This window comes from Dyadobacter sp. SG02 (assembly GCF_900109045.1).
In the GTDB taxonomy this organism is placed as follows: Bacteria; Bacteroidota; Bacteroidia; order Cytophagales; family Spirosomataceae; genus Dyadobacter.
Genome location: NZ_FNYL01000009.1, coordinates 288,356 through 346,026, shown reverse-complemented (window position 1 = coordinate 346,026; position 57,671 = coordinate 288,356). Strand labels below are relative to the sequence as shown.

General features: G+C 52.5%; 44 protein-coding genes (2 of these 44 running past the window's edge). 9 read left to right on the top strand and 35 right to left on the bottom strand.

From position 1 onward, the window contains the following. The 8 genes from BMW93_RS22180 to BMW93_RS22150 all read right to left on the bottom strand — a co-directional run. On the bottom strand, positions 1–326 hold the 5' portion of the coding sequence (locus tag BMW93_RS22180; RefSeq protein WP_090381437.1) for a heparinase II/III family protein. Its footprint begins 1,564 nt before the window's first position; the window shows 326 of its 1,890 coding nt (coding positions 1–326); its start codon is at positions 324–326; its stop codon lies off the left edge, out of view. A 72-nt stretch (positions 327–398) separates the two neighbouring features. Continuing rightward, on the bottom strand, positions 399–2,177 hold the full coding sequence (locus BMW93_RS22175; protein ID WP_090381435.1) for a RagB/SusD family nutrient uptake outer membrane protein: 1,779 nt from the start codon (positions 2,175–2,177) through the stop codon (positions 399–401). A gap of 37 nt (positions 2,178–2,214) precedes the next feature. Beyond that, positions 2,215–5,433: a TonB-dependent receptor gene (locus tag BMW93_RS22170; RefSeq protein ID WP_229240681.1), complete on the bottom strand. Its 3,219-nt coding sequence runs from the start codon at positions 5,431–5,433 to the stop codon at positions 2,215–2,217. A gap of 295 nt (positions 5,434–5,728) precedes the next feature. Then, positions 5,729–7,477 carry a biosynthetic-type acetolactate synthase large subunit gene (gene ilvB, locus BMW93_RS22165; RefSeq protein WP_090381433.1) on the bottom strand — a complete coding sequence of 583 codons (1,749 nt, stop codon included), beginning with the start codon at positions 7,475–7,477 and terminating at the stop codon, positions 5,729–5,731. Between the two features lie 35 nt (positions 7,478–7,512). Continuing rightward, positions 7,513–9,147 carry an MFS transporter gene (locus BMW93_RS22160; protein WP_090381431.1) on the bottom strand — a complete coding sequence of 545 codons (1,635 nt, stop codon included), beginning with the start codon at positions 9,145–9,147 and terminating at the stop codon, positions 7,513–7,515. Then, positions 9,128–9,250 carry a hypothetical protein gene (locus tag BMW93_RS36075; protein ID WP_255372354.1) on the bottom strand — a complete coding sequence of 41 codons (123 nt, stop codon included), beginning with the start codon at positions 9,248–9,250 and terminating at the stop codon, positions 9,128–9,130. The genes BMW93_RS22160 and BMW93_RS36075 overlap by 20 nt, the downstream gene beginning before the upstream one ends. 122 nt (positions 9,251–9,372) lie before the next feature. Next, positions 9,373–10,245, bottom strand: coding sequence for an AraC family transcriptional regulator (locus BMW93_RS22155; RefSeq protein WP_090381428.1), 873 nt, complete (start codon positions 10,243–10,245; stop codon positions 9,373–9,375). 74 nt (positions 10,246–10,319) lie between these two features. Beyond that, a complete protein-coding gene (locus tag BMW93_RS22150) occupies positions 10,320–11,957 on the bottom strand; it encodes an ABC-F family ATP-binding cassette domain-containing protein (protein ID WP_090381426.1) in 1,638 nt (545 codons plus the stop codon). A gap of 185 nt (positions 11,958–12,142) precedes the next feature. Between BMW93_RS22150 and BMW93_RS22145 the strand changes: the two genes are divergently transcribed. Next, the gene (locus BMW93_RS22145; RefSeq protein WP_090381425.1) at positions 12,143–12,442 is read left to right on the top strand and encodes a hypothetical protein; all 300 of its coding nucleotides are present in this window, start codon (positions 12,143–12,145) and stop codon (positions 12,440–12,442) included. A 91-nt stretch (positions 12,443–12,533) separates the two neighbouring features. Here the strand turns inward: BMW93_RS22145 and BMW93_RS22140 are convergent, their stop codons facing one another. The 5 genes from BMW93_RS22140 to BMW93_RS22120 form a co-directional block, all read right to left on the bottom strand. Then, on the bottom strand, positions 12,534–13,106 hold the full coding sequence (locus BMW93_RS22140; RefSeq protein WP_090381422.1) for a putative glycolipid-binding domain-containing protein: 573 nt from the start codon (positions 13,104–13,106) through the stop codon (positions 12,534–12,536). Next, entirely contained in the window at positions 13,096–13,656 is a 561-nt protein-coding gene (locus tag BMW93_RS22135) for a dihydrofolate reductase family protein (protein ID WP_090381420.1), read from the bottom strand. The genes BMW93_RS22140 and BMW93_RS22135 overlap by 11 nt, the downstream gene beginning before the upstream one ends. 63 nt (positions 13,657–13,719) lie before the next feature. Then, positions 13,720–14,502 carry a helix-turn-helix domain-containing protein gene (locus BMW93_RS22130; RefSeq protein ID WP_090381418.1) on the bottom strand — a complete coding sequence of 261 codons (783 nt, stop codon included), beginning with the start codon at positions 14,500–14,502 and terminating at the stop codon, positions 13,720–13,722. Positions 14,503–14,518: 16 nt separating this feature from the next. Continuing rightward, a complete protein-coding gene (locus BMW93_RS22125) occupies positions 14,519–14,917 on the bottom strand; it encodes a hypothetical protein (protein ID WP_090381415.1) in 399 nt (132 codons plus the stop codon). Between the two features lie 240 nt (positions 14,918–15,157). Next, positions 15,158–16,750, bottom strand: coding sequence for a tannase/feruloyl esterase family alpha/beta hydrolase (locus tag BMW93_RS22120; protein ID WP_090381412.1), 1,593 nt, complete (start codon positions 16,748–16,750; stop codon positions 15,158–15,160). A gap of 190 nt (positions 16,751–16,940) precedes the next feature. On the opposite strand from BMW93_RS22120, the gene BMW93_RS22115 reads away from it, so the two are divergent. Next, entirely contained in the window at positions 16,941–17,690 is a 750-nt protein-coding gene (locus tag BMW93_RS22115) for a GntR family transcriptional regulator (RefSeq protein ID WP_090381529.1), read from the top strand. A gap of 47 nt (positions 17,691–17,737) precedes the next feature. Here BMW93_RS22115 and BMW93_RS22110 read toward each other — a convergent pair whose 3' ends face one another. From BMW93_RS22110 to BMW93_RS22070, 9 genes are all read right to left on the bottom strand, one after another. Continuing rightward, positions 17,738–18,445 (bottom strand): SGNH/GDSL hydrolase family protein, encoded by a 708-nt coding sequence (locus BMW93_RS22110; RefSeq protein WP_090381409.1) that lies wholly within the window; start codon positions 18,443–18,445, stop codon positions 17,738–17,740. Between the two features lie 28 nt (positions 18,446–18,473). After that, entirely contained in the window at positions 18,474–20,990 is a 2,517-nt protein-coding gene (locus BMW93_RS22105; RefSeq protein ID WP_090381406.1) for a hypothetical protein, read from the bottom strand. A gap of 18 nt (positions 20,991–21,008) precedes the next feature. Then, positions 21,009–22,520: a hypothetical protein gene (locus BMW93_RS22100; RefSeq protein ID WP_143061703.1), complete on the bottom strand. Its 1,512-nt coding sequence runs from the start codon at positions 22,518–22,520 to the stop codon at positions 21,009–21,011. Positions 22,521–22,619: 99 nt separating this feature from the next. After that, entirely contained in the window at positions 22,620–24,242 is a 1,623-nt protein-coding gene (locus BMW93_RS22095) for a RagB/SusD family nutrient uptake outer membrane protein (protein WP_090381401.1), read from the bottom strand. A gap of 20 nt (positions 24,243–24,262) precedes the next feature. Further along, entirely contained in the window at positions 24,263–27,088 is a 2,826-nt protein-coding gene (locus tag BMW93_RS22090; protein ID WP_090381399.1) for a TonB-dependent receptor, read from the bottom strand. A 24-nt stretch (positions 27,089–27,112) separates the two neighbouring features. Next, positions 27,113–28,768, bottom strand: a complete 1,656-nt coding sequence (locus BMW93_RS22085; protein ID WP_090381397.1) for a RagB/SusD family nutrient uptake outer membrane protein — start codon at positions 28,766–28,768, stop codon at positions 27,113–27,115. Between the two features lie 12 nt (positions 28,769–28,780). After that, complete coding sequence (locus BMW93_RS22080) at positions 28,781–31,918, bottom strand: TonB-dependent receptor (RefSeq protein ID WP_090381394.1); 3,138 nt, start codon at positions 31,916–31,918, stop codon at positions 28,781–28,783. Positions 31,919–31,969: 51 nt separating this feature from the next. Next, positions 31,970–33,466: an L-fucose/L-arabinose isomerase family protein gene (locus BMW93_RS22075; RefSeq protein ID WP_090381392.1), complete on the bottom strand. Its 1,497-nt coding sequence runs from the start codon at positions 33,464–33,466 to the stop codon at positions 31,970–31,972. 100 nt (positions 33,467–33,566) lie between these two features. Beyond that, complete coding sequence (locus BMW93_RS22070; RefSeq protein WP_090381390.1) at positions 33,567–34,859, bottom strand: MFS transporter; 1,293 nt, start codon at positions 34,857–34,859, stop codon at positions 33,567–33,569. A gap of 169 nt (positions 34,860–35,028) precedes the next feature. On the opposite strand from BMW93_RS22070, the gene BMW93_RS22065 reads away from it, so the two are divergent. Further along, positions 35,029–37,299 carry a GH92 family glycosyl hydrolase gene (locus BMW93_RS22065; protein WP_090381387.1) on the top strand — a complete coding sequence of 757 codons (2,271 nt, stop codon included), beginning with the start codon at positions 35,029–35,031 and terminating at the stop codon, positions 37,297–37,299. 53 nt (positions 37,300–37,352) lie between these two features. Then, positions 37,353–39,455: an HRDC domain-containing protein gene (locus BMW93_RS22060; RefSeq protein ID WP_090381386.1), complete on the top strand. Its 2,103-nt coding sequence runs from the start codon at positions 37,353–37,355 to the stop codon at positions 39,453–39,455. 65 nt (positions 39,456–39,520) lie between these two features. Here the strand turns inward: BMW93_RS22060 and BMW93_RS22055 are convergent, their stop codons facing one another. The 9 genes from BMW93_RS22055 to BMW93_RS22015 all read right to left on the bottom strand — a co-directional run bounded on the left by BMW93_RS22055 (position 39,521) and on the right by BMW93_RS22015 (position 50,236). Then, positions 39,521–40,321, bottom strand: coding sequence for a DUF1735 domain-containing protein (locus tag BMW93_RS22055; protein ID WP_177194168.1), 801 nt, complete (start codon positions 40,319–40,321; stop codon positions 39,521–39,523). Between the two features lie 112 nt (positions 40,322–40,433). After that, positions 40,434–42,272 carry a RagB/SusD family nutrient uptake outer membrane protein gene (locus BMW93_RS22050; protein ID WP_090381381.1) on the bottom strand — a complete coding sequence of 613 codons (1,839 nt, stop codon included), beginning with the start codon at positions 42,270–42,272 and terminating at the stop codon, positions 40,434–40,436. A gap of 11 nt (positions 42,273–42,283) precedes the next feature. After that, on the bottom strand, positions 42,284–45,718 hold the full coding sequence (locus BMW93_RS22045; protein WP_218147723.1) for a TonB-dependent receptor: 3,435 nt from the start codon (positions 45,716–45,718) through the stop codon (positions 42,284–42,286). A 28-nt stretch (positions 45,719–45,746) separates the two neighbouring features. Next, positions 45,747–46,742 (bottom strand): FecR family protein, encoded by a 996-nt coding sequence (locus BMW93_RS22040; RefSeq protein ID WP_090381379.1) that lies wholly within the window; start codon positions 46,740–46,742, stop codon positions 45,747–45,749. Positions 46,743–46,804: 62 nt separating this feature from the next. After that, positions 46,805–47,461 carry an RNA polymerase sigma-70 factor gene (locus BMW93_RS22035; RefSeq protein WP_229240679.1) on the bottom strand — a complete coding sequence of 219 codons (657 nt, stop codon included), beginning with the start codon at positions 47,459–47,461 and terminating at the stop codon, positions 46,805–46,807. 368 nt (positions 47,462–47,829) lie between these two features. Beyond that, positions 47,830–48,561, bottom strand: coding sequence for an aquaporin Z (gene aqpZ, locus BMW93_RS22030; RefSeq protein ID WP_409013112.1), 732 nt, complete (start codon positions 48,559–48,561; stop codon positions 47,830–47,832). Beyond that, positions 48,558–49,055, bottom strand: coding sequence for a hypothetical protein (locus BMW93_RS22025; RefSeq protein WP_090381373.1), 498 nt, complete (start codon positions 49,053–49,055; stop codon positions 48,558–48,560). Before BMW93_RS22025 ends, aqpZ begins: the two co-directional genes overlap by 4 nt. A 74-nt stretch (positions 49,056–49,129) precedes the next feature. Next, complete coding sequence (locus tag BMW93_RS22020) at positions 49,130–49,603, bottom strand: hypothetical protein (RefSeq protein ID WP_090381371.1); 474 nt, start codon at positions 49,601–49,603, stop codon at positions 49,130–49,132. A 33-nt stretch (positions 49,604–49,636) separates the two neighbouring features. Beyond that, the gene (locus tag BMW93_RS22015; RefSeq protein ID WP_090381370.1) at positions 49,637–50,236 is read right to left on the bottom strand and encodes an OmpA family protein; all 600 of its coding nucleotides are present in this window, start codon (positions 50,234–50,236) and stop codon (positions 49,637–49,639) included. Between the two features lie 329 nt (positions 50,237–50,565). Here BMW93_RS22015 and BMW93_RS22010 point away from each other — a divergent pair, with 329 nt between their 5' ends. Both BMW93_RS22010 and BMW93_RS22005 read left to right on the top strand, forming a co-directional pair. Then, entirely contained in the window at positions 50,566–51,468 is a 903-nt protein-coding gene (locus tag BMW93_RS22010; protein ID WP_090381368.1) for an AraC family transcriptional regulator, read from the top strand. Positions 51,469–51,568: 100 nt separating this feature from the next. Next, positions 51,569–51,976: a VOC family protein gene (locus tag BMW93_RS22005; RefSeq protein WP_090381364.1), complete on the top strand. Its 408-nt coding sequence runs from the start codon at positions 51,569–51,571 to the stop codon at positions 51,974–51,976. Positions 51,977–52,031: 55 nt separating this feature from the next. Here BMW93_RS22005 and BMW93_RS22000 read toward each other — a convergent pair whose 3' ends face one another. Next, positions 52,032–53,606, bottom strand: coding sequence for a VCBS repeat-containing protein (locus tag BMW93_RS22000; protein ID WP_090381361.1), 1,575 nt, complete (start codon positions 53,604–53,606; stop codon positions 52,032–52,034). A gap of 276 nt (positions 53,607–53,882) precedes the next feature. Between BMW93_RS22000 and BMW93_RS21995 the strand changes: the two genes are divergently transcribed. After that, positions 53,883–54,431 carry an alpha/beta fold hydrolase gene (locus BMW93_RS21995; protein ID WP_090381359.1) on the top strand — a complete coding sequence of 183 codons (549 nt, stop codon included), beginning with the start codon at positions 53,883–53,885 and terminating at the stop codon, positions 54,429–54,431. 129 nt (positions 54,432–54,560) lie between these two features. On the opposite strand, the gene BMW93_RS21990 is transcribed toward BMW93_RS21995, so the two are convergent. Together BMW93_RS21990 and BMW93_RS21985 are read right to left on the bottom strand one after the other, a co-directional pair. After that, positions 54,561–54,905: a helix-turn-helix transcriptional regulator gene (locus BMW93_RS21990; RefSeq protein ID WP_090381356.1), complete on the bottom strand. Its 345-nt coding sequence runs from the start codon at positions 54,903–54,905 to the stop codon at positions 54,561–54,563. Next, the gene (locus BMW93_RS21985) at positions 54,886–55,338 is read right to left on the bottom strand and encodes an SRPBCC domain-containing protein (protein WP_090381354.1); all 453 of its coding nucleotides are present in this window, start codon (positions 55,336–55,338) and stop codon (positions 54,886–54,888) included. The genes BMW93_RS21990 and BMW93_RS21985 overlap by 20 nt, the downstream gene beginning before the upstream one ends. Positions 55,339–55,586: 248 nt before the next feature. Between BMW93_RS21985 and BMW93_RS21980 the strand changes: the two genes are divergently transcribed. Beyond that, a complete protein-coding gene (locus BMW93_RS21980; protein ID WP_090381351.1) occupies positions 55,587–55,982 on the top strand; it encodes a hypothetical protein in 396 nt (131 codons plus the stop codon). Beyond that, complete coding sequence (locus BMW93_RS21975; protein WP_090381348.1) at positions 55,979–56,182, top strand: helix-turn-helix transcriptional regulator; 204 nt, start codon at positions 55,979–55,981, stop codon at positions 56,180–56,182. Before BMW93_RS21980 ends, BMW93_RS21975 begins: the two co-directional genes overlap by 4 nt. 178 nt (positions 56,183–56,360) lie before the next feature. Here the strand turns inward: BMW93_RS21975 and BMW93_RS21970 are convergent, their stop codons facing one another. Next, on the bottom strand, positions 56,361–57,671 hold the 3' portion of the coding sequence (locus tag BMW93_RS21970; protein ID WP_090381346.1) for a hypothetical protein. 417 nt of this gene lie beyond the right edge of the window; 1,311 of the gene's 1,728 nt are visible here — the last part of the coding sequence; its start codon lies beyond the right edge, outside the window — the gene reads right to left on this strand; its stop codon occupies positions 56,361–56,363.

Sequence of the window (57,671 nt, the reverse complement as noted above, 5' to 3'; positions counted from 1 at the left end):
CGGTAGGCATAGGAAAGCATGAAAACGCGCCGAAGGCACTCCCGGGATTTATCCAGCAGGCGTTTGCCGATTTTGACACGCTCCACCGGGGCCGAATCCAATAGCTGGTCGCATTCGTCGATGATCAGTTTGTGCAGGGTTTGCCATTGCGGGTATTTTTTGATTTGGGCCAAAAGGGCACGCTCTTCTCCTTTCAAAAGCAGTAGCCGCGGATGGTCTTGTTTAAGCGTTTTGAGGACCTGATTGTTGTCCGAAACAGGCTGCGCGAAAAGGCGGCCCGAAATGAATAGCGGCAGGGTAATCAGTATTAGCAGTGCTTTTTTCATAGTTGATATATATTGATTTAAAAAATCATCCGACCAGTGACTGCCGGTCGGATGATACTGATGCGGATGTATTTACTCCCAACCCGGATTCTGCTTGATTTTTGGGTTTTGGGCAAGCGTATTTAACGGTATCGGCCAGAGGTAATGCTTCTTTTCATCAAAAACCGGAATCTCATAATCGGTGCCTTTGTATACGGCGATATACTCTTTGCCGGAAACGGGATCGATGTCCGATTTCATGGTAGTGCCTGCAAAGCGCTTTTTCGCCGCGTCGTTCCAGCGGACGCCCATAGCGGGGATTTCCAGCTTTTTGCCCTGTTTCCAGCGGATCAGGTCGGAGTACCGTTGGCCTTCCATGAACAGTTCGATCCGGCGTTCGCGCCTGATCTCGGCGATGATGGGCGAAATGCCGTCCTTGGTATACCGCGGATCTGCCGGCACCTTAGAAAGCAGCAAATGCGGCATACCTACGCGGTCGCGGAGCTTATTAATGGTTTTGTCGAGATCGGCCTGGCTGATTGTCCCCAGTTCCGCCATTGCTTCGGCGTAAATCAGCAATGCTTCCCCCAGCCGCAGGGTAATGGCGGGCGATTCGCCGGTGTTGTAGGCCTTCCCGATCATATCATCGGCATTATAATGCTTGATAATATGGTAACCCGTAGTCGTTTTAAAGCCTCCGCCCGGCATGCCTTCCAGCATGGGATAAGCGCGGCCGTCGGCCAGGTGGTATTTGTACAGGCCTGTGTCCTCGGGGTGCAGGATGGTCTGGCGCAGGCGCGGGTCGCGGTTTTCGAAGGTGCTTTCAATCGTCTCATCGCCTTTGTAAAGCGGCGACAATGAAATGGGTAGGCCATCGGTGCACAGGTAATCCTCGACCAGGCTTTTGGTAGCGCCGCCTGTATAGCTGAAATATTGCTGGACGTGGTTGTTAATGACCCCGGTTTTGTATTTTCTCCAATAAATCACTTCGGAGTTTCCGGCGAGGTCCAGCATCCGGTGATAGGCATTGTAGTCGCTTTGGGGCTTGCCTGTACTGTAAATGCGGTAGGGGCCCTTGTCCATCAGTTCCGCAGCCGCCCTGGCCGCTTCTTCGAGCCACATTTTGGAGTCGCCTGCGCCGTGGTACTTGTTGAAAGTCCCTTCGTAGAGGCATACCCTCGCTTTGACCAAAAGTGCGCCCCATCGGTTAATCCTGCCCGGCGCATTACCATCGCCCCAGCTGTCGGGCAGCTTCTGGCTGGCGAAATTGAGGTCTTCGAGCACTTTCTGCATGGCTTCGGCACGCGGCGTACGGGCCGCGTAAAGTTCCTCCGAATCGACCGCAAGTTCCTTTTCGACGAAAGGCACGTCGCCATATTTCTGCGCCTTATCGGCATAGAACCACCCCCTGAAAAGCTGCGCCTCGGCAATGTATTTGTCTTTAACAGCCTGGCTTACCTTGGCGCGGTCGTAGTTCACAAGCCCGATGTTGATCGCCCTCACGAAGTCCCATCCCTGGTAACCAAACCAGTCGGGGCTCGAAGGGACATTGTATTTCCCGGCGCGGATCTGTTGGAAAAAGTTGTGTCTCGGTTCGCGCGGGGCCATATTATCCGAAAGCTCGTCGATTGACCATATGTTGCCGAAATGGCTGTCGAAGCCCTCGGTATGGCCCATCATGATGGGGATTTTCCAATCGATGCGTGCAATGTTGTAAAGGCTGTTGTTGTAAACGGCCAGGTCGCTTTCGGTGTTCCAGTAGGTGGCATTGGTAATCTTGTCGATCGGGTTCCGGTCGAGAAACTCGTCGTTACATGCCGCCGTCAATACCAGTACCAAAGCCATGAGTGATTTGGAGAATATATCTTTCATACGAATGTATTTTTATAATCCATTGATTGATTGTGTATTAAAAGGATACATTGATGCCGATCGTCCCGATACGCTGCATTGGGTACTCGATGGTCGGGGTCCGGATGGTTTCGGGATCGAGCGGTTTGCGGATTTTCGTGAACTCGAACAGGTTCATACCCGATACGAATACCTGCGCACGTGAAATTCCGATCTTGCCCGTCAGTTGATACGGAAATGTGTAGCTGAGCATGATGTTCTTCGCACGCAGGTACGAGGCATTCTGGACATACCTGGATTGGGGCAGAATATTCTTTTTATCGCTCGTAGAAATGTGCGGTGCGGCGAAATAAGCATCGCGGTTGGTTTCCGACCAGGTGTCGGTGATATAGTACTTTTCTACGTGGCCTGCATTGAATGGATAAAACCAGTTCCAGTTTCCATTGTTCGGCAGGTAATCCGCTTTCCCGATGCCCTGGAAGAATGCCGTGAGCCGCAACCCTTTGTAGCCGATGCTCGCATTGATGCCGTACGTGTAGCGGGGCGAAGAGTTGCCGATGATCTTGTAGTCGCCCGGGTTGCTCAGAGTGTTGTTTCCCGAGCTGATGATGCCGTCGCCATTCAGATCGGCATATTGAATGTCGCCCGCACGCCAGTTGTTGCCCAGGCGCGATTGGTTAGGGGCGGCCGCTACGGCATCCGCCGTCTGGAATATCCCGACGGTTTGGTACCCCCATATTTCTCCCAGTTTTTGCCCTTCGTAATAGATCCCGCTGCCTTCGTTGGGCAATGCACCCGACGGGTTACGGAATTTGGTGATGGTCGCGCTGGCGTCGGATAGGGCAAGGGTGACGTCGTAGTTCCAGTCGGTTTTGATTTTGTCGCGCCACGTCAGCGACAGTTCCCAGCCTTTGGTGCGGAGGTCGGCCGCGTTTTCCTGAGGAGCGGTCGTACCGAGAATGTCCGGGTAGGCTACATTCATGAGCATATTCTTGGTGTCGCGGGTGTAGAGGTCAAGCGACATATCCAGCCGGCTCCGTAAGATGGTCACATCCAGACCGATATTTTTGGACGTAACCGACTCCCAAGTGAGCGTCGGGCTTACCAGCCCGGCTCCCGAGACGTAGGGGATCATGGAACCCGCGAACATGAAAGGAGCCTGTCCCGACCCCATCGTCGATACCGAAGGGTAGTAGATTTGCGCGCCGGTAGTGCGGTTCTGGATGATCTGGTTCCCGAGCGTACCGAAAGAGCCCCTCAGTTTGAGATTATCGAGCCAGCTATTGGTCGCGGTCATGAATTTCTCGTTGCTGATCCGCCATCCGGCCGAGAAGGACGGGAAGAAGCCGAACCGGTCATTTTTGGGAAAGCGTGACGTGCCGTCATAGCGGCCGTTGAATTCGAGCAGGTAGCGGTCGGCGTAGTTGTAGGCCAGCCTGTAAAACACACCGCGTAAAGCCACCTGCGACCGGCCGCCGAGTGTTTGCTGCGTGCCGGTGGTCGTGTTCAGGTCGGGTACCTGCGGGGTGATCAGCGAGCGGGCCTGCGCCGTGGCGGACTGGTAGTTACCCATTTCCTGGTTGTACCCTATGAGCGCCATCAGGTTATGTTTCCCCAGGTTTTGAAAAGTATATTCCGCAAATGTATTCAGCACATAATAGCGGTTGTAGTCGTTGACATTCTTGATCCAGTCGTCGCCACTGAAACCATAGCTGATCGGATTGGCTTCTTTCAAATCCTGTGATACGATCTCCACTTTGCTCTGGACATCCTGGTATACATTGTTGTAGATGTTGTAAGAAAAATTACCCGTGATTTTCAAACCGGGCAGGGGAGTGAGCACCGCTTCCTGCGAGAGCCACAAGTCGTTCTTGGTGAAGGTTTCCCGTCCGCCGTCGAGCAGGTAGGGGAAAAAATTTGTTCCACCGAAATACTTCCCGATCAGCGGTGCATATTTGTCACGATCGCCGGGCGTCATGTAATAGGGCAGGTCGGGAAACTGAATGGCCTGCAACGGGTTCACGCGCGCGAGCGAATTGATGTTCACATCCCAGTTGTAAAAGTGCGGCTTATCGCTGTTTTGTGAATTGAAAACCACCTTTTCGGACAAATTCAGCCATTTGTTGACCTTGAAATCGGCTTTCATCAGGATGTTGTACCGCTTGAACTTCTCGTTGTTATAGCGGAGGTAACCGTCTTTGCTGTACCGCCCGAGCGAGAAGAAGAATTTGGAATTTTCACCGCCTCCCGAAATCGACAAATCCTGCTGGTTGGTGGGAGCGTAATTGGTCATGATTTTATCCTGATACCGGTTGTAGCCGTAATATTGCAGCGCCCCGTCGACCACTCCCCATTCGTTTTCGGCGATTGGATTCTCCGAGTATTTTTTGACGGCGGCGACGAACTGATCATTGTAGCTCGGTGCGCCCAGGGTCCTGATGTTGGCCGCATTGCGCGCGAGGACGAACTGGTATGGGTCGGTCACCACGTCCATATTGAAAATGGGTTTGGCCAGCGAAAACTGTGTGCCGAAGTTGACCTGCACTTTTCCGCTCTTGCCGCTTTTGGTGGTGACGAGCACTACGCCGAATGCGGCACGAGCACCGTATATGGCCGCGGCCGAGGCATCTTTCAGCACACTGATGCTCTCGATGTCGTTGGGATTGATCCGGTTAATATCCATCGGCACATTGTCCACCAGGATCAGCGGTGCCCCGCCGTTGATCGACTCGTACCCCCGGATATTGAACGTGGGCGACTGCGCCGGATCACCATTGCGGATTGTGATGTTCAGGTTCGGTATCACGCCCTGAAGTCCTTCGCCGGTGTTGGCAATGGGCCGGTTCTCGATCCGTTTGGCATCCGCAACGCCTACCGCGCCGGTAACATTCACCTTTTGCTGGGTTCCATATCCTACTACGACCACCTCGGTCATCAAACGGTCCTCGACCACCATATTAACGGTAATGCTCGTACGTTTGGCGACGGCTATTTCCTGCGTAGCATACCCCACGAAGCTAAAAACCAGCGTGGGACTTTCACCGGGAACATCGAGCTGAAACTTTCCTTTTGTGTCGGTAGTGGTACCATTTGCCGTCCCTTTCACAACGACGCTTACGCCCGGCAGGCCGGAACCGGATTCATCCAGCACTATTCCGGAGACCGTTTGCGCGGCGGCGCATACGCAGAAGGCCATCATACCCAGCAGGGCGAGTGCCAGCGGGGTGAGTCGTTTTCGGGCCAATTTGAGACATGGGTAGAGATTTGTTTTTTTCATAAACTAGTTCGTTAAGTATAGTTGAAAAAAAACTTGAAAAGTGTTCAGCCTGATGGGAATCAGGTGATTGTCGAGCTGGAATTCGTCGAATTACTGACGGATTTTACCCGGAAGCGGTACTAAGCGATCGTTAAATATGAACTACAAAGTATTTTGATGTGCAGGATTTACTTATATTTTTTATTGAGAAAAGCCAATTTGAATTCGTTTGAGCGTAAGGGAAGGAGTCTTAAACGAAGAAAGCGCCCATAAAGGGCGCTTCGGAGGTTCTGATGGGATGTCAGCGGGGTTTCGGTCACCGGAGCCTTATTTCGCTGATACCCGCACCTTGCGGGATCATTGGGAAGACATTATTTTCTTTAATCACCATCACTTCCAGCAGGAATGCGCCATCATGTGCCAGCATTTCGGTCAATGCCCCGCGAATTTCCTCGCGCTTCGAGATACGTTTGCCGTTGATATGGTAGGATGCCGCAAGATTTACGAAATCGGGGCTTTCGATGTCGACGAACGAGTACCGCGAGTCGCTGAACAGCTCCTGCCATTGCCTGACCATTCCCAAATATTGATTGTTCAGGATGATGATTTTCAGGTTCAGACGGGTTTGCATAATGGTCCCCAATTCCTGCAATGTCATCTGAAAGCCACCATCGCCCGCGACGGCAATTACGTCCCGGTGAGGCGCACCGAACTTGGCACCGATGGCGGCCGGTAATGCAAAACCCATCGTTCCCAGGCCGCCGCTGGTAATGCTGCTGCGGCTGTTGTTGAGCTTTACATAGCGACAGGTAACCATCTGGTTTTGACCCACGTCGGTCACTACGATCGCCTCGCCGCCGGTAAGGACGTTCAGCTGGTGGATTACCTCGCCCATCGTAATGCCGCCGTCCACGGGGGCCATCTCAGGGTAAATAACCGTTTCCAATTCCTCGCCATACAGCGCCCGGAACATGGCCAGCCATTTGGTGTGGCTTTTTCCGACGATCATTTCGGTCAGCAGCGGAATCGTTTCCTTGCAGTTCCCGCAAATGGCTACTTCGGTTTTGACGTTCTTTCCGATTTCGGCGCGGTCGATGTCCAGGTGGACGACCCTGGCCTGTCTGGCATATTTGTCCAAACGGCCGGTCACCCGGTCGTCGAAGCGCATTCCAATGGCTATTAGTACATCGCATTCATTGGTGAGCACGTTTGGCGCGTAGTTTCCGTGCATACCGAGCATTCCCACATTCAGCGGGTGATTGGTGGGAATGGCCCCGGCCCCGAGCAAGGTCCATGCCGCAGGGATGCCGCTTTTTTCCACAAAGGCCTTGAACTCTTCTTCCGCATTGCCCAATATCACGCCCTGGCCCCAGAGTATCATCGGCTTTTCCGCATTGTTAATCAACTCTGCGGCGGCCCGGATGGCTTCCGGCTTCACGGTGGGGCGGGGCTTGTAACTCCGTATGGCCGTCATCTTTTTGTAGCCTTCATACGGAAACTTTTGAAGCTGCGCATCTTTGGTAATATCGATCAGAACAGGCCCGGGACGGCCTGTGCGGGCGATAAAGAACGCCTTCGCAAGGATTACCGGGATCTCGGAAGCGTCGGTGACGAGGTAATTCCATTTCGAGACCGAGGCAGTGATGTTGACGACATCGGTTTCCTGAAACGCATCCGTACCGAGCAAATGCGAGTATACCTGGCCGGTAATGCAAACCAGCGGTGTGCTGTCCATTTGCGCGTCGGCCACGCCGGTAAGGATGTTGGTAGCGCCCGGCCCGCTCGTCGCGAACACGACGCCCACTTTCCCGGACGCACGCGCGTACCCCTGTGCGGCATGCGCGCCTCCCTGCTCGTGACGCACGAGCACGTGCGTGAGCTGTTCCCGGTAATCGTACAGCGTATCGTAAATCGGGAGGATAGCCCCGCCCGGAATGCCGAAAATAGTATCGACGCCCTCGGCGATCAATGCTTCGAGTACCGCTTGCGATCCGGTAATTTCTTGTGGCGGGGCTGGTTGCCCGCTCGTTTCTGGTGCCAATGTTTGCTGTTCGATGTTGTTCATGGTGGCTATTATTGAATGGTTAATGACGCTGGGCTTTATACGTTGGTACTTTTCGGTGCTGCCTGCGGAATCGGCAGGTATTGCCGCACGTGCGGTTTGTAATTCCAATGAAGGATGGTGCGGTGGATCGCCGGAACAGCCACGATCAGCAGCACCAGTACTGCGGCCAGTATGGCGAAGATCATGAATAGCGCACGATGGGTGAGTAGCTGGCTTTGCTGTGTAAGACTTTGCCATATCGCCGCATCTGCGAGCGTCGCGGACTGTCCGGGTGTAAATCCTTTCGCCAGGTACACCGACCGGTAGTAAGTCAGTCGTTCGGCCATGTTCGGGCTGTCGGACGTGAGGTAGGTAAGCAATTTTTCTTTGAAATACTGGTTGAAATACAATTGCAGATTGTAAAAACCGGCGATCGAATGCAAAGTGGCTGTAAACCGGGTATAGGCCGCGACGACCAGGGCGCTGGCGCCGGTGTTTTTCGGTGCCGACGAGAGCACAAATATCATGATCGGCACAAACAGAAGCCCGGATGAGGCTCCCTGTGCAAGAATAGGCGGAAGCAAGTCGGAGAATGCCAGATCGGGCGTCAGTAGAAAGCACATCCACAGGTTGAATGCTGCCATCAATGTAAACCCGGCCGTTAGCAGCGTCCTGATGGTCAGTTTTTTAGCCAAAAGCATTTGACCCGAAAAAACCAGCGCCCCCACCATCCCCGCCATATTGCAGGCGCCAAGCCCGATGATCTGTAAAGTGCTCCATTTCAGTGTACCTCCCGCATAGTTGAATATCAGGTTCACACTGTCCTTGCTTCCGTAGTAAATAGCCAGCAGGCAAACTCCGAGCACGAAATTTCGTGATTTGAATATGCTCAGGTGGATTGCCGGGCGTCGGGCCGTGTGCAGGCGGTACAAAAAGAGCGCGATGCAAACAGCGGAAACCGCAGCGCCGTAACAGATCCGGCGATCGGTGAACCAGTAGTATTTGGAACCGTAAATGGTCGTATAAGCGACAGCCACGGCGGCGCACGCGAATATAAGCATTCCCGGCCAGTCGATCTGGTACAAGGGGTAGGGCCGGTGCCCCGAGGTTCTTTTGAGCATTACCAGCATCATGAGCAGCATCATCGCCTGGAAAGCGATCAGGTAATAGTAGGTTGATCGCCAGTCCGCCGATTCCACCACCACGCCCGATACCAGGCCTATGAGTACGGTATTGCTCAGCATGGTTCCGTAGAATACCGCCGGGGCGATCGTCTGAACACGGTCGGAAGACAACCTCGACATAATCAGGTGCAATGTGAATACGATGATCCCGCCCGACACGATCCCTTGCAGAAACCGGATCGCGAGAAACTGGTCGACGTCCCGGCATTGCAGGCAAAGGAAGTTCAATGCGATCGCCAGCATCATGTTCACCAGCAGGTAACTTCGCGTCTGGAAATACCTGAAAAACCGGAACTGAACCGGTATGACGGTAATAATGCCCGCATAAGTACACATTACCGCGAACGAAATGTCCTCCGGCTGCGCGCCCAGGTAGGCGACCATATACCCTTGCGTGAGCACAAACATGCCGAGTTGCACCAGGGCCGATAACAACATCATAAACAAGCCGATCCGCGCAGCCCACGGCCATGCGGCTACCCAGCTTTTAAAATATACCGGTTTCATGACCACGATCTGTTTTAGCGGCCACAGGTACGTCCATCCCGGGCGTCGGCTTCCGTGGCCCGATGGCCATGCTGCACGCTCCGAAGACTCCTGACTTTGCCATGATTCAAACTTTTTACTGTTTTGTTATGGCAAAATTCCCTGGAATCAGGGCGAAATTGTAGACAGAAACACCTCAATATTCGTCGAAATGGCCTGTGCGGTATGCGGTCGTGGGGAGATCTGTTACTGGAATTTCTTTCGGTACCCGACCGGTGATAGCCCGGTATTGGCCCGGAAAAATTTCCCGAATACCGACTGGTCCGAAAAATTGAGCATCCCGGAGACCTGCGACACCGTGAGGGTTTCGTTTTGAAGCAAAACCTTTGCTTCCAGGATTACCGCATCGTCGATCCATTTACCCGCCGATTTGCCGGTTTGATTCTTGACGGCCGCCGACAGCGATTTAGGCGTCAGGTGCAGGCGTTCGGCATAGAAATCGAGCTTGCGCTCCTGCATGTAGTTTTCTGTGAGCAATTGCCTGAATTTCACGAACAATGGATGGTCACGAAGCGGCGTCGACGCCAGCGCCCGTTCCTGCCGGTAGCCGGCGTCGATCTCGTAGATGATGGCAAAAATATAGTTCCGCACGAGCTCGGCTTTGTGGTAGCTACCCGCCTCCTGCGTAAGGTGGATCAGCTCGTAAATCATATTGATTTTGGTAAAACCCGCGCCTGCAAGCGGCAGCACATGATGATCGCTATTGCCGAAGAAATCATATTTGGACAGGAAAAACGGGTCGGCGTAACGCTCCATCAGGAATGTGTCTTTGAAAAAAATCACATCCATTTTCAGCAAATCACTGTTTTTGGTAAAAAAACGGATATCCGACGGTGCGAGCGTGATGATGGAGGGCGCTACGACATCCCACGACGAAAGGCCGACGTTGACCTTCACCTCACCTTCCCTGATGTAAGCGAGCGCATAGCTTTCGGCACGGTACGGCTCTTCCTGGTAAGGCGAATTGCCGGAACGCACAAACAAGTATTCCCTGCCATTGTCGGGCACGGAAAACAGGCGGCTATGGCGCGAAAGGGAGAAGGTTTTGATGTTTTTCACTGGTACCTTTATGGGTGCTGCGGAATATTCAATCGGCAAGAACTTCTTCCAGGCGAGCCAGAGCGAACCGCCGACTACTTGGCAAGTTGCAGATCCGCTATGCTTTTTATACGGTTACGTTCCAGGAAAGCATCAATCGTTTCAAAATGCTCGATGACGCGTTTGTCTTTAAATTCAAACACTTTTTGGGATAAACCCTGTAAAAAATCGCGATCGTGAGAGACGAGCACCAATGTACCATCGAAGTTTCGCAATGCTTCTTTCAAAACGTCCTTCGACTTTAAATCCAGGTGGTTGGTAGGCTCATCCAGAATCAGCAGGTTCACAGGTTCCAGGAGCAACTTCACCATGGCAAGCCGCGTTTTTTCACCACCCGACAATACGCTTACCTTTTTGTCGATATCGTCCCCCTGGAACATAAAAGCGCCCAGAATATTCTTGATCTGGGTTCTTACATCTCCTTCCGCGACCTCGTCCACCGTCTGAAAAATAGTCAGATTGGGATTCAGCAAAGATGCCTGGTTTTGCGCAAAATACCCGACCTTGACGTTGTGCCCGAGCTGGCAGGTGCCGTCCACGGGAAGCTCGCCCATGATAGCCTTGATCATCGTCGATTTTCCTTCGCCGTTCCGGCCCACAAACGATACCTTTTCACCTCTTGAAATAGACATGCTGGCATTCTTGAACACAACCTGGTCGCCGTACGACTTTGACACGTCTTTCACGGTAACCGGATAATCCCCGGACCGTGGCGAAGGTGGAAAACGAAGTTTCAGGGCTGAGTTATCGATTTCGTCAATTTCAATAATTTCCAGTTTCTCCAACATCCGTTCGCGGGAGGCAACCTGGTTGGTTTTGGAGTAAGTCCCGCGAAAGCGCTCGATGAATTGCATATTGTCCGCAATCATTTTCTGCTGTTCCTGGTACGCCTTGATCTGATGTGCCCGGCGCTCCTCACGCAATACCAGATAATGTGAGTAGTTGGCCTTGTAGTCGAAAATGCGGCCCATGGTCACTTCAATCGTGCGGTTGGTGATGTTGTCGATGAAGGCCCGGTCGTGAGAAATCACCATTACCGCATTGGCTTTGTTCACCAGGAAATCTTCCAGCCAGATCACGGATTCGATGTCGATGTGGTTTGTAGGCTCATCGAGCAAAATAAGGTCCGGCTTTTGCAGTAATATTTTGGCCAGCTCGATACGCATGCGCCACCCTCCGCTGAACTCCTTGGTTTGTCTGTGAAAGTCTTCCGGCCTGAATCCCAGTCCTTTCAGGGCTTTCTCCACCTCCGCGTCGTAATTAACTTCTTCCAGCTGATAATATTTATCGCCCAGTTCGGTCACCTGCTCGATGATGGCCATATATTCGTCACTGTCATAATCCGTGCGGGTTTCGAGCGCAAGATTCAGTTTCTCCATCTCGGCACGCATTTCATAAACCTGTTTGAATGCTTTTGCGGCTTCTTCGAAAACGGTACAGTTATCTTCGGTCAGCAAATGTTGCGGCAGGTAGGCGATAACGGCATCTTTGGGCGCACGTATGTGGCCACGCGTGGGTTTTTGTTCACCAGCAATAATTTTCATCATGGTGGACTTCCCGGCTCCGTTTTTACCCATCAGGGCAACTTTATCGGTAGGGTTGATAACGAAGGAAACTTCGCTAAAAAGGGTAGAGCCGCTAAATTCAACGGCCAAATTTTCAATTGTAATCATCTTCGCACTGTTTGAAGGCGCAAAGCTACGATTATAGGATTGAAAGAAATGAAATTACTATTGATTTAATTGGTATCAGAATTTTGATAATAAAAATATCATTAATAGTGCATTTGCCAAAACTGTTTTTTAAATTTGAGTGAAGAAAGAGCATTCCATCAATCACTATAACTTCATCGACAATTATGAAAACCAGATTTGTGCAGCATTACGCACCTAAACCGATCGACCTGGACCGTCTGACTACGCCCTACACCCCGGATTTTTTCAAAGAATACGGGGCAATACTTTACCAGTTTCTCCCGACGGTGAAAGGAGGGGAGTTGTTACCGGGAGAGGTGAAATACGGGTACAAATTCTACTTGCTCGACGATCCCAGCAAGGAAGGTGTCTTCTATTTATCATCCCATAAGGATATGGATACGCTCAAATCCCGATCCAAATTTTTGTCAAGGGTTGAGAAGGAAATATTGAAAGTGGCTTAGCTGGTGCGGCAGGGCGATTGTGAGGGGGATTTGTGGCTTGCGTTTCACGTCGGGTATCCGGTTCCGGGCTTTGGGTGTAGCGTTTAGTCGTTCAATTCATGGAAAAATCCCGCCGGGCAGTCCTCACGAATAGTTCGGGGTAATCGGCGACCAATCCGTCTTCATCAACGATGATGTCTGCCTCGAAATCATTCGGTACGTTTTCATAGTGGAACACCGTTTCCGACAGTCTTGTGTACAGTTGGGAAACGGCGCTGAGCCGGTCTTCCAGCAAATCCAGGTAGATGACCTTAATGGGGTATTGATTTCCTATAACCATATTCAACCTTCTGATCGGTAATGTATTGGTAAAAGGGGTCAAAGGCAGGTCAACATCGGTGCAACCGCTGAATTCTTCATTTATTTGGCCATCGAGAAGCCAGTTTCCAGACGTATTTTTTTCGAGGTGAAATTGCCTGAAAATGTTGTTTTTGAAAAAATTGATCGCCACCGAAACTGTTTCCCAACGTGCATTCGTGTCGATTTGATAATCGACCTGGTACAGATCGCCGGTATATAGGCCGATTATGGTTGATGCTATACGATTGCCGTTTTCATTGCTGTGAACACGACAATTTTCGAGAGAATAGTATTCCCGGCCGGTCCAAAGGAGATTAGTTTGCATAGGCTGTTCCTGGTTCTGTCACGTTCACACTGTAACGGAGCGACAACAGGCCTGTTGGATAAACCTTGCTATCTACAAGTGTAAGATGGGTTCGGCTGTCCGACTGATGAAACAATGGCTTGCCGCTGCCCAGCAATATGGGATGCACCGATAGCCAAAGCTCGTCGACAAGGCCCGCATTCAGCATAGCCTCGGTGAGAGAAGCGCCACCGTACAGCCAAATGTCTTTTCCAGGTTGCTCCTTGATTTTGCGCGCTTCATCCATAGCATTCTCGGCAATGAGGACGGCCCCGTTTTTCACGGATTTTAAAGTGGTGGAAAAAACGTATTCGGTCAGTGGAGGCAAGCCCGGGATTGTCTCTTCGTTGTTACTGTCGGCAAATTGCTGCGCGACCTCATAGCTTTTCCGACCGATAAAGGTGGCATCTATTTGTGTAAAGAATTCGTTCAGGCCGTAGTCCTGGTCTGTAAAGCACCAGTCAAATTCGCCATTTGGGCCCTCAATGTATCCATCCAATGTGATCGCCAGCCCTAAAATCAATTTTCGCATATCGTGGTTGTTTTTTTACAAAACTACTTACCGCGGAATTATCGGAATTGTACGAAACGGACATCAGCATAAAATATGGTTTGCGGCCAGCACTTCTCCGGGAGAATGGCCGGTGTAAACCTTAAAGTCGCGTATAAAATGTGCCTGGTCGTAATACCCGCTCAGGTGCGCGATTTCTGTCAGTGAAATACCCGGATACTGCGAAAAATATCGGAGTGAAGCATTGAACCTGCATGCACCCAGGTATTCTTTGGGAGACAGGCCAATACTTTGGTGAAATCTTCTCGATAACTGGCGTTGGCTAAGGCCGGTTTCTTCGGCCAGTTTGCCAACAGTTATTGAGCCCCGGGTAACCTGTGCCTTGTTCAGGCAGTAAGCCACCTGCAAATCCTGTTTATCCGTCTTTAATTGGCTGAGCAAAAAGTCTTGCACTACGGCACTGCGTACTTCGTCGCCGGGGATGCTCGCCAATTTATCCTCTAATTCGGACGTGGTGCCATTCCATAAGTCGAAGAAATTTACGGTCGCATCCTTGAATAAATGCATTGGTATACGAAAGAATGGATATGCCATTCCGGGATGGAAACAGATGGCCATACAGCCGGAGCCTTTACGCATCTGAACGTCCACAGGGCGGCTCAGCCGAAAACAGGCAATGCTGCCCTTATAAACTTCCTGACCGATCACGGCGACCGGGGTGCTGGTATAATTCAGGAATAATTCCACGCAGGTATCCGGTAACACCCGGACCTGGTTCCAGTCCGCGCCTCCCTCGCATTCCATAAAGCATATTGACTTTACGTAAGGTTGTAATTGCGGTAGGATATCGTATGATCTAATGTGCATTGGGCAAAAGTATTTTTCAAGGGCATTCAACTTCGCTTACGCCGTCATAAACGATCATTTTCGCCGGTGCAATATTAGTATTGCAATAACCATGCGCCTTATTTTGTCGCTCTGCCTGAGGATCGTAATGAAATTGCAATTGGAAAACCGTATCCCGCTTTGCCAACGAATGCGGAAGATTTATTACAGCTGCCACGTAGATTTCGTTGCCCTGGCTGCTGCTTTCCTGCCTGGTGGCGTACGGGGTTGGTTTTAGCAACCTGACCAGATGCGTTTCTGTTTTTGTCGGGCAATAATTTGTCAGGTAAACGGCAGGAATGCACTGCATTTCCGATACAGGTTCCGGCTTGTCCTTGTTGCAACCAAGCAAGGCCAGAAGAGTCACAACCGATGCTATGCTTTTGCTTAACCACATATTTGAAGCCTAAATGGATAAATGAATAGATTTTAAATTCGCGGAAAACATCAAAAAATGCAGCACGGCATTTCGATTAAGGAAATTGTTTCTAAAAGTTACTTTGTCTGGGACTTATTCCGGCAAGTAATGGTTGGACGGTCATCAGCGGGAATTTGCTTGCATGGATAAGAGCCGGTTTCCTGCATCGTAACAGGCGATCCCCAAAAGGCTTGCAAATGCACAGGGACGTCAAAATGCCTATTTCAGATACCGCGCAGCCGGCTCCTTTACTTTGGGCACCGGCTGCGCGACTCCCTCATAACTCTCAGCGCTCCTCTCGTCCCCGCCCTTGTACGCAGGCAGCAGCGGGTAAGGGTACACCGGCCGCCGGAACCGCACGCCCTTTTGGGCATCACCGCTTTCGTAGGCTGTACCGGTGAGCTGCTGCGGGGCAATGCCTTTTTCTTTCCATTCGATCAATGCGCCGAGCATGTCTCCGCCGTCGTTCAGGCCGGGGCCGCCGCTGCAATGGCCCATGCCCGGAATGAGGTAGAAGCGGAAGAAATCCTGGGTTTGCGGAAGGCCGCCCTGAATGCCGATCACGCGCTCGTAATAGCTCAATGCGTCCTGGTAGGGCACGAGCGGGTCGGCGGTGCCGGTGTACATGAGCAGTTTGGAACCGTTGTTTTTAAATGAAGAAAGATCGGTGCTGTTGGCGTTCAGGACGGGGCCGAGCAGGGCGTCGAGCTGGTCCTGGTCGTGGTCAAAATCGAATGTTTTGTAGTCGAAATCTTTTCCGAAGGCCCATTTGTATTGGTAAAATAATGCATTGGGCGCTTGGGCGGGGTTTTGCTGCATGTCGATGCCTGCGGCTACATTTTCGCTTCCCAACGGGATGGGCGTGTAAATTCTGTCGCCGGTGCGCGGGTTCACGGGGCCTTCCCAGATCTTTTTCAATGCGGTCAACTGGGTTTGGGTGAGGCAGGTGCTATCGTCGGTGCCGTCGGGGCACACAGGCAGTATTTCGGGGTTGAAATGGCAGGCGGCGGGATTGGTGAGGAACCGATCGCCGGGCGCGCCGCCGTCTTTGCCCGCGCAGGCATTCAGCACGGCGCGGGTGACGAGGTCGAGCTTTTGTTTAGGTAGCGTGCCGCCGGGCATGTCGTTGGTGGCGCGGAGTATCCATACGAAGCCGGTATGCAAATGCGTGCGGTTATTGGCCGGGGCGCCTGCGAGGATGCCGTCGTAATCTTGGGGATACCGCTGCGATTCCATCAGCGCCTGCTGGCCGCCGGTAGAGCAGCCCGAAAAATAAGCCGTCCGGGGAGCTTTGTGGTAATAGGCTTCGGTAATGGCCTTTCCGGCGACGGTCATTTCGTGCGTGGCGCGGTGGCCGAAATCGGCCCATTTTTCGGGGTGGCCGGTCAGTTCGTTGGCGCCGGGCGATGTGCCCATGTCGGTGTTGGCGGTGGCGAAGCCTTTCCGCAGGCCCATTGCGAGTGAGCCATAATTGATATACCCGGCCCCGCCGCCTGTCCCTGTGCCGAGGAAACGCTCGTTCCAGCCCGTTTCCGGCAGCCATAGTTCAATGCGGATGTGCGAATCAGGCGAAGGTTTCAGTACGGCGGCGACGCGGCAGAATGCAGGCAGACCGGTGATCGGCTGTGTATTGCCGGGCGGTGTGAATGTTCCTGCGGGTACGCATTCGGCGGCAGTGATGGTCGCCTGCGGGATGCGCGCCTTCGCGAGCTGCGCACAAGGGCAGTCGGTACTTGTTGCGGACTGGGCGATGGCTAGTACCGACAGCAGGCTGAATGCAGCCGCCATGGAGAATGCAGCGATTTTTATCATTGACAAAAAAATAAAATGGCCTGATAGGGCGGGCCATGTTGTAAAAAGTCTCTTAACGCACTAACCATACTCGTTAAAAATGCCGTAATTGGGCTCCAAAGGCATACGACCACCGGAATTTGCCGCTTTCCTATTGCACAGGAATTTGCTTCCGGTAAATTTGCCCCTTTACCCATTGTCCAGTGCGCCGATGAAACCGAAGTTTGTCAGTATCAGTGAGGAGATTATAGAAAGGATCAAAAGCGGGGAATTACAGCCCGGCGACAAGGTTCCGTCGGAAAACGATTTGATCAAAACTTACCGGATCAGCAACACCACGGCGCGCAAAAGCCTGCTGGAAATCGAAAACCAGGGCTGGGCGAGGCGTATCAAGGGTAAGGGTACATTTGTGCTCAACCGCACGGTGGGGCACCACCTCATCCGCACATTGGGCTCCATCAATGCCACCCGCCGCGGGTTTCATGAAAGCCTTATTGCCGAGGGCTTCGAGCCGCATAATGTGGTGCTGGAAAAAACGGTGCTCGACGACGGCATTTCGTCGGAGATAGGCGGGAAGCATTTTATCATCGGGGGGCCGGTGCTGAAAGTGCATCAGTTGCGCTACGCCGACAACGAGATCATCAAGGACGAAATCAGGTACATTTCCCTCTCGCTTTGCCCGAAGATCAACCGCATGCCCACGGAAATTTCCTATTTCAAAACTTACGAAACGACCTACCACCTGCGCATCGACGAAGTGAAGCAGACATTGAGCACCGAAATCGTCCAGCCCGGATCGGAAATGGACAATTTCGAGCTCTCCGCGGCTACGGCGATGTTTATCCTCGACAGCGCCGTCATCTGCAAGGACGGCCAGATCGTCGAAATCGAGCGGTCGTTTTACCGGGGCGATAAATACAAGTTCGCCATCAGCGCCAATCCGGATTACCACGACGCCTGAACGGTAGCTTCTACCATTTTACCGGCCATTCATTTTCATTCAAACATTCAGAAATAAGGCGTAATGCGGTTCACGATCACCATATGCCCGGTTTCGTTCGGATGGTTCACGGACGCCATTACTTCTTTCAGTTTCCCGTCTTTGACCAATTGCTGAAACACGACATATGGATCGGCGAGGCCGGTTTTGTACTGCTTAGCCAGTTCGCGGATCTGTACCACGTACGGATCGAGCGGGTTGGCGGGGTCGGCGATGTTGATACGCTGGTCGGGGGAGGGGGTGAGCAGGATCACCGGAATGCCTTTGGCCTGCGCGGTTTCGATCATTTTGGCCCACGACTCCTTCACCTTGTCGAGGGGAGAAAAGCGGTCGTTCAATGCATAATCGATGAAAAGCAGGTCAGGTTTGTGCGGGAGCACGTCTTTTTCAAACCGGGCCTGCCCGCTGATCGCATTCTCTCCGCCGATAGCCGTCACGATCACATTCACGACTGCATAGGGATATTTCGCCTTCAATGCTTTCAGGAAAAGGTTAGGGTACGATTCCAGTGTATGCACCTCGTGGTTTTCCCAATACCCCGCCGGGACCGAATGCCCGTGAAAAACCACGTTAATCGTATGGCTTTTGGGCCATTCGGTGGATAATTCCTGCTTTAATTTTTGCAGGTACTGGCTGCTATCAGCGACTTGTGCGCGGGTTTTAATGTTTACAAAAAGTGCCAGCAATGCAATGCTGCAAATTTTCAAGTATCTCATATTCAGTATTTATTTCAAACAAAAAACATTACCAAGCTACTGTCAGCGTGCCGGTCACGTGCTCGGCCACGAAATGTCCGCCCAGCTTCGGATCGCCTTCGCTGACTTTGATCCGGCCCGTTTTCCAGGGATAGGACGCATTGATATAAGCCTCGAATTTTTCCAAACTAATGTCCTCCGGCGCATAGATCCGCACGGTTGCGTCCTGCAAGCCACCCACCTGGAATCGCTTGTCGATGTCCTTCACCCCCGAATGCAGCTCCTTGTAGGAGACGATACCCTCGTTTTGGGTCACAAAAATGCGGCATTCGCGGTTCCAGGAAGTGGGCAGGTTGTACACCGAATGGCCGGCATCCAGCTTCGTTTCCAGCCCCAGCAGCAAAGGCGCGCCCTGCGGGAACTTGAAGCGGTCGGTAATGGTGCTGTTGGGATGGTAGCCCGAGAAAATGAATGCGTTGTTGCTCCGCGCGATGGTCAGCACGGGGTTTTTCACGGCGGGGTTTTCCTTTTCGATCACACAATGCATATCGAATGCAGCCAATGCATAGCGCATCAGCAGCGGACCGGTGAAAAATTTGGAAGGGTCATCGGGGTTCAGCAGCTTGCCGCCATTGAACTTGCTGGAATTGGTGCCACGGATGTACACTACTTTGCCGCCGTTCCAGTCGTCGCCCGAGCGCACCCAGCACACGTCCCGCGCCTGGCCGGCCGGCGTCATCCGTGCGATGAGGCGGGAACCCGGGTCATTCGGGTTCGCCAGGTTCGTGGCAATGCCGCCGCCCGAAAACAATGCTTCATGCCGCACCACATCCGGGTAAGCCGTCGCCAGCCGGTCGCCTTCGTACTCGCCCGAAACTTTGAATTCCCCTTCCAGCGCAACTCCGTTTTTCAGGTTCAGCAATTCTAGAAAGGCCTTTCCGCCATGTCCGGCGGGGCCGTATACCATTAATTTACCTCCATTTTTAACAAAACCAATGAGCGCTTTTTCCAATGGAGAATCCGCATCCGGCACGACGCTCACGAGGATGGATTCTTTGAAAAAGCCCGGCTTGCTTTTCACCACACTTTGAAATGCATTGGTGGAAACGACCGTGTTGAGCGGCAAACCATTATTAATCGCCTGCCGGATGAGCCAGTCGCCGTAATAGATTTCAGGCAGGCGGTCCTTGTATGCGAATGCCCAGCGGTGGTATTCCTCGAACGGGTACACCCACACCAGCGGCCCCGGCGCGGTAGGAGCGTCGTAGCGGGCTTTGAGGATGTGCGGGGTTACCTCGTCGGGTACCTGTGTGGGCATGTCGCCATGGGTGTCGTCGATGCTCAGGAAGCTCAGGTGCGAAGGGATTTTTACCTCGCCCTTCGCATTAATGCGGCTGACGGACAACGGAAGGTAAATATCGTGCGCGTCGCGGCCGTAGCGGTCGAGCCAGGGGCTGTTGAGCCACCACGGGTCGTGGGTGTAGAAACGGAAGAGGAACCTCTCGTCGGGCAACTCGGCCATTCTTGACATATAACCCACCATTTCGAGCCCGAAATCGCCGTCCAATGCGGCCCAGGGGGAATTGGGAGGGGGAAGCATGTTTTTGTCGCGGTAAATGGCTTCCAGGTTCACGCCGTCGCGGGCGAGGTCGGTGCCGGTGGAGAGGTTCGTCCCGCGGGTCTGGATCTGCACATCGGGATTTTCGGCCCGGAAGTATTTCCAGAAACCGGCTATCTTATCCTTCGTATCCGCCAGTTTGGCCTGGTCGAAACCCTTGCCGTCGAAGATCGCGCCGGTGGACGACCAGCCTTCCACGCCGTAACCAAATCCGTTGCTCAGCCACAGGAAATCAAACCCCATATCTTTTAAGAAATGCCTGCTCTGCCTACCCAGGAACGTCCCGAACGGCGTATTGGCCGGAATGCCTTTGGGAAAACCCGCATAAGCTTCGCTGTCGGCATTCAGTACCGAATAGCAGCTCACCATGGTATTATGCCCCATCGCGCTCCCGCCGAGGATCTCCCGGTGTTTTTTGTATTTAAAATCCGATTTCGCGAATTCGGGACCGGGATCGAATGTCTCGCCGACCAGCACGGGTTTTCCGGTGGCTTTGCGGCCTTCTTCCTTCAACGTCTGCACGATAAATTTCAGGTCGCCGTAGGTAAATGCAGGCGGGTTGTCGAGGTAGAGATATGCCCGCTCGTGAATGGACAGCTCCTTCGGCCCGGAGTTGACGGCGTGTTCGGTGTTGGGGTTACCCATGTACTTCGCCCATTCCAGCGGCTGGTTAGGCGTGCCTTTGTAATCGAGGATTTCCGAACCGTCGCTCGTCCAGAGCATCACCGACACCGTGTCCGCATGCCGCAGCATCGACGACCATTGCACGAACATTTCCCTGGCCACCTCGTGGATATAGGCCTTATCGTTCTTTTTAAAAGGTTTCAGCGAAACTTCCAGCGTAATGTTGTTGAAATTCTTCCCTTTCAAAGTACCCAGCTTGTTTTGGGCGGAAAGCGAAATGCTTGCAAGCAGGCTCAGGCAGGATAATGCGAGTTTTATTTTCATGATAAAATATAAGGTAGGCTACTGTTTGAGAGTCGTGTAAATGGCTACGCCCCTCGGTGGCAGCTCGTCCGATATGTTGTTTTTTACATTGTTAAATAATTTATCAAAGGGTAAAATATCAGACGCGCCCGCTGCGGGGAGATGCGCGGGATCGTACAGGCACCTGCCCATACGGGCGCGCACGGGTTTCGAAAAGCCCACCGTAAACTTCCGCGCGGCATGCGACGCATTGACGACCATTACGGAAGTGCCCTTACCCCAAGGACTCGTCGCCACCACATAAAGGCTATCCGCCGATTGTGTTTTGAATGCAGGCGTAGCATCCCGTCCGCCCAGGTACCGGCTCATCATGCCGAATGCGTACCAGGCAGCGTAGGGCTTGCCCGCGTCGGGAAGGTCGTCCTGTGGCGACCGCACGAGGCCCCAGCGGTGAATGCCGTTGTAAAAACTGTCCTTGTTCGTGACCTTGGAGGCAGGGTATTTCTGGTCAAAAAGAATCCATAGCAGCGAACTTTGCGCGCCGGCGTGGGTGAATGCAGCCACGCATTGCGCGAGATAATTGCCGTAATCCGGACGGAAACGCACTTCTTCCGTAGGCTTGCTCGCGCCATACTCGTCGATCCAGAAAGGTTTGCCGGTGTGCGCGATTTTGACCTTTCCGGCCAACGCAATCTGCTTCCAGCCCTCGTATTCCAGCGGCGGGTTGGTACCCGACTGCCTGCCATTGTAGCTGTGCCAGCTGTAAATGTCGATGACGTCGTTCATTTTCCCCGCGCTCCAACCTACAAATGCCGCCGTATCGGTACTCCCGCTGTTGGGCCCCACCAGTTGCACCGCCTTCCGCAATCCCGACTGTTCCAACCGCCGGTGAATGGCCGTGCCAACTACATTATAATATTCCGGCGAACTCATGCCCTCCGCCTGGTTGCCCGAGCGGTAGTTGAGCGGCTCCGTGAACAGTACGAGGTATTTAATATTGGTATACCCTTTTACCTTAATGAGCTGGTGCAGCGATGCATTGACCCATTCCGCAAACCGCGCGGGGTCCTTTTCCGGGTCGGGCTTGGCCTGGTCGGCGGGGATGCGGGTGTTGTGGTAGGTGTCGCGGGTGAACCACCAGCCGGCTTGCAGGGCCACATCCACGTGCAGGGCCTTCATTTGATCGAGCCAGGCGTAGAATGCCTGCATACGCGGGGTTTGCCAGTTGAAATCGTTGTACAAATTATCGCCGCAGGCCCAGTCGGGGCGGTACCATGTGCGGGCTATTTTCAGGTCCATCGCTTTCACCCGGGCAAATTCCGCTTTGCGGTCGGCGTCGGTCATCGGTTTTACGCCGGGGTCTTCCATGAACGAAAAGCCGTGGTATACCGCGTTCACACCCAGGAAATCGCGCGTCAGAATGGAGTCGTTGTATACTTCCAGCCTGGCTTCGGGTAATGCGGAGATATGCGGCGCGGTGAAGCTGCTGTAAGCCACCGCGCCGGCCATGCCCGCTACCCAAAGTATAATGCCCTTTAATGGTTTGCGCATACATGCATTGTTTTACAAAATTTCAGATCCATTGCTGTACAGGGCAGGTTCATTTACGGCTATGATCGGTTCATTGCTGACCAAAAGCACGTTCCTTGCCTAATATCCCGGGTTTTGTACCAGTTTCGTCGTGTTGTTAATCTCGCCTTGCGGGATCGGGTAGCGGTACATCCGGTCGCTGAACACCCGCTGGGCTACTATGAAGCGCTCGTAGACCGCATTGGTGCCATTGGTGGATATCCGCATCCCCGATACCGGCGCGGCGAAGTCTTTTTCCCCCGTTTTCCATCTCCTTACATCAAAAAACCGGTGTTCCTCGAAAGCCAGCTCCACGCGCCGCTCATGACGGATGCGGGTGCGCATCTGGTCTTTGGACAGCCCTTGCGGGAGCGCGGGCATGGCTGCGCGCTGGCGTACCTGGTTCACCGCGTCGTACACGCTGGCGTCGGGTCCGGCGGCCTCATTCTGGGCTTCGGCGTAGTTGAGCAGGATTTCGGCGTACCTGAAAATCACCCAGGGGCGGCGCACGGTCGCATTGGTGGTCTGGTTCCAGCTCGCCGCTTCGCTGAGGAATTTACGCATGTAGTAGCCGGTCTTGGTCGCATTCACGCTCACACCCAGGCCGTCCTTGCCGCCCGCCATCGTGTTCACCTCCATGCCTTTGAAGGAGGAGCCATTGTAAATCACCGACCATCCCAGGCGCGGGTCGCGGTCCTTGTAGGGACTAGCCGCATCGTAGCCCGATTGTGGGTCGGTAATGGCCAGGCCGTTTTTCATTTCGTAGGCATCCACCAGTTCTTGCGTGGGGTTGGTGAGGCCCAATGCGCCATTGTAGCTGATGGGCGCATTGTTGGTTTCAATGTCATTACGAAGGTTGGCGGCGGTGGCGAAGATCACCTCGGCATTGTAGGCGGCCGTCGAGAAATTGAAAATGTCGGTATAGTTTGGCAGCAGGCTATGCGCTTTCGTGTCGATCAGTTCTTTCGACGCGGCGGCGGCTTTTTGCCAAAGGGTAATGTCGCCGCCCGCATTGTTGAGCGGGCTGGCGGCATAGAGCAATGCCCTCGATTTCAATGCCATAACGGCTGCTTTGGTAGCGCGTCCTTTATCGCCGGCACCATATTGCACGGGCGAGAGTGGCAGCTTCACGGCGGCTGAGTCGCAATCTTTCAGGATCTGGGCCAGGGTTTCTTCCGGCGTGTTGCGGGGCAGGTCGAGGTTGTCGTTCTGGTCAAAAACATGGTCGGCGATGATAATGCCGCCGTAACGTTTCCAGAGCTCGAAGTGGAAGAATGCGCGGAGGAAAAACGCCTCGGCGCGGAGCCTGGGAATGTCGGTAAGCGGGATGATGTTGGCGCGGTGGGCGTTTTCGAGAAATAAATTCACCTGCCGCAGCCCATTGTAGTTGGTGGCGTAACTATCGTCCAGCGTCCGCAGCGAGCTCCACGTGCCGTTGTTGAAAATATTGATGTCCGAATTAAGGTTCGAGTTCACGGCTTCGTCGGAGCCGGCGGCCAGCATGGCGCCGCTGTACCGGTTGTAGCCTTCTTGCAGGAAAGTGTAGCCGCGGTTGAGCTGGCCGCGGGCGGAGGCATTGAGGTTCCAGAACTGCTCTTCGGTCACCGGGCCGTCGTAGTAAGGAAATTCCAGGAACCGCGATTCCTTGCATGCGCTCACGAGCACGGCGAGGATCAATGGGATAATGGCTTTGTACCTTTTCATGGTTATCGAAAAATGAATGGTCAGAATTTGAGGTTGATGCCCGCCGTGATCGTGCGCAGGTATGGGTAGGCGTTATAGCCCGCGAAAGGCATTTCAGGGTCGATATCCATGTGGGTTTTATTTAAATTAAACAGGTTAAACCCATTGGCATACACCCTCAGACTCCTGATTCGAAGCTTGTCCGTAATGCTTTGCGGGATGGTGTACCCCAGCTCCACCGACTTGACGCGCAGGTAATCGCCCGACCGTAGCCAGAAATCCGAATCCGCCGTGTTATTGCCCCTGTCGGAAATGCCGAGCCTCGGGTAGGGCGCGGCGGGGTTGTCCTGCGTCCATGCCTGCGGACTGAACTGGTTGATATACCCCGTACTGTTCGATCCCGCCGTCACGAGCGAACGGACCTGGATCGTACGCCCGGTTACGCCCTGGCCCACTACCGAGAAGTCGAACGCCCGGTAGCGCACGCCGATGTGAAAGCCGTAATACGCATTGGGCGTGTCGTTGAAATCGGTCATCACGCGGTCGTAATTGTCGATGACATTGTCGCCGTTCACATCCTTGTATTTGATGTCGCCGGGTTGGAGCTTGCCCGCGAAGCGCTGCACCGGGCTCTGATCGATCTCCGCCTGCGACTGGAAAATGCCGTCCGAAACCAGCATCAGCTTGCCATAATCCGTCACGCCCGCAATGTTATGGCCCGCCTGTTTCTGGTAGTCGAGCAGTCCCGCCGATTCGTTAATGCGCAGGATTTTGTTTTTGGCCAAAGTATAATTGCCTCCCAATGACAGGGTTACCTGTCCGAATGTTTTGGTAAAATCAATGGAGCCTTCAAAGCCTCTCAAACGTGTTTCGCCGTCGTTGATGCGGTAGGTCGTCAGCCCGAGGATGGACGGGTTAATGGGTGCTGTCAGAATGTTCTTTCTCAGCTCATTAAAATAATTGGCATACAAAGTGACTGTATTTTTAAACAGCCTCGCATCCAGACCGATATCTGTCTTGTAAGCCGATTCCCAGGTAATGTCGGGGTTAGGTAATGTATTTTCCGAAGCCCCCGCCTGGGCAGCAAAGCTCGTCCCGAATGCATAGCTGCCGTTCGCCGGACTGAACAGGTAAGCATACGGAAACTTGCCTGCCTCGCCCGTCGCATTGTTGCCCGCCTTGCCATAGGAAGCACGTAATTTCAGGTAATTAACAGGTTTTACATTTCTTAAAAACGACTCCTCCGAGATCACCCAGCCCGCAGCCACTGCGGGGAAGAAACCAAACTGCTTACCGGGCATATAGTTGTCCGCGCCGGTGTAGCTCGCCACCACGTCGGCATAATAACGGTTGTTGAAACCATACGAAACACGGCCCGAGAAGCCCTGGCGCTTGTCTTGCAGACGGGTGGGGTTGAAAGTCACGGCCTGCTGATAGCGCACCGTCGCTTTCAGTTGGTGCGCGCCGAATGCGCGGTCGTAGTCGAAGCCGGTCCAGAGTTCGTTGGTGCGGATGTTGTCGGCGAAGGTCGCGGCGAGGTAGCCCAGCGGCGTAGACGTGCCGAAGCGGGTTAATGCGCCATTCGCACCTCTTTCGTACACCTCGTACTCCTGGCTGCGGCCGCTCAGGTACCTGCCCGAAATGTCGAACGTGTAAAAGACGTTTGCACTCAGTCCCGGCAGCCAGAAGTCCAGCTTATGGGTAGCATTCAATGTGCCTAGCAGCACCCGGGTCACCTCGCTGCGGTTCCCCTGAGCCCGTAGCTGCGCGAGCGGGTTGGCGCGGAAGAGGTTGCTGCCGCCGTAGGAGCCATTTTCGTTAATTAAAGGAAAAGCATTGGCCGGAGTGTTGAAAATGGTGCTGAGGAATGTCGCGCTGGTCCCGCCGGGTTCGCGCCGGTCCTCGATGCGCCCGCCCATGTCCAGTTGCACGCTCAGCAACGGCGTTACCTGGATGTCGAGGTTGGTACGGAGGTTGTAACGGCGGTAGCCCACATTGGAATTGAACATCGGCGCGTCGGCATGGTTGTACAGGCCGCGCTGGTCGAAAAAGCTGAGGTTGGTGAAATACCGCACCGCTTTGGAGCCGCCTGAAGCCGTGAGCACATGCCGCTGCACGAATGCGCTGGATTTCAGGAACTCGTTCACGAAGTTGTTATTGGGATATCTGTACGCATCGGTACCGCTGCGGTAGCCGTCGAGCTGTTCCTGGGTGTAGAGCGGGCCGAAGCCGTCGTTTTTCAGGGCCTGGTTGTACAGGTTCGCGAAGTTGTAGGAATCCAGCGGTTTCATGAGCCTGGTTGGTTGCTGGGTGCCCATTTGCATGTCGTAGGTAAACCGCGTTTTGTCCGCACTGCCTCGGCGGGTGGTGATAAGCAGTACGCCGTTGGCGGCGCGGTTGCCGTACCAGGCCAGCGAGGCCGCGTCCTTCAATGCGGTAATGGATTCGATCTCGCTCAGGTCCATGTCCGAAAAGTCGCGTGCGACCCCGTCCACGAGCACGAGGGGCACGTTGGCGCCTGCGAAGGAGGTGCGGTTGCGGATCACGATGGTCGTTTCGTCGCGACCAGGCTGGGTGCCGGTTTGCCACACATTCAGTCCGGGTAATTGCCCCGCGAAGAGGTTGGTGAGCGAGCTGGCGGGGATCTGCGGCAATGCACCGGCTTTCAGCGTCGATACCGACCCGTTGATCTCCCGGCTTTTACGCACCCCGAAAGGAATGTACACATCGTCGTCTGTGCCCGGTACGGGCACATGAACCGTATCTTCCACCGCGCCCGAAACCGCCACGGCATCCTGGGCCATTACCCGGCCCGAAAGCACCGCGAGCGTCAGTATCAGCCCGCGGATCGTATTGATTATTTTCATAGTTATCGTAAGGTTGAGGTGGATTTACCAGCCGGGGTTCTGCACCAGCTTTTGGCTCTTTTGTATTTCGCTGCGCGGGATGGGGTAGAGGTGCATATGGTCTTCATATACGCGCTGGAACGAGGCCGCCAGCTCCACTTTGGTGTAGGTGAATGTGCCGTCGGCATTTTTCACCACATTCATCCCGTACATCTTCTGCGCCACCAGTTCCTTTCCTTTTTTCCACCGCATGATGTCGTACCAGCGGTTATCCTCGAAAGCCAGCTCCACGGCCCGCTCGTTGTAGATCCGGGCACGCATCTGGTCTTTGCTCAAACCCGTCGGCAGATCGGGCATTCCTGCGCGCTTCCGAAGCTGGTTAATGGCGCTGTACACGCTTGCATCCGGGCCGGAGGCTTCGTTTTTTGCCTCGGCATAGTTGAGCAGAATCTCGCCGTAGCGGAAGAAAATGAAGTTAACGAAGGCCGTTTGCGTGCCGGGCGTCTTATACACTTCGGGCCACATTTTGCGGGAATAGTACCGGGTGGCGGTGTACGACGAGCTGCTCGAACTGTAATCCGCGCCGCCGTCCCACATCTGCATTTTCCGCTCCTGCCAGGGCGCGTCGTTGTAGAGAATGTTGGCGTAAAAACGCGGGTCGCGGTTGGTATACGGGTTCTTCGGGTCATAGCCGGATGCCGGATCGGTAATAGGCAGCCCGTTCTTCATTTCGTACAGATCCACATGGTTTTGCGTAGGATTGTAGGTCCCGATGCGCCCGCCCGAGCCCGGCGATACTACCGACAGGATGGCCCAGTCCCAGGTCCGTGGTCTTTTGATCTTGATGAGAATGTACTCGTCCGTAGTACCGTTCCCGGCAGGTGAAAGCAGTTCCTCGTAGCGTGGATGCAGCTTGTACTTGTTCATATCCATCACTTCTTTGGCCGCATCGGCAGCCGCCTGCCATTTGGCCGGGTCGTTGGAAGTATTGTGCAAAGGGCTGGCCGCGTAAAGCAGCAGCCGGCTTTTGAGCGCCCGCGCGGCACCGATCGTCGGGCGGCCGTAGTTGGCTTCGTCATGCTCGGCGGGCAGGAGGGAAACGGCCTGGGCAATGTCGGACTGGATGAACTTCACGCATCCGTCGTAGCTGTTGCGGGGCAGGTCGATATCTTCGGTGGCGGCATAAGCCTTGTCGATGAGCACCACTCCGCCGAAGCGTTTGATGAGTTCAAAATACATGAATGCGCGCAGGTAGTACATTTCGCCCTTAATGCGCTGCGGGTTCTGGTCGGCGGTCCATTTCACCTCTTCCATTTTCGAAAGCATTTTATTGACAATGCGGATGCCGGCATAAAGACGGTCGTATTGACCTCCGATGTCGTTGATCGCCAGGGAGGTGAACGCGGTATGGTCGTGATAGAGGCCCTTGGAAAGGGTGTAAAGCATGGGGTTGGTTACGTCAATGCCTACGGCTTCGTCGGATGCCTGCGCCACGCCGTTGCCTTCGTTGAAACGCAGGTAATCGTCCGGCAAAAAGCTGTATGCATTGTCGGCGTACTGGGCGGCCATTACCGGGTCGGCAAAGACTTTCGCCTCGTCCAGCGCCACGTCGGGGGCCACGTTCAGGAACTTGTCGTCACAGCCCGACAACACGGTCAGCGCAGCGATAAACAGGGAAAGGAGATGTTTTTTCATCATCATAAAAAAGATGGTTCAGAACTCGATGTTGAGGCCCAGGTTATAAAGCCGGGAAGTCGGGTAAACATTATAAGCCCCCTGAGGCGCGCGGCGCTGGAAGTTTTCAGGATCGCGGTAGAGTACTTTTGTCCAGGTATAAAGGTTTTGGCCCGAAAGCGACACGCGTATGCCTTTTACGCCCACCTTTTTCACCACCGCGGAAGGCAACTGGTAGGCGAGCTGCGCATTGCGGATTTTGAGATAGCGTGCATTCGTAAGCAGGAAATCGTTGGTGGCGTAGCTCATGAAGTTGCCGCCAACGGCCGGTTGCAATGCGGGCCAGGTAGCTGTTTGGGCCGTGGCGGGCGTCCAGCGGCCGAGCATGTTTTCGTACATCTGGTTGCTGCTCAGGTTACGCTGGTCAAATTGAATATCCGAGCTGACGTGCGCTACGCCCTGCAACATCACCGAGAAGGAGAGGCCCTTGAAGCTGAATGTCGGTTCGATGCTGTACGAGTACTCGGGCACATTCGAGTAGCCGATGGGCGTAATGTCGTCGGTCGAGATCACGCCGTCGCCGTTGATATCTTTGAATTTAAGGTCGCCAGGAATGGGTTTGCCGAGCAGGTTGGGCAGGTAGCTGTTGATATCGTCCTGCGACTGGTAGAAGCCGTCGGTCACATAGCCCCGGTACTGGCCGATCTGGTAGCCTGCGGATTTCTGGTAAGCCGGCTTTCCGGCCGGTTCATCCAGGTTAATGACCTTGTTTCTGGCAAAACTGGCCTGGGCCGTAATGCCGTAACCAATGTCGCCGATCCGACGCAAATGCCGCAGCTCGATCTCGTAACCGTGGTTCTGCACCTCGCCGTAGTTCAGGCTCGGGTAAGCTTCGCCATAAGTCGTGAGGCCCGATTGCCGGTTGAGCAGGATGTTTTTCCGGGTTTCGTTAAAAATATCGAAGTTCAGGGAGAACATATCGTTGAAAAAACTACTCTCGAAACCGATGTTGCGCTTGGTGGACGTTTCCCAGGTAATGTTCGGGTTGCCGATGCGCGAATGCGTGATCACCGGGTAGGTGTTAATGGCAGTCGGCAGACCGAATTGGGCTGCGGTATTGGGCTTTACAGCTAACCCCAGGTTGGCGCCTCCGCCATACACGGTGGAATTGCGGGTATATTCGTCGAGGTACAAAAAGCGGTTTCCGCCGATCCTGTCAAAACCGATCTTACCTGCACTACCCCTGATTTTCAGGTAACTGAGCCAGGAAACATTTTTCATGAAATCCTCCTTACTCACCGTCCATCCTGCCGATACCGCCGGGAAAAAGCCGTAGCGTTTGCCCGAAGCGAAGTTTTCGGACCCATTATAAGCCCCGTTGAACTCCGCGAAATATTTATCCATAAAACTGTACGTGACCCGCGCCACAAGTCCTTGCGACGCATACGCGGGCTGCGCACCGATCACACGCCGCGCCTGCCGCTGGAACAATGCAAGGCCCGTCACGGTGTGGTTGCCGAATGTGTTATTGTAGTTCAGGCTCGATTGCAGGTTGTAGGCAATGGTACCGTCGTAAGTAGCCACCACCGCGCCCAGCGGCGTATCCGAGTCGCTGAAAGAGCTGTTGCCTTTCACGATCTCGCCGGTTTGTTTGTTGATGTTATATGAGGTAAAAGTGCCCTGCTGACGGCGTGTGGCGATGAAATAGGCGTCATAAGCATATTGCGTGCGGAACGAAAGGCCTTTCAGCAGCTTGTGCAGGTCGTAATTCAGTGCGAGCGTACTTTCGATGGAATTGTTCTGCTGGATGTAGTAGCCGCGGCGCGAGATCCAGCCGAGCGGGTTGGTGAGGTTCACGCCCGCATTGGGGTTTTCCATGAAGCGGCCGTCGGGCAGAAACGGCTGGTAGGCATAGGCCGGGATACCGTTCACGCGCGAGAGCAGGTATTCAATTTCCGCATTGGCATAAAACGGGTCGCCGGCAGGGGCATAGCGCTCTTCGAGGCGGCCGCCGAGCTTTACCGACACGGTCAGGTCCTTGCTCAGAGTCAGGTCCAGGTTCGAGCGGAAGTTATAGCGGCTGTATTTGGGGGAGGTGGAATAGCCGTAGGGATTGTCGAATTTTTTGAGAAACCCATCCTCGAAAAGATAGCCCGCCGAAACGAAATACCGCGCCACATTGGTCCCGCCCGAAACGTTGAGGTTATGCTGTGTTTGGGGATAATATTTGCGGGTAATGTAATCGAACCAGTTGAAATCCGGGTATTTGTAAGGATCTGAATGGTCCTGGAATTTCTGCAATTCCGCGTCGGTGAATGCGGGGGCCTTGCCTACGTTCGCATTGGCTTCGTTGAGCAGGCTTGCAGCATTGAATGCATTCAGGGTTTTGGGTAAACTGGTGTAGGTCTGCAAGGCCACATTGCCCGAGTAGGTGACGCGCGGCTTGCCTTCCTTACCTACCTTGGTCGTCACCAGGATCACCCCGTTACCGCCCTTGATCCCGAAAAGTGCCGTCGCCGAAGCGTCTTTCAGCACCGATACGGTTTCGATCTCGTTGGGATCAATGTCGCCGAAACTCTGACGCTCGGCCCCGTCCACGATGATGAGCGGGGAGCTGTCGCCGGTGGTGGCGCGGCCGCGGATGAATATATCGGCCTGGTTATCACCCGGTTTTCCGCTGCGCTGCACCACGAATACCCCCGGCATCCGGCCGGTGAGGCTGTTGGTAGCATTGGCGGTGGGCGCTTTCAGGATCTCGTCCGACTTCACGGAAGCCACCGAGCCCGTCAGCGTCGATTTCTTTTGGGTACCATAGCCCACCACCACCACGTCTTGCAACTGCTGCATATCCGCTTTCAGCGTCACGTCGATCACCGAGCGGTTGCCCGGTTTTATCTCCTCGGCGGTATAGCCGATAAAGCTGATCACCAGGTCGCTTGTGGCGGCGATGGTGATCCGGTACATGCCATTGCCGTCCGTGCTGGTACCGTTGGTCGTGCCTTTTTCAGCGATGGTCGCGCCGATAAGCGGCGCATTGTCGGTACCGGACAAGACCTGGCCCGTGATCGTGACCCGGCCGCCGGACTGCGCGAGCAGGTGCCGGCAGGGCAAAAGGAGCAAACACAGCACAGCCCACCGCGCACAAGGCGGCAGCTTTTTGCATAAAAAGTGTTTCATAATGGTTCGGATTTACTTTGTTTTAAGCGGTATAGGAAAACGGAAACGGTCCTACTGGTCGATCACCACGGCTTCGAGGCCGAGGTAACCGGCAATTTTGGCGATGGTGGCCGCATGATGCCCCACACCCAGCGCGAAATGGTGGGTAGGGCCTTCTTTCATCCATTTTTTTAAAAATGTGCGTACGTCGGGCTTGAAAAACCCGCGCGTATTGGTGTTGCCGGTGGGCGGAATGGGGCCTTCCACCGACTGCCCCTCAGCGATGATGAACTTGAACTTGCCGTCGAAAGTAGAGTTGATACTCAGCATCGTAATGGGCCCTTCCTTGATCTTGAATTCGACGCCCGCGCCGAAACCCGGCTTGCCGTGGTACTTGGTAAGGCTCCGCAAAACGGGCTTTCCATTGGCAATGGCGACATTATGCGGCCCGTCGTGGCCCACCAGCACGAAGCCTTCCTTAAAATCCACCGGGTGAAATTCCGCGAAGCTACCGCCTATGCCTAAACGTTCCATAATGAGCATGGCAAAACAGGTTTTCAGATCCGACTCCCCGCACATCGGGAAACCTGCGCCGGTGAGCAGCGAGTTGCCGACGATGAGGTTGGACATCACGAGCCGCGTTTCGCTGTTTTCGGGACCTTCGTAGTAGTAGGCCAGGCCGTCGAGCTGTTTGGCTTCCACGAACTTTTCCAATGCGACCGTCACGCGGGCGGCAGTTTCGAGGTCGGTATCGCGTAGTTTTTCGGAAATGGGGTCCGAAACCGGGTCGGGCGTGTCGAAAAAATCGAGAATGCGCTCCTTCATGTTTTCAATGTCGGTCCGCCCGGTTTGCTGGTATTGCGTCACGATCTCGTGCGCCTCGCATTGCACAATGTGCGCGCCGAAATGGGCGGTAAACATCGTCGAATCCGAATGCATATCCAGCATGGCCTCGATGGGATGACCGATGTGACCGATGCGGGAAGTGCGTAAATCGTGCAGGACGGCGGCAATGCGGCAGTATTCTTCCAGCTCGGCATCTGCCTGTGGGTCGTCGTACAGCGTGCCGATGATCATCTCGGGTACGCGCTTGCCCATACGTGCGGCCACGCCCGCGAACTCGGGCAGGGAGCAAATGTCGTCGTTGTACAGCTGCATGTAGGTCGATGCACGACTGTAATCCATCGCCTGGTCGGGCTGCAAGGCCACGAGCACGATGGGCACATTCAGGTTGCGGATGATGGTACCGAACGTGTTGGACGTCGCGTAGGTAAGCATATCGCAGAAAATCAGGTCGAGGTTGGCCGCATTCAGCTTCGGAACGAGGTCGTAAGCCTTTTGCACCGTATCGATCAGCCCGAAATCAACGAGCTCCGCGTGGCCAGCGCGTTCGATCTTTTCGATGAAAACGGCTTGTTTGCGCAGCATATCGTCAAGCAGGCCGTCGAACTGGCTCCAATATTTGAAATACCCGACCCCAAACACGCCGATGCGCGGTTTGGTAGGCTGGCGTTTCCGGATAATGGCTTCTGCTACGGCGTGATTTTCGTTCGGTAATGGATTTCCCATGAGTGAGTGAAATATTGTTTTTTAAAGTTTAATTCTTAACGCACTAAGTTATTCGGGCAACAGTTTTCCCCTTTCGGGTTTTACTTAAAAATAAAAAATACTAATCCGTGATTTCCACAGTTGCAACAATGGCCGCAGGCTGGTCGAAAAGCGGCCGGAGCCTGGGAATCAGCAAAATAAATGCGATGAATGCCACAGGATACAGCAACCCCGAAGCGATCCAAAGCGGCTTATACGAATAATCCTGCACGATTTTCCCGATCATCGGGTTCAAAATAAGGCTGGATAATGCGCCTGCCGTGCCTGATAAGCCCACCACCGTAGACGTCGCCCCCGGCCCGAAAACATCCGAAATGGCCGTGATGTAATTGGTGATCCAGCACCCGTGCGCAAACATATACAGCGCCATGCAAGCAACGGCAATGCCGACGGACGAGGTAAATTCCGTAAGCGGTACCGCCAATGTCAATGCGGCCGCACAGCCCATTACAATCTTCCGCGCCCGCCCGGTACCGATCTCTTTTTTAACCAGTTGGTCAGAGAAAAAACCGCCCAGGATATTGGAAACGCCCAGGGACAGAAAGGGTATCCAGAACAGCTGCCCGATCCGTTCAAACGGCACATGGCGCACGTCGCTCAGGTATTTGGGAATCCAGAACATCATGAAATACATCACCGGATCGAGCAGGAAGCGCATCAGTACGAATACCCAGGTTTCGCGTTGTTTTAAAATGGCTGAGAAAGGTATTTTCAGGGTATTTTGCGCTTGAAATGCATTTCGTGAAAGGCCATCTTCCTCCGTGAACGCTTCTGAACTGGCCTTTGTAGCCGACCGTTTCCAAGGCAAAAGCAACCACACAATCACCCAAATGCCGCCTATAATACCCGGCACGACAAATCCCGACCGCCAGCCGTAACTGTTTGAAAACCAGATCGTCAAAGGCGGAGCAATCACTGCACCGATTGCGGAGCCGCCGATGGCGATGCCGTTCGCGAAGGCCCTTTCTTTTTGGTCAAACCATTCATGCACCGTTTTAGCCGCGCCCGGGAAGCACGCGCCTTCGCCCATACCGAGGAAAAACCGGAAGGTGAGAAGCTGCGGTAGGCTCGTCATCAACCCGTGCAATGCATTCGCTACCGACCACAGCCCCACCGCGATACCCAGTCCTTTCCGCGCCCCGATGCGGTCGATAAGCCATCCGCCGACGGTGAACATCAGTGCGTAACTCAGCAGAAAACTGGTATTCACCCACCCATACTCCACATCGCTGAACCCGAATTCCTGCTGAATGCGGATGACGGCTATCGACAGCACCTGCCGGTCGAGAAAGCTCAGACCGGTCGCGACGAAGACGAGGAAAACAACCCACCAGCGGACGTAGTTTTTCTTCATGATAACTTAACGCACTAACTTAATTTCTGTCAAAAATAAAATAGGAAAGTACAAAAAACAATACGCGGCAAAAAAAATGTGGGAATCTTTTCAGGATAGTGCTAAAATCGGCGATTTGGAGTATTTTTAAAAAATAATTTAAAATGTAGGCGATTTCTTTAAATACTTTATGAATATATCGAAAATAGTAAAAAATAGCCTTGTGGCAGGTTTTATGACCCTTTCGGCCAGCCGCGTGGATGCGCAAACCCAATCCTTAACCAGCTATGTCAACCCGTTCATCGGCTCCGAGGAGCACGGGCATGTTTTCGTAGGTGCCAATGTACCTTTCGGGGCTGTGCAGCTGGGGCCTACTCAGATCGGGCGGAGCTGGGACGAATTCCACGGCTGGGACTGGTGCTCGGGCTACAATTATATCAGCCGGGAAATCCTTGGTTTCACCCATACGCATTTGAGCGGGACGGGCATCGGCGATCTGAACGACCTGATGATCGTACCTGCGAACGGGCCGTTGCAACTGCGCCCGATGCAGTTTGAAAAGCCCGAAACAGGCTATGGCTCGCTGTTTTCCAAGCAATCAGAGCAATGCCGCCCGGGTTTTTACCAGGTGCATCTGGACAAATACGATGTGGATGCGAAACTAACGGCGACCGAGCGCGTGGGCATTCATCAATATCATTATAAAAAGACCGATAATGCGCATATCCTCGTGGACCTGGGCTTTGCGATGAACTGGGACAGTCCCGTGAAAACGTTTATCCAACAGGTGAACGACTCCACTTTCACAGGTTACCGTTTTTCTACCGGCTGGTCGAAAGATCAGCGCCTGTATTTCGCGATCCGCACCTCGCAACCTATTCTGAAAGCTGAGTTTTACAGTGACAGCACGCTTCAGAATGGCAAAAAAGTGGAAAGCAAACACGCCAAGGCCGCATTGTTTTTCGACGCTGTTCGCAACCCCGATATGATCCTGAAAGTGGCATTGTCGCCCGTGAGCGAGGAAAATGCATTGGCAAATATGGCCACCGAGGCACCGTCCGGCAATTTTGAAGCCTACCGCACCAAAGCCGATCAGGTTTGGGAAAAGTCGCTGGGCTCTATCCGGGTGGAAGGTCGGAATAACACGGATAAGCAGCTGTTTTACACCGCGCTTTACCACATGTTCCTTGGCCCGACGCTCTTCAACGACGCCAACAACGACTACCGCGGCACCGACAAGCAGGTTTACAAAAACGCGCCTTTTAAAAACCTCACTACCATGTCGCTCTGGGACATTTACCGCGGCTGGGGGCCATTTATGTCGATCGTGAAGCCGAGCGTGGTGAAGGACATTGCGGGATCGATGCTGGCCATTCACCAGCAGCAGGGGCGCCTGCCTGTGTGGCCGCTCGTGGGCAGCGAAACGGATTGTATGGTGGGCAGTCCGGCCATTATCATCCTCGCGGACGCGTTCGGGAAGGGGCTCATCCCCGCCGACCAGCGCGAGCAGGTGTACGAGGCGATGAAACACACCGCGAAACGAGATTCCATGGGTTTGCAGTACCTGAACAAGCTCAGCTACATTCCGGCCGATAAAATGCACGAATCCGTAGCCTGGGCCATGGAATACGCCATCGCCGACGCCGGCATCGCGAAAGTGGCCGCGGCATTGGGCAAGAAAGCCGACGCTGCTTATTTTACGAAGAGAAGCCAGCTCTACAAGCTGTATTACGACAAGCAGACGGCCTTTTTCAATGGTCGCTTCGAAAACGGCCAGTTCCGCCGTCCGTTCGATCCGTTCTATTCGGTGCCCGTTACTTCGGATTATACTGAGGGCAATGCATGGCAATATCTGTTCCTGGTACCTCAGGATGTGCACGGGCTGATCGGCCTGCTGGGTGGTGAGAAAGCCTTTAAATTGCGTCTGGATAGCCTGTTTACCGTTTCGTCGGAACTGCGGGAAGGTACCGCGCCGGACATTTCGGGGCTGATCGGGCAGTATGCGCACGGCAACGAGCCGAGCCATCATATTACTTACCTCTACAATTACCTGGGCGAGCCGTGGAAAACGGCCGATCTGGTGCGCGAGGTGATGCGGAAATTTTATAAACCTACACCTAACGGACTCAGCGGCAACGAGGACGTGGGCCAAATGAGCGCCTGGTACGCATTCAGCGCATTAGGAATGTACTCGGTGAACCCGATGGAAGGGAAATACGTCTTCGGTTCGCCTTTGTTCGACTCGGCTATGCTTCGGCTGGAAAATGGCAAGACGTTCACCATTCGGTCGCAGGATAACAGCGAGCAGAACAAGTATATACAGAAGATCGAGTTCAATGGTAAGCCTTATCCTTATACCTACATTCGTCATACCGACCTGATGGCAGGAGGGGAGTTGGTGTTTTATATGGGGGCAACGCCGTCCAAGAGTTATGGGGTAACTGCGGCGGGCAGGCCGTAGGTAATGGAATTGGAAGACGTTGGATTCTGGTTAATTTGCGGTAAAAAACCAGCATGCAACTCGACATTCATCATCAACCTATCCTGAATTATCTTACCCGGACCGACAAGCCCATCTTTCTAACCGGAAGGGCGGGGACGGGTAAGACCACTTTTCTGCAACATATCCGCGGGAACCTGGCCAAAGAAATGGTTGTCGTCGCCCCGACGGCCGTAGCTGCCATTAATGCAGGCGGTGTTACCATACATTCCTTTTTCCAGGTTCCGCTGGGTCCGTTAATCCCCGGTGTGCGCGGCAAGCGCCAACCGCAGCCTGCGATCCGGTCGGTGAACCCGGAAAAAGAAAAAATGCTCCGGCGGATGCAACTGCTGATCATTGATGAGATCAGCATGGTGCGGGCAGATGTACTGGATTACATCGATGCCCTGCTTCGGATGGTGAGAGCATCGTCAAGGCCTTTCGGAGGGGTGCAACTGCTGATGGTCGGCGATCCGTACCAGCTGCCACCGGTCACCAACAGCGATTGGGAAATATTGGGCTCAGTTTATCAAAGCCCGTATTTCTTTGATAGTCTGGTTTGGGGATCTGCGGGCTTTCTGACCTTCGAGCTGTCGCGGGTCTACCGTCAGAGCGATCCGGTATTTATTGACATCCTCAACAGCGTCAGAGATGGCAAGGTCACGGATAGCACCCTTGCGACGCTGAATGGACGGTATATTTCCGGACCGGATTCAGATCTATCCGACTACGTTACCCTTTCCACCCATAATACCAAGGTCGAAGAGATCAACAAGCAGCGGCTTGACGCATTGGAAACCCCTGAATATCTTTTCAGCGCGACTATTTCAGCCGACTTCCCTTCGGAGGCGTATCCGGCTGAAAAAGAGCTCATCCTGAAAGAAGGGGCCCGGGTAATGTTTGTTAAAAACGACAGCTCGGGAAACAAGCAATACTACAACGGGCGGGCGGCGCGGGTCGCGCGTATCGAGAATGGGCGCGTACACGTCATTTTTTCCGATGATGGTTCCGATTTTATTGTAATGCCGGAGATCTGGCAGAATGTCAAGTATGCCTTATCCGAAGAAGAGGGAAAGATTAGTGAATCCAGCGCGGGGACATTTACCCAGTTGCCTTTGAGACTAGCCTGGGCTGTAACCATTCATAAAAGTCAGGGCCTGAGCTTCGACAAGCTGGTCGTCGACGCCGGCGCTGCATTTGCGGCGGGCCAGGTGTATGTGGCCCTGAGCCGGTGCCGTTCGCTGGATGGCCTTGTGTTGCTCAGGCCCGTCAATGCGGCCAGCGTAATGGTGGCCCCGGCGGTCAAAGCCTTTATGCAAAATGCCTCGGTTAACGCTTACGACAGTTCGGCCCTGGCGACCGTGCAGCATGGCAGCCTGCGGGAGGCGGTGATCGATTTGTTTGATTTTACAGCCCTGGCGGAATGGTGGGAGCCAGTGCATGGGTTTATCAGGGAAAATGACCTGATAAATGAGCTTGTCCGGCCGGGTACCGACGTGATCGCAAAGCTGGTCCATGCCGATTTGATCAAGGTCTCGGTCAGTTTTCACAGGCAAGAGCTGCTGGTACTTCTGGACCAACCCGACGGGTGGAGCCCGGCATCCCTGCCCGAACGCTTGATCAAGGCTATCGGCTATTTCTCTTCCAGGCTTAACGAATGCGCGGGTAAAATAGGTGATCTGCTTACCCAATGCGACCAGCGTGCCTTGAATCCGGACTTTCATTTGGCCGCAGCGCGGCTAAGGCACTACATCGGGCTGAAAGCGGCGATCTTTTTGAGGCTGCCGGAGGCTACTAACCCGGACGAACTCGTTTTGACTGCGGCAAAGGCCGTTAGTGAATACCGTGCGAATAAAGTCGAACCCAAAGTGGTAACCCATTCCAAAAAGCTGCCCGCCGTGGATGGGGCGCTCTTTGACAAACTGCTTGAATGGCGGGCGGATATTGCTCAGCAGCGAAATGTGCAGCCATACGCGATCGTGTCGGATGTGGTCTTGACACACGTCGCACAGAAAATGCCCAATACCTTAACCCAATTATCACAGATCAAAAATTTCGGTCAGGCCAAGGCATCGGATTTCGGGCCTGATATTATCCGTATTATTCTTAAAAATAATGGGACTGGTCAGCTTTTTTAGTGTGGTTGGTACAGTCTGCTGAAAAGAGCCCGGCCTCCAACCTGGCCGTGGCTTCTTTCAGGAGGTTAGTCCTGAATCTTGACGGGGATCAGCATCGTCGACCGCGCGGGATCGATACCATATTTCGAAACCGATGTGATTTCAAGCGGCAGCATGTATTCGCCATTGGCGACTTTGCCTTTGAGCAGGTAGTAGGACAATGCCTGCTCGTCGTTGAGATTGGCGACCACAAAACTGCCCTCGTCGAGCTTGTATGCGTCCGCTGGCAGGAGTTTGTGGGTTGTACCATTGGCCAGGTTGTAGGCGGCCAGGGCGGCCCCGCTTACTTCGACTTTGTATTGCAAATCTGTTTTGTTGTGATAATTGGTTTGAAGAAAAGCATAAAATCTTGATTCAGCAGGCGAATTGGCCGTGCTGACGGCCGAGGCATCCGGTGCAAGTCCTGCTGTTTTGAAATGAATGTAGGGACTGAGTATTTTGGGAACGACCAGAGAATAAAGCTGATTTTCCGCAGCGGGTTTAATCGTATTGGACGAAATTTTGAAAGGTACCGCATACAGCAGCTTGGTTTCAGCCTGCAATGCTTCGATCCCCGCGGCGTCGAATTCTATTTCAAAAGGGACGCTGTAATCGGATTTTGCGAGGGAAATCAGCGGCGCCTTAACTTTGTAGAGCCTGTCCGGCAGCAGCGTATAGGTGTCACCGTATTGGGCCAGGACAGACTCGTCGACATGAAGCGTAACCTCACCGCCCGTTTGCCCGGCCCCGCTTTTGATGACCTGAAGCTGGTAGGTAGGGTTTTCCCATTTGAATACATTTTGCACATTTTCGCCAAAATCGCTGAGCGACACCTTGTCCTCGGCCATGTTATTCATGCGGCGATCTTCACAGCCCGATACGATCAAGGTGAGCAGACATAGAAGAAGTAATGACAGGCTGTTTGTGTTGTTTATAAACGTAAGTCGGCTTTTCATAGGGCTACCATCCATAATTTTGGGTGAAGTTTTTCATTTCGTTTAACTGCTCCTGGTTGATAGGGAAGAAGTAATGTTTCTTTTCAAAGACCCTGGTGCCCGGAAACAATGTCGAGGAGCGCTTCCAGGAATCGTCATAGTTGGTGGCGGCAAGGTTCCTGGTGTAGTTGGGGCCGACAAATTCCTTCTCCGCGATAAGCCATGTACGGGCGTCGTGGTAGCGGTGCGATTCGAAGGCCATTTCAACCATGCGCTCTTTGCGGATCAACTCCCGCAGTAACGACTGGTTCCCGATCACCTCCGGATAGGCTACCTGCAAATTGTTCAATCCGCTCCGGTTTCTGACCTTGTTGATGTAAAGCAATGCATCGGCTTCATTCCGTTGCGTTTTTTCATTGCAGGCCTCGGCATAGCTGAGATAGATCTCCGCGAGCCTGAACATAGGCCAGCAGAATTGTCCCCACTGCCCATTTTCCGTATTGTTGTTGGGATCGCTCATTCTCCTGAACAGGTAGCCTGCCTTAACGCAATCTCCCGAAGCCTGGTAACCCGAAGTGCCTCCGGTATGAAATGTAACGACCTTGTCACCGGCCCCGCGATTATACCAGTTGAAGCCATTGGCAAGAATGGAAGCGTAAAAGCGCGCATCCCGGCCGACCGTGCTGTTGTGTGCCCTGACGGGTTTCCAGTTGTCCACCGGATGGATGTAGCCGGGTGTAAAGCCTTCTTCACGATATCCTGACTTCTGATCTATGACCGGATAGCCGTTCGCATCGTATCCTGTCACCGGATAGCGCCCGCTGGCCGCCATTGGATAAGTATCGACCAATTTAAGGGAAGGCGAATATCCACCATACCCTTCTTTGACCACTCTTGGCGGGTTAGCCCTCACGACCCATGCATTGGCCGCACCCAGCCAACGTCCCCAAATCACTTCCGAATTCCAGAATTTGAAAAATATCCCCTGGTAGGACTTGATCGCCTTGCGCATGGGGTCGGTTTCGGTATTGTCCGTGTACAATGCATACTGGTTCATGTCGATCAGCTCTTTCGCTGTCCTTGCGGCGGTTTCCCATTTTCCCGGATCGGCGTTTTCGGGAAAGATATGTTTCCCTTCCCTGTTGACCATTCCTTTGAGAAACTCCGCACCGTTGAAAAGCGGACGAGCGGCGTAAAGCGTAGCGCGGGTTTTGGCAGCGAGCACAGCGCCTTTTGTAGCCCGTCCCGCCCAGGCGTCCTCGGTGATCGTTGCGGGCAGGGCGCTTATGCATTTGTCAAATTCCGCCAAAATGAAAGCGAAGTTTTCGTCGACCGTGTGCCGGTCCACCGACTCCGGACGAATGGAAATATCAGAATCCTTATCTCCCCAGATATATACCGGACCATATTTTCGCAGCAGGTTGAAGTACAGAAATGCACGGATAAAACGGGCCTCGGCCTTCATTACCTCCTTTTCGGCGGGACCGATTTCTACGTTCTTATCGACATTGTTCATGAAGATCGTTGCCTGGTTGATACCGGTATAGCTATTTTTCCAGGTTACGTAAGACGACGTGGTAGGGCCCCAGGAGCCATTATTCATGTTGAGCCATGATACCCCCGACAACCAGGAGAACATGCCTTCGTCGGACCTGGGAACGACGGACGCCTCACCGCCAACCATGTCGGAATCGTCGGGCAAAAAGCTGTAAACCTGAGCGAGATAAGCTTCGGTTGTCGCCCTTTTATTGAAGGTTTCTTCGAGTGTAAGGGCATTCTGCAACTCTACGGACAGATAGTCGCTGCAAGACGTGAAGGCGATCACACTCAATACCAGGGCAGTTATGATGGAAAAGTTTCTCATGTTGGTCAGTATTAAAAATTAAGACTTGCTCCGAAGCTTACCGTTTTCATTTGCGGATAGATGTTCCCGAAGCTGGCATTCAGTTCGGGGTCCCATAGTTTGAATTTGCTGAAAGTGAATAGATTAACAGCTTGTGCGTAAATCCGCACGGTGGAGATTTTCGCCTTGTTGACAATCCGTTTCGGCACCGTATAACCGACTTCGGCGTTCTTTAACCGGATGAAGCTCATGTCTCTCTGATAAAAGGTAGATGCCTGCCGGTTGTTTTCATTGTAGGCCAGGGACATCCTTGCGTATTCGGCATTCGGGTTCTGGTTGTGCAGGCTCCATCTTTTCTCGGCTGCGTCGGCCAGGATCTGCCCGTTCACCAGGATACTTCCCTGAGGCCCTTGTACCGGGTCCCCGCCGATGATCCTGGTCACATTTCCTGTTCCCTGAAAGAATGCCGACAGGTCGAATTGCTTATATTTTGCGCTCAACCCGAAGCCGTACGATAGCTCCGGCACCGTGGTCCGACCTATGGCTATTCTGTCGTAGCTGTCGACAACACCATCCCCATTGATATCCTTGAACTTGATATCACCGGGCACGACGGAGCCAAACTTCTGGACCGGGCTTTGTTCGATATCTTCCACCGACTTAAACAGTCCCAGAGAAACCAATCCGAACTGCTGATCGTAGGCTTGGCCCGCAATTTCCTGGTAGCCGTATATCGGGGTGGGTGAATCATTGTAAATCACCTTGTTGCGGTTGTAGGAAAAGTTCCCGCGAGCCGAGAGCAGCCAGTCGCCCTTCACATAGCTGTATTCGAGAGAGCCGTCCACGCCGCGGTTAGCCATTTTACCCAGGTTTACATACTGCGCCACGTTGATCCCCACTACGGACGGCACACTTTGCTGTAAAATATAGATCCCGTCGCGGCGCTCGTTGAAATAGTCCACTTGCAGTTTCAGCTTATCCCAAATACCCAGCTCGAACCCGATGTTCGTTTTGATTGCTTCTTCCCAGGCTACATTAGGGTTTCCCGGATTTCCGGTTGCAATGCCGGTAATGTATTTCTGGCCGGTTGTTCCGAATGTGTATGAATTGGAATACTGCATTTCCGAGTTGTAGGCAAACCGGCGGTCGCCGCCAATCTGGTCGTTCCCGATGTACCCGTGTGAGCCCCTGAACTTCATCAGGTTCACCGCCGGGAACAGGTTTTTAAAGAATTTCTCTTTGCTCACGTTGTACCCGATGCCGACAGACGGAAAGAAACCGAAACGGTGGGCAGGAGCGAAGTTTTCCGACCCGTTATAACCGAAGTTGCCGTCGAAGAAAAGCTTGTTTTGAAAGGCATAAGTCACCCGCCCGGCGATACCGATGTTGCGGTAGGGGAAGGCCTGGATGTAATCGCCGGGAAAATTGTTGGTATGCTCCCTTTTGGTAAACAAAAACAATCCGCCTATGCGATGATCGCCGAATGCATTGTCGTAGTTCAGCGACGATTCGAGATTCGTCGTTTTGGTGCCACGGTTGGACCGGGCCAATGACAGATAATCGCTTCCGTCCGTGTTCTTGTGGAGGATAAGTTGCCCGTTCTCGTCACGGCCCGTCGCGTAGTAGGTAGCCGGGTTTTTTCTTTTGTCCAATGTCGATTCATTGGTCGCATCCCATGAAAACTTGATATTGAATTTCAAGCCCGGCAGCAAAAAATCACCCAGGTCCTGTGTGAGGCTCATCAGCGACTGCGAGGTATTCCAGAAATCCTGGGAATATCCGGTCGAGTTCAGCGAATAGTAGGGATTGGCGCCGACCAGCGGCTGGGCGTGCGTACCGTCGGAATAATAGGACGGAATGGAAATAGGCGGCGTGGTCATCACCATCACATACATAGCGTCCATGTTAACCCCCAGGCGGTTCTTATTTTCGTAGGTATTCGAAAGGTTAAGGCTTAATTCGGTGGATTTGGTGATGTCGACATCCAGGTTTGACCTGAAGGTGAATTTGTTGTAACTCACCGAAGGGTTGTACGACTTGCTGACGACGGGATTAAAAAGGCCGTTTTCATTGTAATACGAGCCGGAAACATAATATCTGGCGATTCTGCCTCCACCCGATACATTCAGGTTCAGGCGGTTGCTGGTTGTCGCGTCTTTGTAAATGGTTTTCATCCAATCTACGTTGGGATAGAGGTCCGGATCTTCTCCTGAGAGATATTTCTGTTTGACGTGATCGGGGAAAGGAGTGGAGCCGTTCGCGTCGTAGCTGATATCGTTGTAGTAATCCATCCATTGGCTTGCATTAGCCAGCTTCGGTAACCTCGTCGGCGCCAGAAAGCCCCTTTCGTAGCGGGCATTAATGGTTGGTTTATCGGAATATTTACCCTTCTTGGTGGTAATCAGGACAATGCCGTTTGCACCTCTTACCCCATAAACGGCCGTCGCGCTGGCATCTTTCAGGATCGAAAACGACTCGATATCCTCCGGATCGACCAGGTCCAGGGAGCGTTGAATACCGTCTACCAGAATTAGCGGGGTGTTGTTGGCCCCGAAACTGCTGATGCCGCGAATCCAGAAACTCGACCCCGAGCCGGGCTCGCCGCTTCCCTGGACCGAGACGATACCGGCGATCTGACCGGCCAGGGCATTACTCAGTTTGCTGACGGGTACTTTCAGGTCGCTGGCAGAAATCGTCGAAATTGCCCCTACGATACTTTCCTTCCGCTGGGTCCCGAAAGCGACGACAACCACCTCATCCAGGTTTTGATTGTTCGGGCGCAGGATCACATCGAGGGTTTTGCGGTTAGCAAGCTGTACTTCCTGGGTTACATGCCCAACGAAAGAAAAAACGAGTGTCACATCGCCTGCGGGTACCATCAGGCTGTAATTGCCGGACGCATCCGCAGATACGCCCCGTAAAGTGCCCTTCACCGTGATATTCACACCTGGAAGTACTTCCCCTTTTTCATCCGTAACACGTCCTGTAACCGGTACATCCGCATTGGTTTTCGAAAATTCCCTGATCTTTCTGCCCATGAGCTCTAATGCCGCCACGGTACTGCCCTCCGCCGGCTGACCGGAAATACCCCCTGGCGTTTTTTGTATCGGCGCAGGGTTTATTTTTTCATCCAGCAGCACATAGGTGCCCTTTTTTACCTTCCTGAATCGTATCCCTGTGGATTCCAGCAGCAATTCCAGGTTGGCTTCGAAAGACGCCGAGGGACGGATGCTATTGGACGGAACCATGATCTTATGCAGGATTTTCTCTTCAAAGAGCAAATCCACCTGATATTTGTCTTTCAGTATCAACAGCATATCCGACAGCTCCCTCAATTGCGGCCTCGTGTCCGATTGGCGGACAATCGTTTTCGAATTGGCAAGGAGCTGGCCCAAAACCGGATCTGGAATCGCGCCGCTTGCCAGACAGAGGCAGAAAAACCTGATCAGCTGTAACTTTAAATTCATAAATCGGCAGGTTAGGATGAGAAATTGATTATGGATTAGGAATCAGTATGATCTTGTTTTCGGCCTTCATTATTTCAAAGCTGTACATATAGGACATGCTTGAAAGCAGTTCTTCGGCATTTTCGGCGGGGAATGAGCCTGTTGCGGTGCGGGTAGCGAGTGCTTTGTCGTTTATTTTCACTACCACGCCAAAAACCTCATGAATTTTCGCGGCAACTTCCCGCAAGGGCGTATCATTGAAAACAAACCGGTGTTGCTTCCATGCCGAGTGCTGCGCGAGCTGCGCTTCGGATAGTTTCTCAACCTTTATTTTTCCGCTTCTTTCGATGGTCGCGCGGTCGCCCGGCAGCATGGTAAGGGGCTTTTCGCCGGCATTGGAAGAAAGCTCGACCTTGCCTTTGTTAAGTACCACATTGGTTTGCTTCGGCCTGGTGTAGACGACAAACTCGGTGCCGAGCACGGTTATCAGGCTACTGTCGGCGTTATGGACTTTAAAGTATTGGTGATCAGCGGTATGTCGTATCGAAAATTCGGCTTCGCCTTCCAGGTAAACATGACGGGTAGACTTTCCAAAGCCCCATCTGGGGACTTTCAACGTCGAATTTGCATTCAATACCACCATGCTGCTGTCGTCAAGACAAAATTTGTTCAGTTCGCCAAAGGCAGTTTCGTAGGTTCGGTACATCAAAAAATCCCTGCCCAGGTACGAACCGAATCCTATCATGAACAAGCTGGCGGCCGCCCAGAGGAGAATCGTTTTTGTGGAAGCTTTCCGGACGGACGATGGCAGCCGGCTGGGCGCAGGTTCGTGCTCCTCCGATAATTTTTCCGTGATTGCCAGCAAGGCGGCCGATGTATCGGGCTGGAACTGGAGTTGGCTCCTTTCCCATTCTTCCAGCCATTCAAAGTAGGTCTCCGCATTTCGTCCGTCGGCAAGCCAATCTGCTATTATTTGTTTCTGCAGAGTGGTCGCATCTCCCGAGAAGTAGGTGAATACAGTATGTTTCGTCAATTCTGGTTTCATTTTTAATCTTTTTAGCAATGGGCGAAGTGGCCAGGAGAGACCTGTCGACCAAAGATTCTGGGTTAAAACAATTCTGAAAGGCCGGCGATAATGGCCAGGTGGTGGGTTTTGAGTGCTTTCCGTAATTCGACAAGCGCTTTGCTGATATGCGCTTCGACGGCCTTTTTTGAAATCTGAAGTTTGTCCGCTATTTCCTGGTAGGACTTTCCGCCAAAGCGGCTCATCAGAAAGACCTTTTGATTTTGAGGAGGAAATCCGGCGATAATCCGCTCGATTTTCATGTAGAGTTCGTCAAATTCCATCAGACGATCCGGCTGCATATGAACCGATACCAGCGTTGCGTCTTCCAATTCTTCGGCTATTTCATTCCTTAGTTCCCATTTCAGATAAGTGAAACACTTATTTCGTACAGAAACGAACAGGTAAGCGCGAAACGAAGTCGTGATATGCTCATGCACGCGTTTTTTCCAGAAAGATAAAAATGCTTCCGAAACGATATCCTCAGCTACCTCTTTGGAATATACGTACCTGACGGCATGGCTGCATAATGGCGTGTAATAGTGGCGGAATAACAGGTCGTATCCCTTTTTGACATCTGTTTGAAATACGCTTTTGATAAAGAACTCCTTGTCGACAGGCTGCTCCGCACCCGGTCCCTGATTGTTTTCGGAATTTGCCTGCATCAAACTACTTTCCCGCAAAGGTCCGGACAAACTCATATTCTGCATCTTTTCCAAACTAACCAATATTTAGTATACCGTTTGTTACAGAGACAGAATTTTTTAGCAACACCCTACCTGTTTTTGCGAAATAGTTAAAAAAAGTTGCTGACCCTCATCGAATGCTAATTTTTTCCCACACATCCGGGCCGGTAATACCAGATGGCAGAGTGTCCGTTCCGGCAATCTGCCCATTGAATTAATGCATCAATGCGCAGTTTGTCAGTTACTTATAATGAATAGTTACGCGATCTGGCGAGGTCGATCAGCTCTCAATCGGAGGGTTCGCAAACGGGCGCTGCCCGGGGTCCGTCTCGTGAGAGGAATCCGGGCAGCGTATTTCACATTCTGTATTCTAATGAGGGCTGTCAGTTCTTGTCGGCAATCCATTTATAGGCGATCCCGGCGATAAGCGCTCCTGCGACGGGGCAAACGATGAAAAGCCATAACTGTTCCAGCGCCCAGCCTCCTACGAAAATGGCCTGGCTAATGCTGCGCGCAGGGTTTACGGAAGTGTTGGTTACCGGGATACTTATCAGGTGGATCAGCGTCAGCGCAAGGCCGATGGCGATGCCTGCAAATCCTGCGGGAGCAGAGGGGTAAGTGGAACCCAGGATAATGATCAGGAACATGAAGGTCATGACAAATTCGGTAAGCATTGCCGCGGTCAGGCTGTATTTTCCCGGGGAATGATCCTGGTAACCATTGGCCGCAAAATCACCGATCGAACTACCGTTGCCGGTAACGATCATGTAAAGAACAAAGGCACCTGCGATGCCGCCTAAAATTTGTGAAACGATATAGGGAAGCAGGTCTTTCCCCGTAAACCTGCCGGCTGCCCATAAACCAACGGAAACAGCCGGGTTCAAATGCGCCCCGGAAACATGGCCCAGCGAGTAAGCGATGGTCAGTACGGTTAATCCAAAAGCAAGTGAAACGCCCAGTAAACCGATCCCGACATCGGGAAACGCCGCCGACAATGCTGCACTGCCGCACCCGCCTAGCACAAGCCAGAAAGTGCCTAAAAATTCTGCTACATATTTTTTCATAAAAAATGAAGTTGTAAAATGATAAAAGTAAGTTCCGAAGTGGTGGGCTATTCGCTTTCGATCCGACCGCCGTCCAGGCTATCCTGCAACTCGTTCAGCTCGTCCCATTTGCCGTCGCGCGCCAGTTTCGACTGTTGTGGCCAGGTCGACGGGTCATGCATTTGAAAGCGGGAACCTGCCAGATGTAGTATCGTGACGATCCATGATGGAGCCGTGTCAGCTAGTTGACCAAAAGTATAAATGCCGTGTTTGTTAAGCAGTTCCTCTATTTTGGGGCCGATGCCTTCGATAAGTTTTAGATTATCCGGTGTTACCGCATTCAGTGCAGCGTGTGCCGGCTGAATAACGGTGTTCCGGGATTTTGTTCGGCATTCATCGAGGTCGGCTTCCCGTTCAGACAACTTTTCACGCAGTCCCCGGGCTTTGCTTTTGGAAATCCTGTCGCCTATCAGCCAACCGATAACGGCTGCGAGGATCAGGAGAATGAGCATTTCCGAAATGGCCACCGGTTTACTCAATGGGTTTATGTCTAATAGTATCATCATTCAGGTATTTAGAATCGGGATTGTTTTAGCTATCAAATGGTTAAGTTGCCAGTTGGTGCGGGTAGGGTAAACGATCAGGCCTTGCCGCCATCCAGCGTATTCTGCCATTCTTTCAATTCATTCCATTTGCCGGCAGCGGCCAGCGCAGCCTGTCCCGGCCAGGTTTCGGGGTCGTGTACCTGAAAACGACGACCGGCGTCGTCGAGGATCATCTTAATCCTCGCAGGCGTAGTCTCACTCAGGTGTGCGTACGTCAGAATGTCCGCCCGATGAAGCAGCTTCTCGATCTGCGGGCCTATTCCTTCGATAATTTTGAGGTCATCGAAAGCGATTGCAGCAACCCCGGCCACGGGTGCAACCAGGCTGGCAAGGCCTTTACGGCATTCATCGAGCCCGTTTTCGACACCGGCCAGCTGCAATTCCAGTTGGGAATTCAGATCATTCCCCCTGCGGTAACCAATGATGTAGCCAATAATGCCCGACACCAGTAGCAGCAGCAGATGTTGCCACCATGCATTGGGCGAGTCAAGCGGATTAAGTTGAAACATATCCTGGTCAGTTAAGTTGATATTGAAGCGGAATTATTGCACGACAATGGCTACACGTCGGTTTGCCGCCCGGCCCTCTGGCGTGCTGTTGGACTCCTTCGGCGAGGATTGGCCCCGGGAGTCGGTCACCAGTTGCGCGGCGGGCAATCCGGCGCGCACAAACTGCGCCTTCACCTGCTCGGCGCGTTTTCTGGACAAGGCGTCATTGCCCGCACGGCTTCCCACGTTATCCGCATGCCCGGTCAAAAGGAGCTTTTTATCCTTGTTCGCAGACAGGTATTTGGATGCTTCTTCGAGAAACTTCTGATTATCATCGGTCTTGATGTAATCGAGACCGCCCGTATTGAAATAGAGATCGATCGGCTTAAAGATGCCGTTGTATTTCTGGGCTTCCGCGAGTTTGTGTTCGGCGGAAGGGGCAACATCCGGAGATGCGGAGCTAATGCCCCCTTTCACGGAATCGGGACTTAACCGGGTATCGTGCAGGGGCGCAACCACGATTTCCCCGGATGGAGCATCGGTGGGAACCAATGGCGCATCGCAAAGCTGTTTGATTTTACACGTGTGCCACCACGTGCCTCCGGCTATCCATACAGCCAGGATAATCCACAAGAACGTATTGTTCTTCGTCATAATAAAACAGTTTAAATGAAAACGGGTTTTGGACAGAACCGGGTCGCGACGGGGTTGCGCGGACGATTGTGGTACAAACTATATCTACAAATGACAGGAATTTGAAGATATGAGTGTAAACTACCAGTAACGTGGCAATTTATTGAATACGTTTAAGGTATTGATTTTCAGATAGATATATTGATTTGGTCTGACAAAATGTAGAAATGTTTCTATTGAAGTTTCCAAGCAGGTATTGGATATAACACCCGGTCGATGACCTGATTATACTATATTTGAACTCTGCCGAGCAACGATAGAAAGTAGCCAGCTACCTCAAAAGCATCCTGATGAGTAACCAAAAAACACCAATTCCTTACTATACGGACATTAATGACTTCCTGGCATCGATCCCCTCGCCAGGGAGAACAACGAACCCGCTTTTCTATTGTCTGAGGCTCAAAAAGTTGGAGCATCCGGTAGAGATTTACAAGCCTCCCTTCAAGCGGTCATTTTATTTTTTTGCGCTATTTGTCAATTCGGGCAACGCGCAAGTCAATTATGGCGATAAAACAGTGACCAATCCGGAGTCGTACCTGGTTTTCCACTCTCCCGATTTGGTGTACAGCTTCTCTCACGACGAGACTTTGGAAGGATATGTAATCTATTTTAAACCAGAGTGCTTTTCGTTTTTCAAACCTGATTTTCACGAAGAATTCCCGTTCTTCAACCGGTTATATACAAACCTGTTCAAACTGGATCAGGCGACCTTCGGCGATCTTTCACCGCATTTCGAAGAAGTACTTGCGGCTTATGACAGATCCGGCACGGAGTCTCATATGGAAGCCCGGGCGAGGCTGCTTGCACTGCTTTATTATATGAAGGTATTTGTAGCGGAAAGAAAGAAAATAACGCGGTTTGCAACACCCCAGCAACTGCTCCTGAGCAAATACGTTCAACTGGTGAATAACCACTACATCGACAAAAGGACGGTAAAAGAATATGCAGACATGCTCTCGGTGACACCCAATCATCTTTCTCAGTCGGTCAAGGCCGTTTCTGGCAAAAACGCGCTTTCGTACATCGCCAGCCGTTTATTGACTGAGGCAAAATCGTTGCTGTTGTACACCCATGTCGATATAGCCGAGATTGCTTACCAACTGGGCTTTTCCGATCCGGCTAATTTTGGCAGTTTCTTTAAGAAGCATGAGCGGATGTCTCCCCTGGCTTTCAGGAAGCGAAAGGACAAATAGAATTCACCATTATATCCAAGCTTTTAACCAGCCAAAGAAGCGCACGGTCACTTTTCTTTGCAGTGATATTTATTCAATAACTGCATAAAAGAAAAAACAAATGGCCACTAAAATTTTTGTCAATCTTCCGGTAAGTAATCTTAACAGGTCAAAAACATTCTTTGAAGGTCTTGGTTTTACATTTAACCCGCAGTTCACGGATGAGAATGCCGCTTGCATGGTGATCAGCGACGCCATCTACGCGATGTTTTTGACCAGGCCGTATTTTGGGACATTCACGCAAAAGCAGATTTGCGATGCCCATGAAAACACGGAAGTGTTAATCGCCCTCGACGCGGGCTCGCGGGACGAAGTGCAACAGATTATTGCCAAGGCAAAGGAACTGGGCGCTACCATTTATAAAGAACCTGCGGATCATGGCTGGATGTATCAGCACAGCTTCGCCGATCCGGACGGCCATCAATGGGAGTTTGCCTATATGGACGAGAGCCAGTTTCCTGCGTCATAAAACGGTGAACGAGGCGTCCCGTGGACGGGTATACTGATCAGAATGCGCGGCAGTTTCAACGTACCGTGTTTTCCAGAACAATCACCGAGGGGCCTTCGGAAAGCCATTTCTTGCCTAGCCCGGTAGTATCACCCATGGGCAAGAAATATACGAATGAGCCGAGTACCAGATCGGTATCCCCGTCCGCATCCATATCGCCCGCGTCCATAACGATCCACCGTCCTTTGGAAGATTGGGGAAATGAATAATCCTCAAATCTTAACTTTCCTTTGTTTTCCAGATAAATAAAACTTTCCTCTGGGTAGCGCAGATAGTCCGGGAAAAAGGAGATAGCTGCAATGTCCGGGTCACCGTCCAAATCGTAGTCCCGGACGATTGCCTTATAAGCGCCGTTCAGTTGATAGAAGTACGATTGTTTGAAATTATTTCTGCCGTCGTTCAAAAAGATGTAGATACCGTGGTAATTTTTCAAAATGGGCGTTTTGTCGGCATTGTCGCCGCAGACGTATACGATATCATCGAACCCGTCTTTGTTGAAATCAGCCAGTTCGATATGCTGGGAGCCGTTTAGTGGCAGGAACGTCAGCAACCTCCTTTCTTTGAAGCGACCCGAGCCCTGATTTTCATACAAAAAAACACCTTCGTCGCCCTGCGCCATGAGCACATAAACATCCAATAGTCCATCGCGATTGGCATCCTTGATCACCGCGGAGATCGCGCCGGGTTTTTCGTTCAAGATCCGTTTCTGGTAATCGCCCCGTCCATTGTTTTCATACCAGGCCAGTTGCCCGGTTTCATTGCCAAATTCGCAGGCAACCACATCTTCGTGCCCGTCTTTGTTCAAATCCCCGTAAGCGACAAACACGGGCCGCCGCAAGTTGGGAATGGCGGTCGCACTGGCCTGGTACCCTTGTCCGGAACTGTTTTTGGTCAACCGATACACGGCTCCGCTAGCGTTGTCGGTCGGAAAAACGCCGTTTTCAATAGCTGTCAAATAGAGCTCGTTTGACTTTTCATAAAAACCGATGGGCGTCGCACCCAGACGCACGCTGTAATTTTCCCGGAGATCGGGGGTAAGAAATGTAAGCACATTACGCCTGCTTTTGCCATCGCTGAATGCGATCCCACGCTTGTCCGGCAGTATTTTGACCATGGTTGTCAATGAAGGCCGGTGCGAAAAACTGGCCTGGCGGTACTTGAAATGTTTCAATCCAATCCGGATCGGATGCTTGCGAACGGGCGCGGGGACGCTGTCCGGCGCATTGTCCATGTAATATTGTTCGATCTTTTTCCAGTCCTCGCGGGCCAAAACAGGGTTTTCGGGGTAAATACCGGCAGCGCGGACGATCTCTCCACCGGTTCTCGGGTCAAATAAACTGTCGGGCCTGGCGCCTCCACTGTAAATACCCATCCGGTTGCCCATTGCCGGGAGGACTTTCTGCCAGCTGTTTTTCGGCAACAGTTCGGGGCTCACCAAAGCGTGGCACCGGCTGCAATGCGCGATCGCCAATTCCTTTCCCGAAAGATTGGTAGCAGGCACATCTTTAAACTCCTTGTCTTGGTTTTGTTTTTTGGTATTGCAGGAAATCAGCAGGAATACGAAAAGGGGAAACAGGAGTATTTGTCGCATAAAAATCAGGGTCGGGACTGGTAAATATAAATCAACTTTTATCTTAATACCCGCTGTTGGTGCGAAGAGGCTAGTGTTTTTGCCTGCACAAGCCCGCCCGAAATGCAGGTAGTCCGGGCAAGTTTCAGGAATAGTGCCGCCGAAACGTATTCTTTGTCGCGGATACCCCTCCTAAATGGCCGGATTTACCTATACGGGAGGTTGCCGGGTTTATTATTTTTGACAAATGCTTCCGGGCGTTAACCGACACTCAGCCCCTTTCCAATTCATTCTGTTATGGCGAAACAAGTAGTATTCTTTCACGGCGGCGGGTCCCGGGAGGATTTTGAAGCCGATAAAAAATTGGTTGATTCTTTGGAAGTCCATTTAGGATCATCCTATGAGATTCACTACCCGTTTTTGCCGGATGACGGATCGCCGGACCTTGGAAGGCGGCGGCAGATTAACCAGGCAATATCAGAGAGCGAAGACGGTGTAATTTTAGCAGGGCACTCGTTCGGCGCTTCGATGGTACTGGCGTGCCTTTCCGAATTTGAAGCAGAGCGGAAGATCGCAGGGATTTTTCTCATAGCGACGCCTTTTTGGCAAGGTAATGAGGACTGGGTGCAAGAGTTCAAATTGCGCCAGGATTTCGCGGAGAGGATCGATAGATACACTCCGTTGTTCTTTTACCATTGCCTGGATGACGAGGAAGTTTCTGTTGATCAATTTGCGATTTACAAACATCACCTTCCGTGGGCGACCTTCCGCGAAGTGCAAACGGGCGGACATCAGTTTAATAATGATCTCGGAATCGTAGCAGCCGATATCCGCAGACTTTCATAAAGCTTTTAAAAATGCAGGTGCAGACTGGTAAGCCCGCACCTGCCCATAAATCTCCTGACATTTGGTCAGCCAGCATGTTGACCATTAAGCCGGACGTTTTTATGGTATTTGTTTTTTGGTTGTTACTATTCAGCTTTTAGCTCCCGGGCCATCGGGTGGCAGTTTGTTGTTTAGCAGGTCTTCCAATTTTTGCAGTTTAGTGAGCCAGAATTGATCGAAGTAGGAGATCCACGACTGCAATTCTTCGAACCCGTCCTTCTTTAAAGTACAGTAGCGCTCGCGCCCGACGTCGGTGACGGAAATAAATCCAGCCGTTTCGAGAATCTTCACATGCTTGGATACCGCGGGCCTGCTCATTTCGAAATTTTCGGCCAGGTGATTGATATTCATACTGCCGGCAAAGAGCAACATGAGCATCTTTCTTCTGCTGGGATCGCCAATTACCTGGAATACATCAAGAGTGGGTATTGCCATACTTTTCCGCGTTTAGAAGGTCCGAGATTTTTTGCAGCTTTTCCACCCAGCCCAGCAGCAGCCCGTTGTACATGTCCAGGTTCTCTTTTTTAGCGAAACCGGTGTGTTCCAGATGCAGGGTGGTACCATTTTCAGTGGGTTCCAGGTGCCAGTTGACAACGGATTCCAGATTGATTTCTTCGTTGCCCGGGCCGCAGTTCCATGAATAGGACAGGAGCTTCAATGGAATAATGTCGAGCACTTTGCAGTAAAAAATCCCATCGAAATTCAGGGAAGCGATCGGTCCGGTTCTAAACCGGAACTCGTGCCCGATTACCGGCTTGAAGTCATTTTTCATCAGCCAGGCTGCCAACAAGTCCGAATCGGTGAGGTATTCCCAGACGGTTTCAACAGGATGGGGAAACGAGAATTGATGTTTGATAAGTTTTGTCATGATGCGTAACTTTAAGGTTACGCAAACTTAAAGGTAACTTCTGAGTTACGCAAATTTTTAAGAAACAATTTTGAGAAAACGATTGAAAGGGAAAGTTACGAGGACAGGGGTTGTGGCAATGCACGCAAACGAAGGGTGTGGAAGATCGGATCTATATGTCTACTATTGACGATATTTTGTCAACTTTACTTGACATAAAGAAATGTTTACATATCTTTATGCAAGCTAAACATTCAACATCTGAACTTATGGAACGGTCTGTGAAAAAAGTAAACCAAAACTCCGTAATATTCGCGCTCATCTACGGGGCTACCTATTTGCCGGCGGCATGGCTGTTAAAGCATCAGCTGGTAAGCAAACCATTTTCGATCATCATCGCGATAGTGCCGATCGTCACGTTCGCTGTTTTTGTTTTGAAGCTGATCAAGGCGTTTTCGGTCATGGACGAAGTAAAGCAGCGGGTGCAGTTAGAGGCCGTGGTGATCGGGTTTTCGTTGACGGCCATGCTGATCATGCTTTTGTTTTTGCTCGAACTTTGTGGGGTTACTAATCCCGGTTGGTTTGGCTATGGTCACCTGGTGGCATATTGTTGGCTCTTTTATTTTGTGGGCTGGTTCGTTTCGAAGAAAAAATATGGTGTATGAAGAACACGATCAAGGTTGAACGTGCTAAAAAAAACTGGACTCAGGCCGATTTGGCAAAGCATATCGGGATATCGCGACAAGGTCTGAATTCGATTGAAACCGGGAAATTCATTCCGTCTACGGTACTCGCTCTGCGAATGGCAAAGGCTTTTGATACTACCGTCGAAGTATTATTTCAGTTGGATGATACAGAAGAGTGAAAATAACGTAGAAGCTTAATGCCAGACCGTCTGCAAAACCCTCATTGGGCAAATTAGCGAAGTAAACTGACCCGTTAATAAAGTATTGCGAGGTTGCTGATAACAACTTACAGAGCCCGGTTTGCATTCTGATTCCAGGATGCAAGCCGGGCTCTGTAAGTTCAGATTATACTAATGATCAAATATGCAGGTTCGGAGTGAAACCGATCACATAGGCGGCACAGTTTGCAAAAGTGACGTGGCCGTCCAGGTCTGTGTCGTACTCGGTCCAGTCACCGGCTGATGAGGGATACGTTTGCTGAACAAGGTTACCAAAGCCCTCTGCATTCTCGACCGACACACCGCCGCCGACCGCCGACACACCGCCGCCAAGCTGGGCGACCTGGTTGCCGTACTGGAATTTGGAAGGAGGTGTCGATATGCGGGAAGCAATGATCGTAAGTGCCGGATTCAGGCTTTTGACACCGATGGCGTATGCGGTTAGGTTTACTTCCTTGGCCTCCACTTCGTAGTCGCTGTTCTCCGCCTTCCACGTACTGGAATCGATTGGATAACTTCCGAGGAGATATTTCTCGACGCCCTTCAAAGTTTGTGACTGAATTCCCCCACCGGAAAGAATAAACCCGTCGTCCACCTTGGCCTGTGCCGCATCCCTGCCAATATTCGGGTTACTACCATTGCCGGTTTTTACCTGCACATCGAGCAGCGTGCTTTGGTTGCCCGAATAGCTGGGGTCATAAACAGCGATCGCGTAGGATGTCAGGTGCGAATTGGTGTCCGCCGGGATGGCAATGTCGTGGGTGCTGGCCGTCCAGCCCGTGATGTTGCCGTTCTGGTCCTGGTGCGGGTAAGAATTCATCAGGAAGTTACTCTTGCCAATGGGCACGGTGGCGCCTCCGCCGATGATCCGGAAACGCGGGTCGTGGGCCACTGCGTCCACACTGGTTACCATGTACTGTTTCAGATTGATATGAGCCGTGAAAATCGTCGGACGTTTGATGCTTTGGGCCAGGATAACCAGGTTAATGTATTCTTGCAGGATATTCTGGGCTTCCGTTTTCGCTGCCAGCCTGAAAATCTCTATCGTGTCCGACAGCGCATATGCAGTGTCCTTCGTACAGCTGTTACCCCAGGCGATGATGGTGTCTTTATCCTTTGGATCGATGGCCATCCCCAGCGCGCCCGAACCTCCCGAGGTGGACGCGGTTTCGGTAAACGAGTAGGAATGCTTGGTCGTTGATAATTTCTGGGCGACCGACGCCGCCGAACTGATATCGCTCACACCTTTGTATTCTAACGTCACTTCTACCGAAAGGCTTTCTTTGCTGGCGTAGTCGGTCGTTTCCGCTTCTGATTTCAACTGGATAAACCCGCCGAGTTTCAGGCCTCCGATCAGGTGTGTACCGTAAGTGTTCGTAAAAGTCTCGGCTTGTTTCAAAGTAGTGATGGCATCGAGATTTGCGCACAAATCGTCTTGCAAACAAGCCCG

Coding starts and splice junctions, on each gene's coding strand:
- BMW93_RS22175 (WP_090381435.1), bottom strand. CDS start 2,177: ATGAAAGATATATTCTCCAAATCACTCATGGCTTTGGTACTGGTATTG.
- BMW93_RS22170 (WP_229240681.1), bottom strand. CDS start 5,433: ATGAAAAAAACAAATCTCTACCCATGTCTCAAATTGGCCCGAAAACGA.
- ilvB (WP_090381433.1), bottom strand. CDS start 7,477: ATGAACAACATCGAACAGCAAACATTGGCACCAGAAACGAGCGGGCAA.
- BMW93_RS22160 (WP_090381431.1), bottom strand. CDS start 9,147: ATGAAACCGGTATATTTTAAAAGCTGGGTAGCCGCATGGCCGTGGGCT.
- BMW93_RS36075 (WP_255372354.1), bottom strand. CDS start 9,250: ATGGCAAAGTCAGGAGTCTTCGGAGCGTGCAGCATGGCCATCGGGCCA.
- BMW93_RS22150 (WP_090381426.1), bottom strand. CDS start 11,957: ATGATTACAATTGAAAATTTGGCCGTTGAATTTAGCGGCTCTACCCTT.
- BMW93_RS22145 (WP_090381425.1), top strand. CDS start 12,143: ATGAAAACCAGATTTGTGCAGCATTACGCACCTAAACCGATCGACCTG.
- BMW93_RS22140 (WP_090381422.1), bottom strand. CDS start 13,106: ATGCAAACTAATCTCCTTTGGACCGGCCGGGAATACTATTCTCTCGAA.
- BMW93_RS22135 (WP_090381420.1), bottom strand. CDS start 13,656: ATGCGAAAATTGATTTTAGGGCTGGCGATCACATTGGATGGATACATT.
- BMW93_RS22130 (WP_090381418.1), bottom strand. CDS start 14,502: ATGCACATTAGATCATACGATATCCTACCGCAATTACAACCTTACGTA.
- BMW93_RS22125 (WP_090381415.1), bottom strand. CDS start 14,917: ATGTGGTTAAGCAAAAGCATAGCATCGGTTGTGACTCTTCTGGCCTTG.
- BMW93_RS22120 (WP_090381412.1), bottom strand. CDS start 16,750: ATGATAAAAATCGCTGCATTCTCCATGGCGGCTGCATTCAGCCTGCTG.
- BMW93_RS22115 (WP_090381529.1), top strand. CDS start 16,941: ATGAAACCGAAGTTTGTCAGTATCAGTGAGGAGATTATAGAAAGGATC.
- BMW93_RS22110 (WP_090381409.1), bottom strand. CDS start 18,445: ATGAGATACTTGAAAATTTGCAGCATTGCATTGCTGGCACTTTTTGTA.
- BMW93_RS22105 (WP_090381406.1), bottom strand. CDS start 20,990: ATGAAAATAAAACTCGCATTATCCTGCCTGAGCCTGCTTGCAAGCATT.
- BMW93_RS22100 (WP_143061703.1), bottom strand. CDS start 22,520: ATGCGCAAACCATTAAAGGGCATTATACTTTGGGTAGCGGGCATGGCC.
- BMW93_RS22095 (WP_090381401.1), bottom strand. CDS start 24,242: ATGAAAAGGTACAAAGCCATTATCCCATTGATCCTCGCCGTGCTCGTG.
- BMW93_RS22090 (WP_090381399.1), bottom strand. CDS start 27,088: ATGAAAATAATCAATACGATCCGCGGGCTGATACTGACGCTCGCGGTG.
- BMW93_RS22085 (WP_090381397.1), bottom strand. CDS start 28,768: ATGATGATGAAAAAACATCTCCTTTCCCTGTTTATCGCTGCGCTGACC.
- BMW93_RS22080 (WP_090381394.1), bottom strand. CDS start 31,918: ATGAAACACTTTTTATGCAAAAAGCTGCCGCCTTGTGCGCGGTGGGCT.
- BMW93_RS22075 (WP_090381392.1), bottom strand. CDS start 33,466: ATGGGAAATCCATTACCGAACGAAAATCACGCCGTAGCAGAAGCCATT.
- BMW93_RS22070 (WP_090381390.1), bottom strand. CDS start 34,859: ATGAAGAAAAACTACGTCCGCTGGTGGGTTGTTTTCCTCGTCTTCGTC.
- BMW93_RS22065 (WP_090381387.1), top strand. CDS start 35,029: ATGAATATATCGAAAATAGTAAAAAATAGCCTTGTGGCAGGTTTTATG.
- BMW93_RS22060 (WP_090381386.1), top strand. CDS start 37,353: ATGCAACTCGACATTCATCATCAACCTATCCTGAATTATCTTACCCGG.
- BMW93_RS22055 (WP_177194168.1), bottom strand. CDS start 40,321: ATGGCCGAGGACAAGGTGTCGCTCAGCGATTTTGGCGAAAATGTGCAA.
- BMW93_RS22050 (WP_090381381.1), bottom strand. CDS start 42,272: ATGAGAAACTTTTCCATCATAACTGCCCTGGTATTGAGTGTGATCGCC.
- BMW93_RS22045 (WP_218147723.1), bottom strand. CDS start 45,718: ATGAATTTAAAGTTACAGCTGATCAGGTTTTTCTGCCTCTGTCTGGCA.
- BMW93_RS22040 (WP_090381379.1), bottom strand. CDS start 46,742: ATGAAACCAGAATTGACGAAACATACTGTATTCACCTACTTCTCGGGA.
- BMW93_RS22035 (WP_229240679.1), bottom strand. CDS start 47,461: ATGAGTTTGTCCGGACCTTTGCGGGAAAGTAGTTTGATGCAGGCAAAT.
- BMW93_RS22025 (WP_090381373.1), bottom strand. CDS start 49,055: ATGATGATACTATTAGACATAAACCCATTGAGTAAACCGGTGGCCATT.
- BMW93_RS22020 (WP_090381371.1), bottom strand. CDS start 49,603: ATGTTTCAACTTAATCCGCTTGACTCGCCCAATGCATGGTGGCAACAT.
- BMW93_RS22015 (WP_090381370.1), bottom strand. CDS start 50,236: ATGACGAAGAACAATACGTTCTTGTGGATTATCCTGGCTGTATGGATA.
- BMW93_RS22010 (WP_090381368.1), top strand. CDS start 50,566: ATGAGTAACCAAAAAACACCAATTCCTTACTATACGGACATTAATGAC.
- BMW93_RS22005 (WP_090381364.1), top strand. CDS start 51,569: ATGGCCACTAAAATTTTTGTCAATCTTCCGGTAAGTAATCTTAACAGG.
- BMW93_RS22000 (WP_090381361.1), bottom strand. CDS start 53,606: ATGCGACAAATACTCCTGTTTCCCCTTTTCGTATTCCTGCTGATTTCC.
- BMW93_RS21995 (WP_090381359.1), top strand. CDS start 53,883: ATGGCGAAACAAGTAGTATTCTTTCACGGCGGCGGGTCCCGGGAGGAT.
- BMW93_RS21990 (WP_090381356.1), bottom strand. CDS start 54,905: ATGGCAATACCCACTCTTGATGTATTCCAGGTAATTGGCGATCCCAGC.
- BMW93_RS21985 (WP_090381354.1), bottom strand. CDS start 55,338: ATGACAAAACTTATCAAACATCAATTCTCGTTTCCCCATCCTGTTGAA.
- BMW93_RS21980 (WP_090381351.1), top strand. CDS start 55,587: ATGGAACGGTCTGTGAAAAAAGTAAACCAAAACTCCGTAATATTCGCG.
- BMW93_RS21975 (WP_090381348.1), top strand. CDS start 55,979: ATGAAGAACACGATCAAGGTTGAACGTGCTAAAAAAAACTGGACTCAG.